This is a genomic window from Arthrobacter sp. NPDC080073 (genome assembly GCF_040686575.1).
Classification (GTDB): Bacteria; Actinomycetota; Actinomycetes; order Actinomycetales; family Micrococcaceae; genus Arthrobacter.
The window spans coordinates 142076-194247 of the sequence record NZ_JBFBKR010000007.1 but is presented as its reverse complement, the minus strand read 5'-3'; the positions used below and the strand labels follow the sequence as shown (position 1 = coordinate 194247).

Annotated in this window: 49 protein-coding genes, 1 tRNA gene and 1 pseudogene (1 of these 51 cut by a window edge); 22 read left to right on the top strand and 29 right to left on the bottom strand. The window is 63.3% G+C overall.

Going from position 1 to position 52172, the window contains the following annotated elements; translation table 11 throughout:
* Positions 1 to 914 (bottom strand): Gfo/Idh/MocA family oxidoreductase (locus AB0O52_RS11000; protein WP_364537439.1); only part of this gene is annotated, 914 nt, incomplete at its 3' end.
* A gap of 145 nt (positions 915 to 1059) precedes the next feature.
* Here AB0O52_RS11000 and eda point away from each other — a divergent pair.
* The 5 genes from eda (at position 1060) to AB0O52_RS10975 (ending at position 5793) form a co-directional block, all read left to right on the top strand.
* Positions 1060 to 1707, top strand: a complete 648-nt coding sequence (gene eda, locus AB0O52_RS10995) for a bifunctional 4-hydroxy-2-oxoglutarate aldolase/2-dehydro-3-deoxy-phosphogluconate aldolase (RefSeq protein ID WP_364537437.1) — start codon at positions 1060 to 1062, stop codon at positions 1705 to 1707.
* Positions 1704 to 2258: an ATP-binding protein gene (locus tag AB0O52_RS10990; protein WP_364537436.1), complete on the top strand. Its 555-nt coding sequence runs from the start codon at positions 1704 to 1706 to the stop codon at positions 2256 to 2258. The genes eda and AB0O52_RS10990 overlap by 4 nt, the downstream gene beginning before the upstream one ends.
* 251 nt (positions 2259 to 2509) lie before the next feature.
* Complete coding sequence (locus AB0O52_RS10985; RefSeq protein WP_364537435.1) at positions 2510 to 3925, top strand: MFS transporter; 1416 nt, start codon at positions 2510 to 2512, stop codon at positions 3923 to 3925.
* Positions 3926 to 4108: 183 nt separating this feature from the next.
* Complete coding sequence (locus tag AB0O52_RS10980; protein ID WP_364537434.1) at positions 4109 to 4921, top strand: sugar phosphate isomerase/epimerase family protein; 813 nt, start codon at positions 4109 to 4111, stop codon at positions 4919 to 4921.
* An 80-nt stretch (positions 4922 to 5001) separates the two neighbouring features.
* A complete protein-coding gene (locus AB0O52_RS10975) occupies positions 5002 to 5793 on the top strand; it encodes an SDR family oxidoreductase (protein ID WP_364537433.1) in 792 nt (263 codons plus the stop codon).
* 208 nt (positions 5794 to 6001) lie between these two features.
* Here the strand turns inward: AB0O52_RS10975 and AB0O52_RS10970 are convergent, their stop codons facing one another.
* The 10 genes from AB0O52_RS10970 to AB0O52_RS10925 all read right to left on the bottom strand — a co-directional run bounded on the left by AB0O52_RS10970 (position 6002) and on the right by AB0O52_RS10925 (position 15205).
* Entirely contained in the window at positions 6002 to 6718 is a 717-nt protein-coding gene (locus AB0O52_RS10970) for a flavin reductase family protein (protein WP_364537432.1), read from the bottom strand.
* 152 nt (positions 6719 to 6870) lie between these two features.
* Positions 6871 to 7488 (bottom strand): CGNR zinc finger domain-containing protein, encoded by a 618-nt coding sequence (locus AB0O52_RS10965; RefSeq protein WP_364537431.1) that lies wholly within the window; start codon positions 7486 to 7488, stop codon positions 6871 to 6873.
* A 21-nt stretch (positions 7489 to 7509) separates the two neighbouring features.
* Positions 7510 to 8430, bottom strand: coding sequence for an alpha/beta hydrolase (locus AB0O52_RS10960; RefSeq protein WP_364537430.1), 921 nt, complete (start codon positions 8428 to 8430; stop codon positions 7510 to 7512).
* Entirely contained in the window at positions 8423 to 8860 is a 438-nt protein-coding gene (locus AB0O52_RS10955; RefSeq protein WP_364537429.1) for a nuclear transport factor 2 family protein, read from the bottom strand. The genes AB0O52_RS10960 and AB0O52_RS10955 overlap by 8 nt, the downstream gene beginning before the upstream one ends.
* Before the next feature lie 89 nt (positions 8861 to 8949).
* Complete coding sequence (locus tag AB0O52_RS10950) at positions 8950 to 9708, bottom strand: alpha/beta hydrolase (RefSeq protein WP_364537427.1); 759 nt, start codon at positions 9706 to 9708, stop codon at positions 8950 to 8952.
* Positions 9709 to 9793: 85 nt separating this feature from the next.
* Entirely contained in the window at positions 9794 to 10642 is an 849-nt protein-coding gene (locus tag AB0O52_RS10945; RefSeq protein WP_364537425.1) for an MBL fold metallo-hydrolase, read from the bottom strand.
* 933 nt (positions 10643 to 11575) lie between these two features.
* Positions 11576 to 11821 carry a DUF6480 family protein gene (locus AB0O52_RS10940; protein WP_364537423.1) on the bottom strand — a complete coding sequence of 82 codons (246 nt, stop codon included), beginning with the start codon at positions 11819 to 11821 and terminating at the stop codon, positions 11576 to 11578.
* Positions 11822 to 11943: 122 nt separating this feature from the next.
* The gene (gene selB, locus AB0O52_RS10935) at positions 11944 to 13740 is read right to left on the bottom strand and encodes a selenocysteine-specific translation elongation factor (RefSeq protein WP_364537421.1); all 1797 of its coding nucleotides are present in this window, start codon (positions 13738 to 13740) and stop codon (positions 11944 to 11946) included.
* Positions 13741 to 13743: 3 nt separating this feature from the next.
* The gene (gene selA, locus AB0O52_RS10930; protein WP_364537419.1) at positions 13744 to 15075 is read right to left on the bottom strand and encodes an L-seryl-tRNA(Sec) selenium transferase; all 1332 of its coding nucleotides are present in this window, start codon (positions 15073 to 15075) and stop codon (positions 13744 to 13746) included.
* Positions 15076 to 15110: 35 nt separating this feature from the next.
* A tRNA-Sec gene (locus AB0O52_RS10925) sits at positions 15111 to 15205 on the bottom strand.
* A gap of 44 nt (positions 15206 to 15249) precedes the next feature.
* On the opposite strand from AB0O52_RS10925, the gene selD reads away from it, so the two are divergent.
* Complete coding sequence (gene selD, locus AB0O52_RS10920; RefSeq protein ID WP_364537417.1) at positions 15250 to 16263, top strand: selenide, water dikinase SelD; 1014 nt, start codon at positions 15250 to 15252, stop codon at positions 16261 to 16263.
* A gap of 15 nt (positions 16264 to 16278) precedes the next feature.
* Here the strand turns inward: selD and nrfD are convergent, their stop codons facing one another.
* The 3 genes from nrfD to fdh all read right to left on the bottom strand — a co-directional run bounded on the left by nrfD (position 16279) and on the right by fdh (position 21817).
* A complete protein-coding gene (gene nrfD, locus AB0O52_RS10915) occupies positions 16279 to 17370 on the bottom strand; it encodes an NrfD/PsrC family molybdoenzyme membrane anchor subunit (protein WP_364537415.1) in 1092 nt (363 codons plus the stop codon).
* Positions 17367 to 18377: a 4Fe-4S dicluster domain-containing protein gene (locus tag AB0O52_RS10910; RefSeq protein ID WP_364537413.1), complete on the bottom strand. Its 1011-nt coding sequence runs from the start codon at positions 18375 to 18377 to the stop codon at positions 17367 to 17369. The genes nrfD and AB0O52_RS10910 overlap by 4 nt, the downstream gene beginning before the upstream one ends.
* Positions 18378 to 18481: 104 nt before the next feature.
* Positions 18482 to 21817, bottom strand: a complete 3336-nt coding sequence (fdh, locus tag AB0O52_RS10905; RefSeq protein WP_364537411.1) for a formate dehydrogenase — start codon at positions 21815 to 21817, stop codon at positions 18482 to 18484.
* Between the two features lie 329 nt (positions 21818 to 22146).
* On the opposite strand from fdh, the gene AB0O52_RS10900 reads away from it, so the two are divergent.
* The 6 genes from AB0O52_RS10900 to AB0O52_RS10875 all read left to right on the top strand — a co-directional run bounded on the left by AB0O52_RS10900 (position 22147) and on the right by AB0O52_RS10875 (position 26447).
* Positions 22147 to 22680: a hypothetical protein gene (locus tag AB0O52_RS10900; RefSeq protein ID WP_364537409.1), complete on the top strand. Its 534-nt coding sequence runs from the start codon at positions 22147 to 22149 to the stop codon at positions 22678 to 22680.
* 484 nt (positions 22681 to 23164) lie between these two features.
* Positions 23165 to 23776, top strand: coding sequence for a type II toxin-antitoxin system Y4mF family antitoxin (locus AB0O52_RS10895; RefSeq protein ID WP_364537407.1), 612 nt, complete (start codon positions 23165 to 23167; stop codon positions 23774 to 23776).
* Entirely contained in the window at positions 23773 to 24327 is a 555-nt protein-coding gene (locus tag AB0O52_RS10890; protein ID WP_364537405.1) for a DUF6036 family nucleotidyltransferase, read from the top strand. Before AB0O52_RS10895 ends, AB0O52_RS10890 begins: the two co-directional genes overlap by 4 nt.
* 244 nt (positions 24328 to 24571) lie before the next feature.
* On the top strand, positions 24572 to 25630 hold the full coding sequence (locus AB0O52_RS10885) for an LLM class flavin-dependent oxidoreductase (RefSeq protein WP_364537403.1): 1059 nt from the start codon (positions 24572 to 24574) through the stop codon (positions 25628 to 25630).
* A gap of 164 nt (positions 25631 to 25794) precedes the next feature.
* A complete protein-coding gene (locus tag AB0O52_RS10880) occupies positions 25795 to 26148 on the top strand; it encodes a TraR/DksA C4-type zinc finger protein (protein WP_364537401.1) in 354 nt (117 codons plus the stop codon).
* Positions 26118 to 26447 carry a dienelactone hydrolase family protein gene (locus AB0O52_RS10875; RefSeq protein WP_364537399.1) on the top strand — a complete coding sequence of 110 codons (330 nt, stop codon included), beginning with the start codon at positions 26118 to 26120 and terminating at the stop codon, positions 26445 to 26447. Before AB0O52_RS10880 ends, AB0O52_RS10875 begins: the two co-directional genes overlap by 31 nt.
* 3 nt (positions 26448 to 26450) lie before the next feature.
* Here AB0O52_RS10875 and AB0O52_RS10870 read toward each other — a convergent pair whose 3' ends face one another.
* Both AB0O52_RS10870 and AB0O52_RS10865 read right to left on the bottom strand, forming a co-directional pair.
* Positions 26451 to 26723 (bottom strand): dienelactone hydrolase family protein, encoded by a 273-nt coding sequence (locus AB0O52_RS10870; protein ID WP_364537397.1) that lies wholly within the window; start codon positions 26721 to 26723, stop codon positions 26451 to 26453.
* 194 nt (positions 26724 to 26917) lie between these two features.
* A complete protein-coding gene (locus tag AB0O52_RS10865; RefSeq protein WP_364537395.1) occupies positions 26918 to 27574 on the bottom strand; it encodes a peroxiredoxin in 657 nt (218 codons plus the stop codon).
* 107 nt (positions 27575 to 27681) lie between these two features.
* On the opposite strand from AB0O52_RS10865, the gene AB0O52_RS10860 reads away from it, so the two are divergent.
* The 3 genes from AB0O52_RS10860 to AB0O52_RS10850 are packed head-to-tail and all read left to right on the top strand — an operon-like array spanning position 27682 to position 29399.
* The gene (locus tag AB0O52_RS10860; protein WP_364537393.1) at positions 27682 to 28200 is read left to right on the top strand and encodes a hypothetical protein; all 519 of its coding nucleotides are present in this window, start codon (positions 27682 to 27684) and stop codon (positions 28198 to 28200) included.
* A complete protein-coding gene (locus tag AB0O52_RS10855; RefSeq protein WP_364537391.1) occupies positions 28178 to 28783 on the top strand; it encodes a BTAD domain-containing putative transcriptional regulator in 606 nt (201 codons plus the stop codon). Before AB0O52_RS10860 ends, AB0O52_RS10855 begins: the two co-directional genes overlap by 23 nt.
* Positions 28725 to 29399, top strand: a complete 675-nt coding sequence (locus AB0O52_RS10850; RefSeq protein ID WP_364537389.1) for a tetratricopeptide repeat protein — start codon at positions 28725 to 28727, stop codon at positions 29397 to 29399. Before AB0O52_RS10855 ends, AB0O52_RS10850 begins: the two co-directional genes overlap by 59 nt.
* A 312-nt stretch (positions 29400 to 29711) precedes the next feature.
* Here the strand turns inward: AB0O52_RS10850 and AB0O52_RS10845 are convergent, their stop codons facing one another.
* From AB0O52_RS10845 to AB0O52_RS10825, 5 genes are all read right to left on the bottom strand, one after another.
* Entirely contained in the window at positions 29712 to 30890 is a 1179-nt protein-coding gene (locus tag AB0O52_RS10845) for an HIRAN domain-containing protein (RefSeq protein ID WP_364537387.1), read from the bottom strand.
* Between the two features lie 526 nt (positions 30891 to 31416).
* Positions 31417 to 31776 (bottom strand): hypothetical protein, encoded by a 360-nt coding sequence (locus AB0O52_RS10840; protein WP_364537385.1) that lies wholly within the window; start codon positions 31774 to 31776, stop codon positions 31417 to 31419.
* Positions 31773 to 32207 carry a cupin domain-containing protein gene (locus AB0O52_RS10835; protein ID WP_364537383.1) on the bottom strand — a complete coding sequence of 145 codons (435 nt, stop codon included), beginning with the start codon at positions 32205 to 32207 and terminating at the stop codon, positions 31773 to 31775. The genes AB0O52_RS10840 and AB0O52_RS10835 overlap by 4 nt, the downstream gene beginning before the upstream one ends.
* Before the next feature lie 22 nt (positions 32208 to 32229).
* Complete coding sequence (locus AB0O52_RS10830) at positions 32230 to 33216, bottom strand: aldo/keto reductase (protein WP_364537381.1); 987 nt, start codon at positions 33214 to 33216, stop codon at positions 32230 to 32232.
* 2 nt (positions 33217 to 33218) lie between these two features.
* Complete coding sequence (locus AB0O52_RS10825; RefSeq protein WP_364537378.1) at positions 33219 to 34115, bottom strand: helix-turn-helix transcriptional regulator; 897 nt, start codon at positions 34113 to 34115, stop codon at positions 33219 to 33221.
* Positions 34116 to 34245: 130 nt separating this feature from the next.
* Here AB0O52_RS10825 and AB0O52_RS10820 point away from each other — a divergent pair, with 130 nt between their 5' ends.
* Entirely contained in the window at positions 34246 to 34584 is a 339-nt protein-coding gene (locus tag AB0O52_RS10820) for a carboxymuconolactone decarboxylase family protein (RefSeq protein ID WP_364537375.1), read from the top strand.
* 512 nt (positions 34585 to 35096) lie between these two features.
* Here AB0O52_RS10820 and AB0O52_RS10815 read toward each other — a convergent pair.
* The 3 genes from AB0O52_RS10815 to AB0O52_RS10805 all read right to left on the bottom strand — a co-directional run bounded on the left by AB0O52_RS10815 (position 35097) and on the right by AB0O52_RS10805 (position 39329).
* The gene (locus tag AB0O52_RS10815; RefSeq protein ID WP_364537447.1) at positions 35097 to 35765 is read right to left on the bottom strand and encodes a transposase; all 669 of its coding nucleotides are present in this window, start codon (positions 35763 to 35765) and stop codon (positions 35097 to 35099) included.
* Between the two features lie 580 nt (positions 35766 to 36345).
* Positions 36346 to 38082: a CocE/NonD family hydrolase gene (locus AB0O52_RS10810; RefSeq protein ID WP_364537372.1), complete on the bottom strand. Its 1737-nt coding sequence runs from the start codon at positions 38080 to 38082 to the stop codon at positions 36346 to 36348.
* Positions 38083 to 38696: 614 nt separating this feature from the next.
* Positions 38697 to 39329: a TetR family transcriptional regulator gene (locus AB0O52_RS10805; protein WP_364537369.1), complete on the bottom strand. Its 633-nt coding sequence runs from the start codon at positions 39327 to 39329 to the stop codon at positions 38697 to 38699.
* Positions 39330 to 39508: 179 nt separating this feature from the next.
* Here AB0O52_RS10805 and AB0O52_RS10800 point away from each other — a divergent pair, with 179 nt between their 5' ends.
* From AB0O52_RS10800 to AB0O52_RS10780, 5 genes and pseudogenes are all read left to right on the top strand, one after another.
* Positions 39509 to 41134 carry an AMP-binding protein gene (locus AB0O52_RS10800; RefSeq protein WP_364537366.1) on the top strand — a complete coding sequence of 542 codons (1626 nt, stop codon included), beginning with the start codon at positions 39509 to 39511 and terminating at the stop codon, positions 41132 to 41134.
* Positions 41131 to 41883: an enoyl-CoA hydratase/isomerase family protein gene (locus tag AB0O52_RS10795; protein WP_364537363.1), complete on the top strand. Its 753-nt coding sequence runs from the start codon at positions 41131 to 41133 to the stop codon at positions 41881 to 41883. The genes AB0O52_RS10800 and AB0O52_RS10795 overlap by 4 nt, the downstream gene beginning before the upstream one ends.
* 10 nt (positions 41884 to 41893) lie before the next feature.
* Positions 41894 to 42643: an SDR family NAD(P)-dependent oxidoreductase gene (locus AB0O52_RS10790; protein ID WP_364537360.1), complete on the top strand. Its 750-nt coding sequence runs from the start codon at positions 41894 to 41896 to the stop codon at positions 42641 to 42643.
* Between the two features lie 60 nt (positions 42644 to 42703).
* Entirely contained in the window at positions 42704 to 43909 is a 1206-nt protein-coding gene (locus AB0O52_RS10785; RefSeq protein WP_364537357.1) for an acetyl-CoA C-acetyltransferase, read from the top strand.
* A gap of 58 nt (positions 43910 to 43967) precedes the next feature.
* Positions 43968 to 44489: pseudogene (locus tag AB0O52_RS10780) on the top strand (transposase); the annotation flags it as partial.
* A 123-nt stretch (positions 44490 to 44612) separates the two neighbouring features.
* On the opposite strand, the gene AB0O52_RS10775 reads toward AB0O52_RS10780, so the two are convergent.
* The 4 genes from AB0O52_RS10775 to AB0O52_RS10760 form a co-directional block, all read right to left on the bottom strand.
* Entirely contained in the window at positions 44613 to 45719 is a 1107-nt protein-coding gene (locus AB0O52_RS10775; RefSeq protein WP_364537354.1) for an NAD(P)-dependent alcohol dehydrogenase, read from the bottom strand.
* Between the two features lie 8 nt (positions 45720 to 45727).
* Complete coding sequence (locus AB0O52_RS10770) at positions 45728 to 47212, bottom strand: aldehyde dehydrogenase family protein (RefSeq protein ID WP_364537351.1); 1485 nt, start codon at positions 47210 to 47212, stop codon at positions 45728 to 45730.
* A 31-nt stretch (positions 47213 to 47243) separates the two neighbouring features.
* Positions 47244 to 48833 (bottom strand): FAD-binding oxidoreductase, encoded by a 1590-nt coding sequence (locus AB0O52_RS10765; RefSeq protein ID WP_364537348.1) that lies wholly within the window; start codon positions 48831 to 48833, stop codon positions 47244 to 47246.
* 134 nt (positions 48834 to 48967) lie between these two features.
* Positions 48968 to 49993, bottom strand: coding sequence for an AraC family transcriptional regulator (locus AB0O52_RS10760; RefSeq protein ID WP_364537345.1), 1026 nt, complete (start codon positions 49991 to 49993; stop codon positions 48968 to 48970).
* Positions 49994 to 50365: 372 nt separating this feature from the next.
* Between AB0O52_RS10760 and AB0O52_RS10755 the strand changes: the two genes are divergently transcribed.
* Positions 50366 to 50833, top strand: a complete 468-nt coding sequence (locus AB0O52_RS10755; protein WP_364537342.1) for a MarR family transcriptional regulator — start codon at positions 50366 to 50368, stop codon at positions 50831 to 50833.
* A 149-nt stretch (positions 50834 to 50982) separates the two neighbouring features.
* Here the strand turns inward: AB0O52_RS10755 and AB0O52_RS10750 are convergent, their stop codons facing one another.
* Positions 50983 to 52172 carry the 3' portion of an FAD-dependent oxidoreductase gene (locus AB0O52_RS10750; RefSeq protein ID WP_364537339.1) on the bottom strand. It continues 52 nt past the right edge of the window, so the window shows 1190 of its 1242 coding nt (coding positions 53–1242); the start codon falls outside the window, past its right edge; the stop codon is at positions 50983 to 50985.

Below are 52172 nucleotides of genomic sequence, written 5' to 3'. Positions count from 1 at the left end.
GCCAGCGTAGTCAGGCCCCGGAACCCATCATCCAGCGTCCGGGCGACGCTGCGCACGAACGCATCATAAAGCGGGTCGCTGTCCACATTGATCTTCTCGACCTCCGTGGTGCCGTCCAGTGCCGTGAAGGTAGCCGTGCCGTCCGAATCAACGGACGCGAACCCTGCCTCACCGGCTGAGGTGAAGCTGCAGTAGCGCTTAAGCGGCGAGCCAGGGAATGCGTAGCCAACCTCCACAATGGCCTCCCGTCCCTCCGGTGTCGTGATGATGAGGCTGGCATGATCCTCGACAGCCTGGTTGTGAAGAACCGATGACAGCCGGGAGTCCACGTGTGCAGCGGACTCATTGCTGCCCCGGAGGAACAGATCAACAAAATGCGGTGCCAGGTTGGCCAGACAACCCCCGCCTGCCTTGACCGGGTCGAGCATCCAGGGGTTCGCATTGTCGAGATACCGGGATGGTGGGCCTGCGATAAACGAGGTCCGCTGATACGTTGGGCGGCCTGCCTTGGCAAGCCATTTGTCGGTGGGTCCGCCGCGCTGGACCAACGGGACGGTGGCAGGCACGCCAGCCGCCTCGGCGGCTTGACGCACTGCAGAAAGCTCTTCAAGGGAAGTGCCCAACGGCTTTTCCACGACGAATGGAATGCCGCGCTCGATCAGGGCGAGGCACTTTTCAGCCATTCCGTCATGGGGACCAAAAACATATGCAAGTCCGACGTCGGGGAGACCAACCAGCTTCTGCCAGTCGCCTTCAACCGGTGCCTCCCAGACCCTAGCCAGCTCCTGAACCTGCATGAGGGAAACATCGTCGTCGCCGACTCCGATGACCTCGTGCTCTTCCGCAATAGCCGGCGCGCAGAGCGGAACATGCCAATGGGAAGCTCCCAGAACGATTGTGCGTACATTAGTCAACCGCGATACCCCCTTGTATGAGATCGGTTGCTGAGATCGGTTGCAATAACACTATGGATGGTGGGAGAGTTTGTCAACGGAACCAAACACAACAAGGGCCGGGCCGCTCTAGGCGTTAGTGGCACCCGGCCGGAGAGAGGACAGCATGTATGACAAACTGCGCACCCTGCAAACAATCGACGAGTCGGGGGCGGTACTCATCGTCCGCCTTGAGAACGCAGAGCTTGCCGAAAATGTTGCGGAAGCCGCCATCGAAGGAGGGTTCCGGGCACTTGAGATCACGCTTTCAATTCCCGGCGCCGTAGAGGTGATCCGTCGGCTCGCCGCGAAGCATGGGCCCAGCGGCGTGGCAATCGGCGCCGGAACCGTGCTGGACGAGCACTCGGCGTACGAGTGCATCCGCGCCGGCGCCCGTTTCCTGGTCAGTCCGCAACTGAACCCCGCGATGATCCGTACCGCCAACCGGTACCAGATACCAACTATCAGCGGGGCCTACACCCCGACCGAGCTCGTTGAGTCCGCCGAGGCAGGCGCCGACATCCTCAAACTCTTCCCGACCGAGGCGGGCGGCGTCGCCTACGCGAAGGCCGTGCTCGCACCGCTGGCACATCTGCCCATCATGCCCGCAGGTGGCGTAACCCTCGACAATGTGGGCGAATGGTTCGCGGCAGGCGTGGCAAGCGTCGGCGTCGGCAGCTACGTGACGAAAGCATGGCAACCGGACGGCGACTTCTCCCGTGTCACCGGGGCAGCCAGGGCATTTCTATCGGCAGTGGCAGAGGCCCGAAAGTGACGACTCCCAAGGTCTTCATCGTCATCGGGCCTGCCGGATCCGGAAAGACGACCGTTGCCCAGCGAACAGCAAGAGAGCATGGGGCTGCGTACCTGGACAAGGATCGGGTCAGCGGCCGATTCGTCGAGTTCGCGCTGACCGTCACCGGGCACGATCCCACGGACCGCGAATCCAACGACTACTACCGCGACAACCTGCTGCCGCTGGAGTACGAAACTCTCATGGATGTGGCCGGGATAAATCTGCGCCTCGGCCGATCAGTGGTCCTTGACGCTCCCTTCGGGGCCTACTTCGGAGAGGCGGGCTACATAACCCGTGCGGCGGAGGACTTCCACTGGGCCCCGGCCGAGATAACCGTAATACGGGTCCGTGTTCCTCAAGACGTTCTCCGCGCCAGGCTCACCCGGCGGGGCCTGGAACGGGACCAATGGAAACTTTCGCATTGGGATGACTACTGGTCGGTGTACGGGAGTCTGGAGTGCGCCTGGTCCGGAGTGCGGTTCCTCGACTTCAATAACGAATCACCACTCCTTGCAGCGGGTGAAATCTAGACCGGCGCTTCCCGCATTGGCCTCGTTGTCCTCCCGGACGAACGCAGGCAACGCCAAGAAAATTAAACACAGCGACAAGAACGTTGACAGGCACTTTTACCGTCCGTATTCTTGTTGCAACCGATCTCAGCAATCGATCTCATCGCCGCGGCTCGCTGGAGACGCTGTTGTAAGGGCAGCCGCACGGATTATCAATTGCGCCGGGCTCCTCCCGGCATCCCCTCAATAAACTTCAAAGCATGGAGAGTTCAATGAAGACCTCACAACAAGCCTTCGGCAGTGCTGGCGCTTCGGGATTTGCGGAAGTGTCCGCCCGCCCGCGCCGCAATGTGAATATGGTGGCCGGAACGATCGGCCACTTCGTCGAGTGGTACGACTGGTACATCTACGGGCTGCTCGCAGCGGTGTTCTCAACCCAGATATTTCCAAGCGGTTCCTCGTTCGCCTCCCTCATCGCAGCACTGCTCACATATGCGGTCGGGTTTGTTGTGCGCCCGCTCAGCGGAGTCATCATCTCTCCGCTGGCCGACCGTTTCGGTCGGCGGCGTATCCTGACGCTGTCCATCTCCGGAATGGCGCTCGGTGCTCTAATCATCGGCCTCACACCCTCGTTTGCGACCATCGGCTATGCAGCTCCGATTCTTTTCCTGGTGGCACGCATCCTCCAGGGAATCTCGGCCGGCAGTGAAGCGCAGAGCGCCATCGCCTTCATGGTCGAACACGCTCCCGCGAACCGCAGGGGCCTGTTCGGTTCCTTTTCCAACACGGCGAGCGGTCTCGCGACTCTTGCGGCGACCGGCGCCGCGGCCATGGTGACATCAGTCTTTGCCCCGGCGGACCTTGCCGCCTGGGGTTGGCGCATCCCGTTCGTCGCGGGCGGCATCCTCGGCGTCGTCGGCCTCATCTTGAGGGCCCGCGCAGAAGAGACCCCCGAGTTCGAGGCAACCGCCCTCGTCGATCAAAAGTCCGCGGCGGCCCGCCTGATGGACCTGCTTCGCGAACACCCCAAGGCGCTGCTGCAGGCAGCAGCCCTCTCCGCCCCGGCCGTGGCCTACTACACCTGGGCCACCTTCCTCCCCACCTACGCCAAGCTGACCAGCGGCCGGGACCTTGCGTCCACGCTGACCGGGAACGTCATTGGGCTGGCTTTGCTCGTTGTGATCGTGCCGATCTGCGGTGCGCTGTCAGATCGCATCGGCCGACGTAAGATCTTTCCAATCGTCGGTGCCATTGGCATGATCGTGCTCTTCTACCCCCTCCTCCTCCTTTTGAACCAGCCAGGCTTTGGCGTCTACGTTCTGGTCTCGGCGTCAGGGTGGGTGGTTCTCGGGATCTGGCAGGCCGTCTACCCGACCATTCAGGCCGAGCTGTTTCCCGCCGCGGTACGGGTCTCCGGCATCGGGTTTGCACACCAGATCGTCATCGCCGTCTTCGGTGGCACCGCGCCACTGATCGCCGCTGCGTTCGTGGGCGCCGGACAGCCCATGCTTGTCGCGGTCTACATGATTGTCGTCGTCGCCCTGTGCCTCATCGTCTACTTCACTCTCCCGGAGACTGGCAGCCGGGCCGGCCGCGCCACCGTTGCGCTTGCTGACGCCGAGGTACTTGAAGGCGAGCACCTACTGGCGGCCCCATCGCCGGCAACCGAGGAAAAGCGCTCCCGCTAGGCCCGCTTAGTCCCAATAAATCCGTGGCGGCTCGATCGGGCAAAAAAGGGCATATCAGCCCGGGGCCCTTCGAGCCGCCCGGCGCATCCAGCGGACGATCCCTCTGAGTCAGACTCGAAATTCACATTTGAATTGGGACGTAACAGCCCTTTCCATAGGCGCAGAACTGAGAAGGAGCACTTTATGATTATTAATACATTTTCCTATCTATGGTCATCTACGGCAATTGATGCAATTGGCGAACTAGTCGAGAATGGCTATCGAACTTTTGAAGTTCCGGTGAGCTCTCCACATTGTTGGCCTGATGAATTATCGAACTCGGAGCGTTCTGCAATCCATGCAAGGCTCAACGACTACGGCGCAAGAATCCGGTCCCTGAATGCCGGCGGATATGACATCAATTTGGCCAGCCCCGGCGCCAACATGCGCCGCAAGAGCATCGAGCACATCAAGTCGGTGATCGACCTGGCTGCAGCTTGGGACGTCCGCGAGGTCGTAATATCCCCCGGCACACGACGCCCCATGATCTCTCCCTCACTCGAAAAGACCTACGGATGGATGTACGAGAGTCTGGAAAACCTCATTCCGCTTGCCAAACAGGCCGGCGCCAGGCTGCTTTTCGAAAATACCCCATACTGCTTCACCCCCACCATCCAGGACCTGGCGGGCATCGTAAATACTGTAAACGACGATTCAGTCAAGATCGTATACGACGTCGCCAATGCAGCATACATAGGTGAGGACCCCGTTGATAGCCTGCTCTCCAACCACGGATCCATTGGCCTTGTGCATATTTCCGACACCGGCATGGAAACCTGGGGCCATGAACCAATCGGCACCGGAGTGATCGACTGGAATGCATTGGGCAAGGCCGTCAAGGCAACCTGCGGCGTCAATAATGTTGTTCTTGAGATCATTCGCGAAGAGAACCCCGTGCACGAATTCAAAAAAGCAATGCGGGACCTCCAAGATCAAGGCTGGGAGCTAGAGAACTAATCCCTGACGGAAATCACCTGTCGAGATTTTCGGTTGATAACGATTCCTATGTGAATCCCTTCTAGTGTGGAGTGTGTGAAATGAGAGCTTTGGTCAGTGGTGGAAGTAGCGGCATAGGCGCGGCTGCATGCGTGAGACTCGCCGAGGCGGCTCTTGCCCGGGGCGTACACCCGATGATTGCAGTTTGTGGACAGGAATCGAACTCCAGCCAAGAGCAGGTGGTTCGTTCAATCCAATCAATGGGAGGCACCGCCATGGCATTGGAGGGGGACCTCGGGGATCCCGATGTGCCAAGTCAGCTTGTAGGAGCTGCGGTCGCCGAATTCGGCGGTCTGGATGCAATGGTCGCGAATGCGGGTATCGCAAACCCTGGCGCGATCTGCGACGTGTCACTTGAGGACTGGGACCACATGTTCTCCGTCAACCTCCGCGGCCCGTGGCTGCTCGCCAAAGCAAGCTACCCGCATTTGAGGGACAGCCACGGTGCCGCGTGCTTCACCTCTTCAATGTCTGGACAGCTGCCACACGCCGGATCAGGTGCCTACAGCCCCAGCAAGGCGGCACTGACCATGCTGGCCCAAACGCTCGCGTTGGAATGGGCACCTGACGGTATCAGGGTGAATGTGGTATCACCCGGTATGACTCATACAGGAATGACGGAAAAGATGTACGCCGATCCCCAAATCAAGAAAGCAAGGGAAGATATTATCCCGCTGGCAAGGATCGGGGACCCTCTGGATATTGCGAACGTCATCGAATTTCTGGTAGGCCCACTTTCGGGTTATGTCACCGGACAAGACATCTGTGTTGACGGTGGCTTCTCTAAGTCCATTCTTAGCCATATTCCCGGTCGCCCTAGCTCTAAATCCTGACGGCCGAGGACATCGCCAAGGCGCTCAACGGCATCCGGTCCAGGACCGTACTGACGGAGACGACCTGCCCGGTCAATTCTCGAGGCGCAGACCACCCCGGCAGTGGTCACCCAATCGCTGACCACCCGCGGTCCGCCAGCACGTTGGATTATTCCGTTCTGGCGACGACCGTCAGCATCCGTGGTTGCGATGGACATCGCCAATGCCGCTACTCAGAGGGCTTGGTGGATCCTGACGGGGACCAGAGCGGTGTGTCGATTGGGGAAAAGTCGGTGTCGAGTCCGTCGATGCGCCGCATTCGTTTGCCGTTGAGCGCTGCGAGGGTCTCTTCGGGAAGTGGCGTGGTGAACGCGTTTTCAACGTAAGTGTATTCGGCGGCAAGCCGACCTACCGGCGAGAGCGCGGCGGTATCGATGCGTCCGCGTTCCAGATACAGGTCGTCGCGTACGTGGAAGCGCGCTATCGCACCCCACACCACGTGTTCCGTCTCATTGACCGCGATGATCCTGTCTACCGTGCATTCATACGCGATAGGCGCCGTTGCAACGCGCGGCACGGAGATGACCTCGCATTCGGCCTTTTCCAGGCCAAGAAGCTCGAATTCGTCCTCTTCCGGTGCGAATTCGTAAGCGGAGCGGTGCACGGCGTCGGAGTTGGGCACGGTGGCCATGTTGACCACAAATTCCCCGGTGTCGCGGATATTCGTGAACGTGTCTTTGAGGGATACGCCGTCAGCGCGGGGCTGCAGGGAAATGGAGATCATGGGCGGGCGGCGGCCGACGCACGTAAAAAAGGAAATGGGGGCAATGTTCGCGATCCCTTCGGGGGATATGGTGCTGACCCAGGCGATGGGGCGCGGCAGGATCGATCCGATCAGCAGCTTGTAGGCGGCTTCTGCGGAGAGGGATTCAGTGGAGATGATCATCGTTAGCGGTCTTTCTTGATGTCGGCACAGTGCCGTCTGCCTGGCAGCGCAGCGTGCGCATGAATGTGAACAGCGGCAAGCCGTAAAGCGGCGGGCTCCAACGGAACCGGGCGCAACTGAAGCAGGAGAAATTCAAGACGCCTGGTGTGGCGTTAGTGGGATGCTGCGCGTTCCCGGTAGGCGCGAACGTTGGCCCGGTTTCCGCAGACCTTGACGTCATGCCAGACGGCGCTGTTGTTGTTGGAGCGGTCGTAGAAGACGACGTCACACGTATCGCTCTTGCATGACTTCATGCGCCGCAGGACGCCCTCGATTTGCCCTTGATGGCAGATGAGCAGCAGCGCCGTCTCGAAGTACTTCCAGCCCTCCCCGTCGGGACGGAGCCCGATACCTTCAGTGGATACCGTCAGCACCGGACGGTAGGTGAGGTTGTTCCGGCCGGCTCTGCTGGCGGTCTCGGAATGGGAATGACCGAAGAGGCCTTCAAACAATCGGTCCCTGAAGGCCGCCAGGGCCTTGCGGTCGTTCTCCGTCAACCGGGGCAGCGTCTTCGCCCAGCCCAACTCGTCGATGGAGATCCACTGTTCGGTCACCTGGTCGGCCCATTCCTGCGCGGAATCCAAAGTGGCGAGCAGGTCAGGGGGGGCTATCGTGCCCTCCGTGATGGTGTTGAGGAAGTCTTGAACGAGACCGAGGTTTCCGGGCGCGACGGAGAGCCCGTAGCGGGTTGTAGCGGGCCAAGCCATGTAGCGTCCGGTTCCCTCGGTCATGGTGAGATGGTTCTCCCTATTCTACTTGTCCGGCATCAGGTGCTTGGTGAACCATTGCAGGGCTGCGCCGGAGGTCGCTTCGAATTCTCCGAGGTAGGCATCAAAGTGTCCTCCGGGGAAGACGAGCAGTTCTTTGGGTTCGAGGGCACGCTGGTAAGCCTCCAGTGCCAGATCAGTGGGCGTTATCCGGTCGTTGTCTCCGACGATCATGAGAAGAGGCGTCGGTGAGACGCGTCCGATGAAAATCCCTGGCTCGTACGCTCGGGCCGCCCTCGTTGAGCGGACCGTGACGTTGTTCTCCCAGAGCCCATCGGGGATGGGCTGCAGGTAGAACGATACGGCTTCCGGATCCGTGTAGCTTGCCGGGACGGACCCGTCAGAGACCAGGGCAATACGGTGCGGTTCCTCCCCTGCCAGTTGTGCCCGGTCATCGGCCGCAAACGAGGCCTCCAAGGCTGCCAGTTTGTCCGGGTTCACCCGCCGGAGTCCTTGTTGATAGCCGCTGATGGTAGGGACCTGCGAGACGACTGCCTTCAGCCGGGGTTCGGTGGCGCCGAGGACGAGCGCGTGGCCCCCTGAGTAACTCGAGCCCCACAGGCCGATCCGTTCCGGATCGACTTCGGGCCGGGATTGGAGGTAGGTAATGGCTCTGCGCCAATCTTCGATCTGCTGCCAGGGGTTGATGTCCTGGCGGGGTGTTCCGCCGCTTTCTCCGAAGCCCCGGTGGTCGTGGAAGAGCACGACGAAACCCGCGCTGGCGAAGGCTTCAGCGTAAGGGAGGGCGCCCTGTTCCTTGACTCCTCCGTAACCCATCGACAGCGTCAGCGCCGGATGTGGGCTATCACCAGTCGTCGGGACGTAGAGGTTGCCCCGGAGCTCAACGTTCCCGTCGGCACGGAAGCCAACCTGCTCAATGGTGTAGTCGTCCTGTGTTTCAGTCATCGGCGCGGAAGTGTCCTGATTCGAGTTTGCCTTGAGTTCTGCGGTTCATTTCACCGGAGAACTCCAGGAGGGCAGCGAGGGGGCGGTGACTGATGGAGATGTGCTGGATCAGTCCTTCCTCGTTCCGGGTGAGAACCGTCACGCCGGAAAATTCGACTCCGGATGCGCCCGTCGCTTCCCATTCCACGTAAGTCCGGGGACCGTTCGTGGCTTCATGGGTGAACCGAAGGTCCTTGTAGTAGTTGCTGGCCGTCGACATCACGGTCTGCACGTCGGAGCGCCCTTTGACCGGGACCAAGAGGGCCGCCGCCTCGAGCACAACGTTATCTGCGAACGCTTCGCCGAAGCCTTCCTCGGATTTGGCTGCGAACGCCCCGGTCCAGCTTTCCTCAGTGACATCGTCTGTTTTGATGCTGTTTGTCTGGTTCATCGACTTTGACTCCTTTTCCTAAAGCTGTGCTTCGCGGTTCCATGTGAGGACGGCTCCCGCGAGTCGGTTCGCGACGCGATGTCGGACTCTCATGCCTTGACCCGGTCAAGAGAGCGGGCGAAGTGTCCCACGATCCGGGAAACCTCTTCGGGCTTCTCGAGATGTGGGAAGTGCCCGGCGTCGGCGATGCCGACCAACGGGGCGGTTGCGAAGCGCGGAAGCACCCCGGCGCCGATCACCTCTTCGGTGACGAAGGGATCGCCCACACCGCGTACGATCAGCGTGGGTCCGGCATACGCTGAGGGGATGGCCCCGGCGGCGTCACCGTTGTTCCAGGCATCGAACACCTGAGCGACCACGGTGGGGTGGATTGCTGTTCCGGAGGCGAGCAAGGTTTCAAGAGCATCCGGGGTGAGGGACACCGAGACGCCGAGTCGTGCCTGCCGTTGGGCGTCGGCGTCGCCTCCCAGGGAGCGGAAGGAGTTGGCGGCGTCCCCTGCGAGGTGGACGCCCCCGAGGGGGACGGGCGTGAGCAGCGCCAGTCCTGCTACCCTTCCAGGGCGGGCGGCGGCTGCGAGTTCGCTCACTTGGGCCCCCATGCTTTGCCCCACGAGGACGACGGGAGTGTCGGAGCGGTCGATCTCGGTGATCACCGACTCCGCGAGCCGCCGGAGCGTGAAGGGTCCTTCATCGTCCAGATGGGCGCCCGCGCCGGGCAGGTCAAGGGCAACGGCTTCGAAGTCCTCTCCGAGGAGGGACAAGACGTTCTCCCAGGCGGTCCGGTCATCGAGGAATCCGTGAACGAAGACGATCTTCGTCCGCGGCGCTTGGTTCTGGTCGTTGGACATGCGTAGTGACTCCTTTGTCATCAGCTGTGCAGTTATTGGGGTGTGGGAGGTGAAGGCTTTCCGGGAAATTGCTTGAAGCCTGGTTCTAACGGGTGTGGCTCAGAAGTCCTACTGCGCCGTACCAGACGGGCCCCGGATTCATGCGGAAGGGGTAACGGCGCATGATGGCGTTGTAGTACTCCTCCGGGCTGGATACCGTCGCGAGAAGCTGCTGCGCGTCCTTGAGGTAGGCACGCGTTTCTTCAATGCTTTCCGGGTTATCGGCGGCGCCTGGGGCTTTGTGGCCAGCGACGACGAACTTGGGTTTCAGCGCCGCAATGGTGTCAAGCGCCGCGAGCCATGAGGCAAATCCTTCTTCGGACGATTCGAGCACATATTGGTGGACGCCGTTGTAGACCGAATCCCCTGCTACAACGAGCCCGAGCGACGGAACCCACAGGGCGGTCGTGTCGTCGGTGTCGGTGTGACCGAGCTCAATCGGAACCAGCCGGTGCCCCTCAATTTCGAAGCCGCCGGTGGGAACCTCCACAGCAATCAGCGGTGACGCCGGGACAAGCCCCGGGAAGACTGCATCCCAGACCTTCTCCCGGCCCACGGTCGCTTCGTGCTCCATCCGGCCGAGGGTGCCCGGTGTTGCATACACCGTCACGCCGGGGAAGCTGGAAAGCAACTCTCCAGCCCCCAACCAGTGATCGCCATGAGCGTGGGTGATGTAGACGTACCGGAGCGTCTTGCCCGAGTCCTGGATCCAGTTCCGTACGCGCTCGACATGCCCGAAGGTATACGGGACGTCGACCAGTACGGCGTCATTTTCTCCGGAAATCAATGTGATCGACAGGGGTGAAGAGACTATCGCCTCGCCGCTGGGAAGTCGTTGGTCCCCGGCACGTGGAGTGCCGTCCAGCACCAAAACTTCATAGGAAAGAGTTGTCATTGGTTCTTCTTCCGTTCCCTATCAGGACACAACGTTGATGATGTAATAGTCGCACAGGTGATGCATATTACACAAGCCTTCGGGTTCGTCACAGGCATGAACAGGGCGGTTGCGTCTGCGGGCATCCAGCAGTTTGGCGGGACGCGAGCAGCATTTGATGTCTTACGTTCAACGAAGGCAAGGCCTATGGCGACGACGGAGTCCCAGCCGGTGTCAGTGCAATTCGTTCTTTCAGCCCGTCGCGCGGCTAGGGCTTCAACGGCAGCGACATCGCTAAGAATGGTTGTGGCCCACTCGAGGGAGGCCGCGAGGAAATGAACATGGCCGGATCGAACAAGCCCATGCGGTCTGGGGAAGACGAAGACCAACGGCGGAGGATCGGCGACGGCGGTCCGCGCCTTCGGTGAAGACTTCACTGGCCGAGTTGCCGCCAGAAGCATTCCATTCCGGCCTGGCGCTGAAACCTGGGGGCAGGTCATCTCCGGGGATGCCGGGAAGGCGAACTCTGGGGCAAACAGGACGTCCTGCCGTGCGGCGCGCCTGGCTCAGACGCCAGTGGTGAAGGCAAGTGACAGAGAGCGCCGGAGACTCACAGTAACAGCCGACGGACTGTATGAGCCTGCAGGCACAGGCAAGATGCCTCGACTCAGAGCCGCCGGTAGCCAGCCTGAATTGACCCTCCGCGCCCATGCAATCCCGGCCAGAATCCAGCCCAAAGCGTGCTTGTGAGCCGCTCAATTGCAGCTTCGCCGAGGCTGCCCCGAAGGAAAAGGCATCCGGCTGATTGGGCGTGCAGAGCGCCGTTGGCATCCCGACCGGGACCCACAGAATCGCATCTTTGCGCAGCAGGAAGAGCTATTCGGCGGCATCCCGGGTGAAACCGTGCCATTGGAACGGCGAGCCTCGCTTCGGATTCAATGATGCCCGGACTGCTTACTCGTCGTGTCCTTGGTCGCCGCTCATCTGGTCCTCTGCGGGTGGAGTCTCCCCCGGCGGCACGCCGCCCCCGGGCTCCAGCCCGGTGATGTTTCCCTCACGCGGATCCGGGTTGGCCGAGGCGGCGGGGTCCCGATCCTTGTCATCGACCCTGGCGTCTCCTGGCTCGTCCGTAGCGGCAGACGGATCACTACCAGATGCTCCAAACGTCCTCGGATCGTCTTCCGGGTCATACCTGGGCATGGTCGGTCCCTTTCGTCAGCACCCTGAGTATTTTTGGCCAGCTTAGTCCGAGCCCCCGGCTCCAACAAGCCGCCTTCTCGACTAACGGAAATCGCCGAAGGCGCTACTCCCCCACCCCTGGGTCAACGCACCACGCTACGGTGGCCGGCATCCAGGCGCTGGGTCCAACCACGGGAATCGAGATGTTCCAGCAACGGAACCGCGATCCGGCGTGTCGTGTCGAGCGCCTGACGTGCCTGACTCGTGGTGAATGGCTGCTCCAACCGGGCGAGAGAGCGCATCGCAAGCGCCGGTGCCGTGGGTAGCAGCACCACACCGTCACGCAACCGCAGCAAACGGCCAGTGCGTTCGGCAGCAGCCAGCTCCCTCGCGCCCAAGCCCAGCGCCGACAGCTCGTCGGCGTCCGGGGCATCGAATGGATGGGCACCCAGCCTGCGCTCCAACTCCGCAACCGCAGGCTCGATGGCACCCAGGTTGCCCGCGCTGCCAGGCAGCCTGAGGTGGCCACCATCCTGCTCCACGGCTGCCCCGCGGACAACGTGGGACAGCAGCTTCTCATCGGGCAACGCCAGCAGGTCCCGTGCCGCCCCCATGGAAAGGCCTTGGGAGAGAGGGTCGCGCTCCTGCAGAGACTGGACTGCGGTGCGCAGCCGGTGCTGCCATGCCTCCAGCACAGGACCGTGGACCCACCAGTCATCGAGAACCTTCACGCCGTCGGGCGCCTCCGCATCATGCCCGGACAGCAACCCGAGCCGGCGGAGATGTTCTACCTGCACCGCTCCGCGCGCTGCTACTTCACCGAGGACGTCCCCCGAGGGGTCCATGCCGGCAAGCCGCTCCGCCCAGTGGGCACCATCGCCGCGCCGCCGCAAGGCCGGAGGATCGGCATCAAGGATGCGTGCGCCGCCCAACACTGAGCGGCTCCCCGGGTCACGCAGCACCAGCCTGTCACCGACAACGAGCGGCAAGCGCCGATCAAGGACGAGCCGGGCGTGGTCGGCGCCGAAAGGACGCAGCCGGGCTGCCACGGACGCGGTGCCGACATGCACCATCAGTTGCTCCGGCACGTCCGTATACGCCACGCCAGTCGTCCGCTGGATGCCTACGACGCCCGTGGTGGGCCACGCATCGGGGGTAAGCAGGGCGTCCCCGCGCCGGATGTCCTGGGCGGAAACGTCACGCAGGTTCAACGCCACACGGCTGACGGGCCCCACCGAGGTGTAGGAGGTGTCGCGGCTTTGCAGGCCGCGGACGACGACGGGCCGGGAATCAACGTGGCCTGACAACTGCAGCCGGTCCCCGTGGACGATCGTTCCTGATCCCAACGTCCCGGTCACCACCGTTCCGGAGCCAAGGATGGTGAACGAGCGATCCACCCACAACCGGACCCGCCCAACCGTAGTGGGGTGAGGCACGTTGGCCAGGACGCCGTCGAGTGCGGCACGCAGCTCAGCCAGCCCGGTACCGTCGATGGCAGACACAGCGACTGCGGGGGCAGCCTCCAGGCCAGTCCCGGCCAGCTCTCTGCGGGTCCGGGCCAGCACGTCGGCGATCCGCTGCCCCGATGCCCGGTCCGTGCGGCTGAGCACCACGACGCCGTGTTCAATCGCCAATGCGGCGACAGCGTCCCGGTGGTCGCTTGACTGCGCCTGCCAGCCCTCATCAGCGGCGACGACGAAGCAGACCACGGGAGCGGGTCCAATTCCAGCCAGCATGTTGCCCAGGAAGCGTTCGTGGCCGGGGACGTCCACGAACGCAACATCCTGTCCGGACGGCAGCGTTGTCCAGGCATAACCCAGGTCAATGGTCAGCCCGCGGCGCCGTTCTTCCTCCCAACGGTCCGGCTCCATCCCGGTAAGGGCGCGGACAAGGGTGCTTTTGCCGGAATCGACATGTCCGGCCGTGGCAACGACGTGCACCGCTCAGCCCGTCCTGCCCGCGTCCGCAACCTCGAGGTTTGCCAGCGCACGCCGCACTGCCTCGAGAATCCGGTCGTCGTCCGCTACGGGCACGCACCGCAGATCGATCAGGCACGAGCCGTCGTGCACGCGCGGCAGCACGGCCGGGACGCCGGTACGCAGGTGACGCGCGAGTCCCTCAGGGAGCCGGAGCGCCCACCCCGGCAGGGGAACACCGGGGGCACCCCCGCCGCCTACCCTGCCGTCATGCGGTACGACGGGCACTCCGAGTGCTTGGGCGAGCCGGTCGGTACGGCGCCGCAACTCCCGGACGTCGGCATGCAGCGCCTGCACAACCGGCGTTGGTCCGCCTGCAACGGTCGCCTCGAGGGCAGCGAGGGCTAGCTTGTCAGCCCGGACGGCACGGGCAAGCGGGTGGCGGGCCAACCGCGTGATGATCTCCTTGCGGCCAAGCAGCAAACCTGCCTGGGGGCCGCCCAGCAGTTTGTCACCGCTGGCAATAACGACGTCGGCCCCGCTCGCCAAAGCTGAGGCAACATCAGGTTCATCAGGGAGGTATGGGTCCGGTGCCAGCAGACCACTGCCCAGGTCGGCCACGAGTGGCACCCCGTTTGCGTGTGTCAGCGGGCTCAGTTCGTGGAGCGGCACAGCGGAGGTGAATCCATCCACCCGGAAGTTGCTCGGGTGGACCTTCAGTACGCAGCCCGTATCCGTCCCGAGAGCTTCGGCGTAGTCATGCAGGTGCGTCCGATTGGTGGTACCCACCTCGCGAAGCCTTGCGCCTGTTGACTCCATCAAATCCGTCAACCTGAAGCCGGCACCGATCTCAACGAGTTCGCCGCGGCTCACCACCACCTCCCGGCCGGAAGAGAGCGCTGTAGTGGCCAATACCAGCGCCGCAGCTCCGTTGTTGACCACCAGGACGTCTTCGGCGGCAGGACAGGCTGCGAGCAGTGCTGCCCGGACCCCGGCTCCCCGGCGGGAACGGCTTCCGTCCGCCAGGTCCAGCTCCACGTCCACGTAGCCGCTGGCGGCGACAACAGCTTCGACTGCCCCGGCAGAAAGGGGGGCCCGCCCGAGGTTCGTATGGACAATGACGCCGGTTGCGTTCAGGACCGGGCGCATGGTTCCTGCCTTGCGCGTAGCGATCGCTGACAGCAGGGCTGGTTCCACTTGGCCGGGAGGGAGCTCACCTCGCCGGGCCCGCTCTTGGATTTCCCGGACGAGTTCGCGGATCACACGCTCATGAAGGCGACCCCGGGCCTCACGGACGGGCTGCAATGCCAGCAGGTCATTCGTGCGGGGAATCAGGCGCCGGGGATCGACGTCGTCCACAGCCTTCCTCCTTTGGCGGCATATATGCCGAACATTGGCGGTGGCGGACGGGAATCGAACCCGCCAGGCCGAGATGCTCAGCCGCACCGGTTTTGAAGACCGGGGGGCCCACCAGGACCCGGACGCCACCGCGCCCCAATATAGCAGGTTGCCTTCCAGGGGTACGCTAGGCGGGTGAAGACGTCAGTCCAGCAACTAGATGATGGTGCCGGCGCAATCCGGCTCACCGACTATGCCCACGGCGGGGGCTGCGCCTGCAAGATTCCGCCCGGCGAACTCGAAGACGCCGTCCGCGGGCTGATCGGTCAACCGGGCGCGGAGGTGCTGGTCGGTCTTGACAGTGGCGACGACGCGGCAGCGGTCCTGGTGCGCGACGACCTCGCGGTCCTTACCACTGCGGACTTCTTCACTCCGGTCGTCAATGATGCGTTCGACTGGGGCCGCATCGCCGCCGCCAATGCCCTCTCGGACATCTACGCGATGGGCGGCCGGCCGGTCACGGCGATCAATCTCGTCGGCTGGCCCCGCGGTGTCCTGCCACTGGAGCTGATGACCGAAGTCCTCAGCGGCGGCCTGAGTGTGGCGTCGGAGGCGGCCTGCCCTGTGCTTGGTGGCCACTCCATCGACGATCCGGAGCCCAAGTACGGCATGGCGGTCACGGGCGTCGCGCACCCCGACCGGTTGCTGCGCAACGACGCCGCCAAGCCGGGCTTGCCCATCACGCTCACCAAGCCGATCGGCGTCGGGCTTCTCAACAACCGGCACAAAACGACCGGTGAGGTGTTCGCTGAGGCGATAGAGACAATGGCGAGCCTCAATCGCGACGCGTCCGAAGCGGCAGTGGCCGCTGGGGTCCGGGCAGCGACTGACGTCACAGGTTTTGGCCTGCTTGGCCATCTTTACAAGATGGTCCGGGCATCGGAAGTGGGCGCAGTGATCGATCTGAAGGCGGTACCGCTGATTGACGGAGCCCGCGAGGCGCTCCGCGACGGCTTTGTCTCCGGCGGGACGCGGCGCAACCTCGACTGGGTGCGCCCGCACCTGGCGACCGCGCCGGGCATCACCGAAGACGACCTGCTGCTTCTGGCCGATGCCCAGACCTCCGGCGGCCTGCTGGTGGTCGGCGAGCTGCCCGGCCACCCTGTAATCGGCCACACCACTACCGGCCGGGGCATCGAGATCCGCTGACCCCCGGCGGGCCAGTCAGCTGCTGGTAGTGATCGCGTCGCCGGTCACGCCGGCCGCACGACGGGCCGCGAGCCGGTTCTTCTGCGGTTCGATTGTGTACCGCGGGTTCTTGGCGGAGGCAAGTCCCGCCTCGAACACGCCGAACCGGGTCAGTGCCGAAGCGGCCAGCAAAGCCACCCCTGAAGCCGCAGCTGCGACGCGGTTGCGGCCGCCCAGGAGCGCGCCCAAACCGCCGGCCACTGCCAGCCGCTCGCTCCATTTCAGCATGGTGCCTGCCTTGCCCTGATGCAGGGGCTCGGCCGCCACCGGGTCCATCCGGCGTTCCATGACCTTCATGGCAAGCACATCGCCCACGACGCCGAGCACTGCCAGGTTCCGTGCAGGACCGGTCTCCCGTACTGGTGTAGTGACCATGGCGAGCCCGGCAGAAGCGAGGCATGCGGAACTCACGAAGACAAAAGGCAGTTCCTCGTGCGCGGCGTTCCATGTGGGTGTGGCGGTGTCGCCAAGCAGCACCGCAGTGTATGCCGCCAATGGTCCGGCAAATAGCGCAGCCTCAACGCCCGCCGGTCCTTCGACAGCGTGCAGCACCTTGCGCAAGGGACCCAGCGGCAGCCGTGCCCCGCTCATCCGGTCGATTTCCGCCACCGCCGAGACGCCCGCGCCGACGCTGAAAGCGCTGAGGATCCACGAGCCCACGCTCATCGGCGAGGTCACCTTGAAGGTCCGCAGCATATGCAGAAAACGCTCCGGGCGGCCCAGGTCCTTCACGAGCGCAACGGCACCGGCACCCGCCGCTGCCAGGGCGCCCAGCCGGGCATTCCGGCGCAGGGTCGGCCGGCCGGTCAGCTGCCCGCCGAGGCCAAGCAGTGCCGAACCGGCGGCCACGCCGCCCAGAAACAGGTAGATGGCAACGTCGTCACCCCACGGCGCCGGCTTGACCACGGGACGGCCGTAGTATGAGGTGAATTCCGGCTCCGGGACCATGGGTATTTCGCGGGAGCCATCGCTGTTGTCCCGGCGGCGGCGCGTGCCGGGCTTGCCGTCCTGCCGGGGACGGCGGGCTGGCTCGGCTGGCCTGAAGCTGTCGAATTCCGAAAGAGTCACGCCCGTCCTCCTAGGAAAGCCACTGCAGCTGCTGCTGCCATACCCGCTACGGCCATGCCTGCCCGCCGGTACATCCGGGGCAGATCGGCCGTGGGCACGCGCGGGTCCGGCGGGAGCCCATACACCTCAGGCTCATCGAGCAGCAGGAAGACCGATCCGGTTCCGCCGACGCCGTCGTTTTCATTCGCACCGTAGAGCCTCGCTTCCGTCAGGCCCTGTGCGTGCAGGTCTGCGACCCTTTCCCGGGCCGTCTCCACCATGTCGTCGTGATTACCGAACTTGATGGACGTCGTCGGGCATGCCTTAGCGCAAGCGGGCGTCTCATCGGCCACGAGCCGGTCGTAGCAGAGCGTGCACTTCTGGGCTATGCCGACGCTGGGGACAGCGGGATGACTGTCGTGCTGCTCGGCCCTCTGAGTCGCAACTGCGACCCTGCCGTCGCTGCGGCGCTCGATCACGCCGAACGGGCATCCGGCCACACAGGTACCGCAGCCGTTGCAGACGTCGTCCTGGACCACCACCGTGCCGAATTCGGTGCGGAAGAGCGCTCCGGTGGGGCAGACGTCAAGGCATCCGGCGTGCGTGCAATGCTTGCACACATCCGAGGACATCAACCACCGGAAGTCTGCCGTATCGGGCGGCGTGGTGTCGGCCCCCGCGAGGTCGGTGGCAGCCGGCGCTGCGGGGGCGGGAGGACCGATGCGGGGCATGCCCAGGTTAACCAGGGCCCGCCCTGATTCCCGCGCCTCGGCAATGCGGTCCTGACCCTGCTCGATGAATGCGACATGCCGCCAGGTGTTGGCCCCTAGCGCTCCGGTGTTGTCGTAGGAGGACCCCAGTAACTCCAGGTTTCCGTCCTGCGGATTGTGGTTCCACTCCTTGCAGGCGACTTCGCAGGCCTTGCAACCGATGCAGATGGACGTGTCTGTGAAGAACCCCTTGCGCGGATGGCTGTGCTCCCAGTGGGCATCGGCGGTGGGATCGGTCGGTCCGGACAACTGTCCCATCTAGTCCTCCAACATTGTGTCGATACCCGGAACACTGCCGTTAGGCAGCTGCAGTCCGGACGGGGCAATACGTGCTTCGGTGGTGGCGGTAGCGGCCGGGTTCATCAGCGTTGCTCACCATCGTCCCGGCCGCGCATACCGGCGTCGGGATCAACGCCTTCGGCTCCCGGATCGGTGACTGCGCGGTTCCCGGTCTCGATGGTCACTCCGGCGCGCGCCTGGTATTCGGCAACCAACGCAAGCAGCTCCTTCCCGCGCGGCCGGCGGCCTGGACGAATGTCGCAGGAGGCCACCTTGGATTCCTGGATCTGAACGTTGGGGTCCAGCGTCACGCCCAGCAAATCGTTGGCAGCGTCGCCGCTGACGACAGCATTGCTCCCCACTCCCCAGTGGTATGGCAGCCCGATCTGATGCACCGTGTGACCGCCGATTGCCAAAGGCGTCATCCGTTCAGTGACAAGCACCTTCGCTTCGATGGCGGACCGGGCCGAAATGATCGTTGCCCACCCGTAGGGTTCAAGACCGCGCTCAGCAGCCAATTCGGGCGAGACCTCGCAGAACATTTCCGGTTGCAGCTCCGACAGGTACGGCAACCAGCGGCTCATCCCTCCGGCCGTATGGTGCTCCGTGAGCCGGTACGTGGTGAAGACATACGGATAGACCTCTACGCCACTGGTACCGGCGCTTGGCGCGCTCAGGTTATCCGCGCGGGCGAAGAACAGCCGCGCCGGGCTCTGCTGCTGTGGGTAGAGCGCGTTTGCCACCGGAGATTCCTGAGGCTCGTAGTGGGTGGGAAGGGGCCCGTCCACGAGTCCCTTCGGCGCGAACAACCAGCCCTTACCGTCGGCCTGCATGATGAATGGATCATCTCCGCTGAGCGCGGCCGCACCACCGAGAGAAGGGTCGGGATGGCTGCCTGGTGCCCGATCAACCGGGAAGTCCGGCACATCGTCTCCGACCCATCGCCCCTGCTCCCCGTCCCACCAGACATATTTCTTCCGCTCGCTCCATGGGTTACCTGCCGGGTCGGCCGACGCCCGGTTATAGAGGATCCGGCGGTTGGCCGGCCAGGCCCAGCCCCATTCCGAAGCCGCGGGTCCCTGCTCACGGCCCGGCTTACGGTCGGCGGCATGGTTGATGCCGTCAGCGTACACACCGGTGTAGATCCAACAGCCGGCCGACGTGGAGCCGTCAGCGCGCAGCTCCGTATACGCGGAGAGTGGTTTGCCGGCATCAGGGCCTGCAAGGCGACGTCCGTTGATCTCGGCAAGCACCGCCTCGCCATCGGGCTCGCCGTGTTCGTCCGTGGGATAGTCCCAGGTCAGGTCGAGCAGCGGACGGTCGCGCTCGTCCTCGGAACCGGCCAGCTTCTCCCGGATCCGCTGACCCAGTTCAAAGAAGAACTGCAATTCGCTTTGGCACTCCCCTGGCGGCGCGACCGCCTGGTGCCGCCACTGCAGCAGGCGTTGCGTCTGCGTGAACGAGCCGGCCTTTTCCACGTGGGTTGCCGCCGGCAGGAAGAACACCTCGGTCTCGATGTCCTCGGTGCGCAGCTCCCCGGATTCGATCTCCGGACCATCCTTCCACCAGGTGGCCGATTCGATGAGGTTCAAGTCACGCACTACCAGCCACTTCAGATGCGACATGGCCAGACGTTGCATCCGTCCGTGAGCCGAACCCACTGCAGGATTCTGTCCGAGAAGGAAGTAGCCCTCGACTTCGTCCGCAAGCATGCCCATCACCGTCTCGTATGTACCGTGCGCGCCGGTCAACCTCGGAAGGTAGTCGTAGGCCCAGTCGTTTTCCGGGCGCGCAGCGTCACCCCACCAGGCCTTGAGCAGGCTGATGGTGTAAGCGTCGGCGTCAGCCCAATAACCCTTCTGCTTCTTGGACCCAATTGCTGCCAGATATTCATCGAGGGTGTCATGGCGGCCGGCGCTGGGCATTGGCAGATAACCGGGCAGCAGGTTGAACAGGGTCGGAATGTCCGTGGAACCCTGGATGCTGGCGTGGCCGCGCAGAGCCATGATTCCGCCGCCGGGGCGTCCCACGTTTCCAAGCAGAAGCTGCAGAATGGCGGCCGCCCGGATGAACTGCGCTCCCAAAGAGTGCTGGGTCCAGCCGACAGCGTAGGCGAAACAGGTTGTCCGGTCGCGCCCCGAGTTTTCCGTAATGGAACGGGCCAGATACTCGAAGTCCGCGACGTCGATGCCGCACATGTCCTGGACCATCTCCGCGGTGTAGCGAGAGTAATGCCGCTTCACGACTTGGAAAACGGTCCGGGGGTCCTGCAGCGTATCGTCACGCTGCACTTCCGCATGCTCCAAGGCCGGACCGCCGCTGCCGAACTGGTCGCCAGCGGCACGGCCCGTTGCGTCTGCGCCGTGTTCCGAACCGGGCCCCGGCTCACCGATGGCCCCATCATCCTTCGCCGCATAGGCCCAGGAGGACGTGTCATAGGCGCCCTTCTCCGGATCGAAGCCGGAGAACAGCCCGCCCAGATCCTCGGCGTCGCGGAAATCGTCATGGACCAGCGTGGCGGCGTTGGTGTACGCGCCGACGTACTCCTTGAACCAGAGGTCGTGGGTGATCACGTAGTTGATGAGCGCGCCCAAGAGCACAACGTCAGAGCCCGCCCGAATGGGAATGTGCTTATCCGCGACCGCTGACGTACGCGTGAACCGGGGGTCGATATGGATAACCTTCGCTCCGCGGGCCTTAGCCTCCGCCACCCACTGGTACCCCACGGGATGGCACTCGGCCATGTTGGAACCCTGAATGACGATGCAGTCGGCGTTGGCCATATCCTGCAGTGACTGCGTAGCACCACCGCGTCCAAACGAGGCTCCCAAACTGGGAACCGTGGCGGAGTGTCATATACGGGCCTGATTCTCGGTCTGCACCGCCCCTGCGGCCGTGAAGAGCTTCTTTATCAGGTAGTTCTCTTCGTTGTCCAAGGTGGCGCCGCCCAACGAAGCTATGCCCATCGTGCGGCGCAGCTGCCGCCCCTGGTCGTCTTCCTGCTGCCACGTCCTGCGGCGCGTATCGATGAACCGGTCCGCGACCATTTCGACTGCCGTAGCCAGGTCCAGGTGTTGCCATTCGGTGGAACGCGGCGCACGGTAGAGAACTTTAGTCTGCCGGCCAGGCGAGTTGACCAACTGCTCGCTGGCAGATCCCTTGGGGCAGAGCCGGCCGCGGGAAATGGGTGAATCCGGATCGCCCTCGATCTGGACAACCTTCTCGTCCTTGACGTAAACACGCTGCCCACAACCGACGGCACAGTAAGGGCACACGCTCTGCACAACGCGGTCGGCAGTGGCGGTCCGGGGCGCTATTGCTCTTGTCTTGGCCGAGGTTACCGACGGCCCACGGCCCAGCAGGTCGCCCGTGCTCACCTGCCGGATGACCGGCCATTGAAGAAAACTTCGCGGTGCCATTTCAGGAGCATAACCCAAAGCACGGCGGGAGTGACAGTACAAAGTCGGGCGCGTCATCGCCGCGATTCAGTAGCGCCGCGATTCAGTGGCAAGGTTCACGCTGGAGGGGCGAAGCAGGCGTGGGCGTCCGGAGAAAACGAAACCAGATGCCGGCGGCAGCGGATGCGCCGCCACGGTCGGGACTACCCCTCAATTTATAAGTGTGCTTACTATGTTCTCAGGCGTGAGGTTGCACTCCCTCCACCCCGCTGCACCGGAGGCGCAGGTTCCGCCCTTCGGCTCCCTCCGATCCCCACTTCATGTTCGATCCTCACGTTAGGAAGCACATCATGGCAGGAAATCTACTGGCCCGCTCTGTTCACGATCTGTCCGCGGCCGCCTGGTTCGGCGGCTCTCTGATGGGTGCCATCGGCCTGAACGGAGCCGCGGCTGAAGCCAGGGATCCTGCCGAACGCACCAGACTTTCGAGCCTCGGCTGGATGAAATGGGCGCCGGTTCAGACGGCGGCCTTTGCCACGCATCTTATTGCCGACCTGGCCATCGCGTGGGAGAACAAGGGCCGGATTGCCAAGCAGGACGGCGTGGGCGTCAATACCATATACAAGACCGCAGTCACTCTGGCTGGCGCGGCCGTGACGCTGTATGCGGGCACCCTCGGCAAGAAGGTCGAGAAGATGGCAAACGAAGGCGCCCACGGTGCCACCGAGCCCCGGGCGGGGGCATCGGAGGAGCTTCGGACAGCGCAGAAACAGTTGAAGTTGCTGCAGTTCGCCATTCCGGCGTTCGCCGCGTGGGTCATCGTGCTCGGAGCGAAGCACGGCGAGATGCAGCGGCCCAAAAACGTGCTCAAAGGTTTCCGCTGACGTCTGAAAGCCCTGCCGAGCGTGGAATCAACTGCGGGAAAAATGCGAGTGTTCCGGCTGCCGTCCGCACGGGCGCTCCACGCTGTACGGGTTCCTCTAATGACTCCGCCGCCACGATGCCTCTTTCACCATTCCGTTGCGGAGTCGGACCAAGCCGCGAACTCAGGCCGCCTCAAGGCGCTTCAACAACCCAGCATCGTGGCATAGTACGAAGTTCAAGCCAGCACTGACATCAGGACGGAGGCCGTGACGATGAGGGTTCAGCTCGGACCTTTGCCGGGCACCGTCCGGTTTGGACGTGTGCGCCTCATCGGCCGACTGACCCAGCCGACGGATGCTGTCTTCTGGAAGAGGCCGGTTCATGTCCATGCCCGATAGTACCAACGCATCAAGCAACATAGTTCGTTTATGGACAAGTCCGACATGCCACTGCTGTCACCACTCGGTGACATAATGAAATGGCGAAGGAGGACGTTTGACGAACATGGCCAGCATCGACACGCCCGCAGCTGCCGGCGCGATCATCCGCGCGCGGCGCCAGGAGCGCGGGCTCTCGCAACAGTCACTCGCGGAGTCCGCCGGGGTTTCACGGAAGTTCATCGTTGATCTCGAAGCCGGCCACGAACGGGCCGAACTCGGCAAGACCATGGCCGTCCTCCACACCCTCGGGCTCTCGCTAACCGCCTCCGACTCTATGCCCCGCGGCAGCGACTACGACCCCGCACGGCGGGACTACGCCGAAACGTTTACCCAGCTGATCAGCGCACGGGATTTCGAGTTCGCCATCAAGATGCTCGCCGACTACGCCACAGCATCCCTCAAAGCGGGACGGCCGTTGCTCCAGCGCAGCCCCCGGCTCAAGGACCCGCACTGGTCCGCCGCACTGGCCGGGATCACCAACTACACCGCGCACCGGCTCGGTCAACCCGCCCCGTCCTGGACCAGACGCGTCAAAGCCCTCAACGAAGGATGGATGCCTGCCGAGTCCTACCGGACCGTCAGGGAACCCATGAAGAAACTCACCATGTCCGAAACACCGGCCGAACTCGCCGCCCTCAACGTCTTCATCCGCGAACGCAGCCTGGCCACCGCATGAGCGGCGGGGAACTCAGCGCTGATCAAATCCGCGCACTCCTCCATGAACTCGGCAGGCGCCTGCAGGCCCAAGATGTTCAAAGTGACATCAAGCTCGTCGGTGGTGCCGCGCTGATCCTGCAAGGAATCGGCAACCGCCCCACCGCCGACATCGACGCCAGCTACGGCGACCCCGCCGCTGTCAACGCCGTCGTCACGGAAATGGCAGCTGACTACGATCTTGCGCCCGATTGGCTGAATTCCAACGCAGCGGCGTTCGTCCCCGACAACGCCACCTGGGTGACCCTGGAAGAACTGGGCGGTCTCACCATCCAGGCAGCGGACACCGAAACGCTCCTAGCAATGAAGATCGCCGCCGAACGGGACAAGGACTCCCCCGACATCGCCCGGCTCCTCCGCAGGCTCAACATCACGAACGCGAACGACGCCGTCGACCTCGCGTACGACAAATACGGCGAGCACTCCATCCCCCTCGCCGCAGGCAGGTACAACTACCTCATCGTCGTCGACGACGCCCTCGACACCGTCACCACCCTCGAACCCGACGAATAGATTCCCAGCAAGTTCCACGAGTTGTTGCATCCTGCATTCACGAATCATGACCGGCCGGTTTCGTCCGGAGACGCTTCTCGGGCACCCCTGTGGGGGAGCTCCATCTCCGGCAGGCGTTCGATGCCGGCGACGTGGCACCGCTCACCTCAGCCGACACGAAGGGTAACCTCCCGCCATTGACAGAAGAACCTGCAAGTCCCGGCGCATATTCTGAGATCAGCCGTATCCGATCCTGAAGGAAGCCATGCCCGACACCTCACGTCCCTTGCGCAAACTTGGATTCCTCACTATCGGCCTGTTCGATCCGGCGGATCCCGCCTCGGGCCACGAATCCACTTTGCAGATCATCGAACTTGGCGAAGGCCTCGGATTCGACAGCGCGTGGCTGCGGCACCGTCATCTGCAGTTCGGCATCTCCTCCCCCGTCGCGATGTTGGCCGCCGCCAGCCAGCGCACCTCACGGATTGAGCTTGGAACCGCCGTAACCCCGCTGGGCTGGGAAAACCCCCTGCGCCTGGCCGAAGACCTGGCCACCGTGGATCTGCTCGCCGGGGGACGCATCAATCCGGGGCTGAGCGTGGGCGAACCAATGCACTACGACACAGTGAAACACGAGCTGTACCCGGATTCCTCCGAGTTGGAGGATTTCAGCTACGGGCGCCTGAACCGATTTGCCCGTCTGATCGCGGGGGAAAAGGTGCGGGACTTTTCCGGCAGGCAGGGTGTAGTGGAGGAATTCTCCAACCGGGTCGAGCCGCACTCTGCCGGGCTCCGGGATCGCCTTTGGTATGGGGCGGCCAGCAGGAAGTCGGCCGTCTGGGCCGGGGCAAACGGCTTCAATCTGCTCTCCAGCAGCGTCATCTTTCCGGAAGCGGATCAGGAACCCGACTTTGCCCGAATCCAGCAGTCACAGATTCGTGCCTTCCGTGAAGCCGCTGAAACGTCCGCCCAGGCGCACGGACAGGCCCGTGTGTCGCAGGGCCTGGTGGTGATCCCAACAGATTCGGCTTCGCCGGGTCAGCGGGCGAAATACCAGCGGTATGTTGAAGAACGCACTCCCCGCACACGGGCGCCGCAGGGGGCAAGAGGCATGCTGTTCGCCGCGGACCTGATCGGTACCAGCGACGAGATCGCCGAACAGCTATACGCACACGCAGGATTTCAGGAAGTCGACGAGGTGGCGTTTGCGCTGCCCTTCAGCTTCGACCATGAGGATTACATCCAGATCCTCACCGACATAGCCAGCAAACTCGGTCCAGCCCTGGGATGGGTTCCAGCTGAAGTCCGGCGCGACCCGCAGTAGGCGTCGCGGCCTACAATCGGCCACACGTCGGGCAGGTGCATGTGAAACCACCCCTGCCCGACACCGGATCCCAAACACCGACACCCCGCGCCGGATCTTAAGCACTACGGACCCGAACTACGACAACCACCTAGGAGCTCAACTGTGCGGTAGCCTTTCGTCCCATGGTCGATGCGAAGCGATTCCAAGTACTCCTTCAGGAGGAACGTGACCGCAAGGTTGCGCTCTTGAGAGCCCTCCGTGGGGACATCACTTCGGTAAACGTCGCCAGGCAGGACGCGAACGTCGATGACGAACACGATCCGGAAGGGAGCACGATCGCCTTCGAACTTTCCCAGGCTTCCGCACTCATGGAGCAGAGCCGGGTGGGCCTGGAACAGATCGAGGCCGCTTTGCTGCGAATTGCCAACGGGAATTACGGACTGTGCGCCGTGTGCGGCAAGCCCATCGCGGAGGGGCGCCTGGAGGCAAGGCCTTGGACTCCGTATTGCATAGAGCACGCATCCGGTCGGAGCTAAGCCAAGGCGAATACCCCTCCCGCGACTCGTTCCAGGAGATGGCCCAGAGCATCGCCGACTGGGGCTACGTCGTGCTGGCGCCGAACGTTTTCTACCGTGAAGGATCAGTGGCCGAGCTCGCCCCGGCCGTGGACATCTCCGCCCAGGAAGGCAGGGAAGCGGCGGGCCAGGCTGCCTTCCCCCGGGTTGGCCGCCTGACACCGGAAAGGCGCTGCAGGACATCAATGCATGATCAATGCGTGGGTGTCCGCGCTTGCCGTCCGCACCGCCACGTCCCACGCGGACGTTGTGTCGAGTAGAGCCTACAGCTCCTGGAAGTGCCGCTCGGTGGCCGCCGGGTTGAAGGCGGAGGTGTCTGCCATGGTGTAGCCGCGCGGCGCCCCTGCATAGATTTCGTTTGACGCCTCAAGCCCTGCGGCCTGTAAGGCTTCGCCGAGCCGAGCGACGGCGTGCGGTGCCATGCTGCGGTCATTGTCCGCGTGGCCGAATACGAACCGGGCCCGTGCATTGCCAAGCTTCAGATGCGGGCTATCTGAAAGGCTGACCCCGGTCGCCGCCCGAAGCCGGATTGGCACTTGCGGACGTTCGGCGGCACAAGTTTTTCACCGGTTGGGCACAAGTCACGGCGCCTTCCCGGTCCAACGCTGATCGAGCAGCATCCATGAAGACGAAACAACACACTGACGGCAAGCGGTCCCCCAACGGCATTCGACCGGCCAGCCAGCGGAGGCTGGTCCAAGGTCAAGTCAGTGTCCTGTCTTATGCGCGATCACACCGGCTGCGGAACGATTCGAATGCACGGCTTGGGCTCCTTCCAATCGCCAAAGATCTCCCGGGCCTCGTTGTTCGGGACGGAGCCGGCGATGATCACGTCCTCGCCCTGCTTCCAGTTGACCGGCGTCGCCACCCGGTGCTTCGCAGTGAGCTGAAGCGAGTCAACGACGCGAAGTACTTCGTCGAAGTTGCGTCCGGTCGTCATGGGGTAGACGAGGATCAGCTTGATCTTCTTGTCCGGCGCGATGACGAACACGTTGCGGACGGTCTGGTTGTCCGCGGGCGTGCGGCTCTTGGCGTCCCCTGACGTGGTTGCCGGGAGCATGCCGTAAAGCTTCGCCACCGTGTAGTCCTCGTCGCCGATCACGGGGTAATTGGGGCGAGTCCCCTGCGTTTCTTCGATATCGGCGCCCCACCGTTCGTGATCAGCTGTCGAGTCCACGGACAAGCCGATGATCTTGACTCCGCGCCGGTCGAACTCGGGCTTGATCTTGGCCATGTAGCCGAGCTCGGTCGTGCAGACCGGGGTGAAGTCCTTCGGGTGCGAGAACAGCAACCCCCACGCGTCACCGAGCCAGTCATGGAAGCGGATGTCTCCGGCTGTCGTCTTGGCGGAGAAATCGGGTGCGATCTCACCGAGTTGCAGTCCCATCGTGTCCTCCTGAGTATTGTGATGTGACGACGGCCAATTGGCTCCCCGTCACTTCTCACGCTACGGCGCCCCTGTTCCCCCACCGTTCCCCCGACTACCATGAGGGCATGAAGACGTGCGCCGTCGTCATGCTGGGCACCTTCCGTGTCGTTGTTGACGGCCGGACTGTTCCAGCGGAGGCATGGAATCGCACCAAGGCCGCAGGGCCCGTCAAGATCCTCGCACTCGCGGAAGGGCACCGGCTGCATAGGGATGTCGTCGCCGATCTGCTCTGGCCCGATCTCAGCGCACAAGCTGCTGCTTCGAACCTACGCAAGGCAATACATTTTGCTCGCGCTGCCCTCGGCTCGTCCGAGGCTGTGCAAGCGCGCGGCGACTTGCTGTTTCTACTGCCCGACGCCGAGGTCTCCATTGACGCGGAACGGTTCGAAGCGAGCGCGCGTGACGCGCTCGCCTCATCTGCGGGGACGTCCAAGGCGCTCGCCTTGTATGGAGGAGACTTGCTTCCTGATGATCGATTCGCCGTGTGGGCCGAGGATCCCGCGATCGGCTGCGCACGCTTACCTGAGTTTGCTCAAGGCCGCAGCTCGGTGGGACGAGGTGGTGCAGGCCGAGCCAACAGATGAGGACGCCCACCGGGCGATCATGGTTCGCGCACTCGGCGCCGGTGATCGTCAGGGCGCGATCCGCCAGTTCGAGCGACTCTGTCGGCATTTGCGGGCAGACTTGGGCGTCGGCCCAGGGGCGGCGACGGTCGCGATCTACGAGGAGGCCATCGCCGAGGACAGCCGGCGTGCGGAGAACCGTACGCGGGCGACGTTGGCGCGAGCACTCATCGCCCTGAACAGCGGCGACCTCTCCGAAGCCACCTCATACGCCCGGCATGCGCGCGAGCTGGCCATGGTAGCGAACCTAGGCCGAGAGATCGGCGAGGCTAGCGCAGTGCTGGCGATCGCGGCGAACATGCAGAACCGATGGCCCGAGATGTTCGAGGCCGAGTTCGTGGAATTCACACGACACGATTCCGAGCGCTCAGGCTACATTCTCGACGCTCAGTTGTGTATCGCGGAGTTCTGCCTGGCCGGACGGGCATCGGAACTTTGCGCGGCGAGTAAAGCGTCTGCGCACCATCGCCGAGCGAGCAGGCTCGGTGCGCGGTCAGGCCATCGCCGACCTGTTACTGGGCGAAGCGGTACTGTTCTCCGGTGAACTCGGCGACGCGCGCAGCCTGCTCCAGTCGGCGCTCGAGCTGCACCGGCGGGCCGGGGCCCGGTCCGGCGAGATCGTGACACTGCAACGACTGGCTGAGGTTGACCTCACGCAGGATCGGACCGAGGAGGCCGCTCGGGCAGCCAGTCGCGCTTTGCCTGCCGCCGCGTCCACGTGGCTTGAGCCACACCTGGTTGTACGCCTGTACGGGGTGCTCGCTGAGGCAGCCAGTTCTCCGGCGCAAGCGGTCCACATCATCGAGCGAGCCGACGCTGCTCTGGCCGGTAGGAGCGTCTGTCCGCCGTGCTCGATGGGTTATCAAGTCGCCGCAACGAGGAGTTACGCACTGGCGGGTAAGCTGGACGCCAGCGGCCGCCGTCTCGCCCAGGCCGAACAGCTCGCCGGCATGTGGCCTGGCGGACCAAGGCACGCCGCACTCTGGGAAGCACGAGCCGTCCTGCGCCGCGCGGAGGGTCAGGAGAATCAAGCCATCGCCCTGTTTCGGGAGGCGGCGGATAGTTTCGCCCAACTCGGCAGGCGCCAAGACGAGCAACGCTGCCTCGCACGAGCAGCACAGAGATCGCTAACGACGACCCGGAAATCTCTTGCCGGCTAGGCGGTATTCAGTGCAACGTATCCAACTGTTAGGCGAGGCCTACCGCCCCTAGGAGGTGTTCGGGAGGCGGTAGCCCTGAGCCCGGCGGCGCGGAGGACCTTCGTTCGGACGCACCGCCTAGGCGGAGTAAGCGTGCGGAACGTCATATCCCGTGGCCCATGGGAGGAGCCGCGGTGCGGGGTGCGGCCCGTCGGATAGCCAGTCGTTGCCGATCTCGGTGGCCTTGGCGGCGTGCAGGACGAGCTGGGCAGCGAGGGCTGAGCCGGTGATTTTTGCGTAAGCGAGGGCGGTTTCACCGACAGTCTCGGTGTGCTATAGAAGCGGCAAGAGATGTGCGGAGGTGACGTTGCTGAGCTCACCGACGCGTTCGCCGTCCAGCCGGACTTCGACAAATGGACGCTCCGTACCGTTCTTGAGAGTGCGGGCCACCTTGTGGAGGCTGACCAGTAGGAGGCCGACCCCTTCAGGCGGCACGTGGTTGCAAAGGATGTCGAAATGTTTCTCTTCCTTCAGGACTTGAATCGCAGATCCCCACGGGACAAGAGTGCCGACGCCCGCCGGGGGTTGGTTGAGCGGGGCGATCAGCTCCGGCTCCGGCAGGGCAACGGTGACCCGGGCTTGGAGCCGGTCGCCGCCGTCGTACGCCCAGATGCGGGCCGTCGTAGCCGCAGCGAGCCCGCTGGCAATAATTCTCCTGACGGGTTGCGCGTAGCGGATCGCGTCTTCGCGACTGAGATAGCCGAGGACCTGGTTCCGCCACCGGACGCTGATGGCATTCACGTCGTAGGGGTTATCCGGTTCGGCCACAAGTTCGACCTGGACGCCTGAAGCTTCACTGTCGCTCCGAAGAGCGGTCGGCGCTTTACTGGCGCGGAGCGCGGCTTTGATCCCCGGACTGTACGCGTGCTCGCCCACGACTTCGACGTTCGGCCATTCCGGACGGCCGAGCGACACGCGGTACAGCTGGCTTGAAGAAACGGGCCGGATGACCGGCGAAACTGGTGTCTGCCCTTCAACAGCGAGGTGGTGTGGCACGGACTGATGCGCCGGTTCCGCAATAAGGGAACCGGGACCTGCGATTGGTTGCCCGCCGATGACTGGCCTCGATACCCAGGTCGCGTCCTCCCAGGCCTGCCTGTCACGGCGCCGCTTCCGCAGCAGGAACATCAGCCCGGCCAGCAGGAACCCTGCGGGCGAGGATACCGTCACAATCAGCACCAGCATCCCGAACAAAGTCCACTGCACATACGTCCCGGCCTTCTCCAGCCCCGGAACACCGCGGCCGCCCGTGGTGAGCTTAGCCGGGCTCTGACCGGCACGTTCCAGGACCCGTGCGGCCTGTCCCAAGGTCAGGTGCATCAGGCTCGGGCGCTTTCCCGTTGCCCGAGCAACGGCGGCGCGAACGAAATCGCGCTGAAACTTCGACGCCGGGGCCGTTCCATCGGGAGCGAGGAGCTCCCGCCAGGCCTCATCGCTGATGATCTGGCGCACGACTTGGCGACGAGTCGGTTGGGACGCCGGAGCGCCGGACCTCCGGGTCGACCTGTGGTTGAGTTGGTAGTCACATATGAGACTCCCGTTCCAGGGATCCTGACCGTGCTCGTAGTACGGCCTGTGGTCGACTTCGTCACCCGGAACGGACCTGCTCCAACACTCGCGCTCACCCCGCGCTTGGACGCCGTGATCCTCACAGGCCCGAAGCTCTTCGACTTGCGGTAACGGAACCCCAATGCGCACCCCCAAAATAGGAAATCACGAGGAAGCAGTTTCCCCCGTACGGGAGATTCTAAGCTCCATGGAGTCGTGAATCCGGGTTATCCGAACTGAATGAGACCGACGGGAGTTAGGCGACTTCGTTTTCGACACCGGGCTGGCCGGCGCGGATCCGCCCAGCCCTTTGCGTCATAGGTTAGCTGTGCCAGCCGGGAGCGGTCCCGTTGTACGCGCCGACGTAGGCGTCATCGTCGATAACAGCTGCTGCACGGCCCACGCGGTCGTGCTACTTCGTCCTCCTTTGTCACTTACCGCTGTATACCGGGAAAGCGGCGTGCTCACCGTAGTCCACGTACTGCAGCTCGCGCAGGGCGGCCATGTCGCCACCGGCGATGACAAAGTCGACCTCGGTGTTGGAACGCATGTGCTCGGGGTTCGCGGTCTTCGGCAGCGACACCGCACCCAGCTGCAGCGTGTACCGGATGCACAGCTGCGGCACCGTCACCCCGTACTTACCCGCCATCGCCCAGACCTCGGCCTTCTTCAGGATTTCCCCGTGGGCGATGGGCGATACCTTGTCGTCGTCGATGAACCAGGTGCCCAGGCCGAGCTTGGGAATCTCGACGCCGTTGGCCAGGTTGTAACTCTCGTTCAGGATGCTCATGCCTTCTCTCCGTTCTTCTGCAGTTCTCCGTACACCTCGTCAGTGACGGGCTCGAGCCATTCGTTGCTGACGTTCTCGCTCGGAGTGATGAAGGCCAGGTGGGAGAACCACGAGTCGACCTTCGCGCCGTGCCAGTGTTTCGTCCCGGCCGGGACGTGGATCACCGTTCCCGGCTCCAGGCTCACGGGGTCCTGGCCCTCGGCCTGGTACCAGCCGCTGCCCGCCGTGCAGAGCAGGATCTGGTCACCGCCGCCATCGGTGCCGTGGTGGATGTGCCAGTTGTTCCGGCATCCTGGCTCGAAGGAGACATTGCTGACGGGAACCTTCCCGCCAGCCAGCGGGGCCCGGTAGCTCTGGCCGATGAAGTACTGCGCGAAGGCGTCGTTGGAAGCTCCGAGCGGGAAGATCTGCTCGAATTCATTGTCAGTCATGGAGGTTGTCCTTCTGCTGCGATCAGTGGTTGACGTACGCCATGTGCTCGGCGTTGTAGCGGTCGCCGCGTATTCCGATGCGCCGGGCGAGGCTGTCGAGGTCGGCGCGCTCGTCCGCGGAGAGGGCAAGCTGCGTGGCCGTCGCATTCTCCCGGATGCGCTCGGTACGTCGAGTGCCGGGAATCGGTACGATCCACGGCTGCTGCGCCAGCAACCAGGCCAAGGCGATCTGGCCCGGCGTCGAGCCCTTTGCCTCGGCCAGGCTCTTGACGTGGTCAACGAGTTTCTGGTTCGCGGCGAGATTCTCGGCCTGGAACCGCGGAACACGCCGACGGATGTCGCCCTCGGCGAAGGCGGTGGATGCGTCCACGGTGCCGGTAAGGAAGCCCTTGCCGAGGGGGCTGAACGGTACGAAGCCGATGCCGAGCTCTGCCAGGGTCGGCAGCACCTCCGCCTCGGGATCCCGTGTCCAGAGCGAGTACTCGCTCTGGACCGCGGTGACCGGGTGCACGGCATGAGCGGCGCGGATCGTGGCGGCGGAGGCCTCGGAGAGGCCGAAGTGCTTCACCTTGCCTTCGGCGATCAGCTCGCCGACAGCACCGGCGACATCTTCAATCGGCACGTCGGGATCGACGCGATGCTGATAGAACAAGTCGATCACATCCGTACGCAACCGTTTCAACGACGCCTCGGCGACGCGTCGGATCTGCTCTGGCCGGCTGTCCAGCCCGACACTGTGTCCATCCTGGATGTCCCAGCCGAACTTGGTGGCAATCACGACCCGGTCGCGGATCGGCTCAAGCGCCTCACCGACGAGCTCCTCGTTGACGTACGGCCCGTAGACCTCGGCCGTGTCGAAAAACGTCACGCCCTCATCGACGGCCGAGCGAAGCACAGAAATCATCTCGTCGCGATCGCCGGGGTTCGGTCCGTAGCTCTGGGACATACCCATTGCGCCGAGCCCGATCGCCGAGACCTCAAGGCCCTGGCCAAGTGTTCTGATGTGCATGATCAGTCCTTCGTAGTAGTCGTGTCATCAAGCACGTGGCGCGACGGCCACGCGGTCACAGTGGCGGCGAGGCTGGCCAACAGCTGGAGCCGTTGCTCGCTCGGCGAACCGGACTCTGCGGTGTAAATGAGGAACGAAAGCCCCGGCTCGGCAGTAAGCTCCAAACCCTCATACGTCAGGGTGAGGTCGCCGACCTCGTGGTGGTGAAAATCCTTTGTACCCGAGCCGTGGCGGCGGACGTTGTGCGCACCCCACCGCCTACGGAACGCATCGCTGCAGGTGGAGAGTTCACCGACAAGGTCATGCAACTGCTTGTCACGAGGATCATGACCGGCCTCCGTGCGCAAGATCGCCACGGTGACGTCTGCGGCCGCTTCCCAGTCCGGGTAGAAGGACTTGGCGCGCTCGTCGAGGAAGCAATAACGGGCAAGGTTCCCCTCCCCGGGCCCGTCAAAGACTTCATCGTAGAATGCGCGGCCCAGGGCATTGGTCGCCAGGATGTCCAACCGCCCGTTGCGTACGAATGCCGGGCCGTTCACGATGACGTCCAGCGCTCGTGTCAGGCTATCCCGGGCCACCCACGTCTTCGGCTTGCGCCGGCGCACGGGCTGCGCGCCACCGTTTGCCGCTCGCGCGAGATCAAAAAGGTGCTCGCGCTCGGCATCGTCGAGCTGCAGAGCTCGTGCCACCGACTCCAGCACAGAGTCTGACACTCCTAGGAGGTTCCCCCGCTCGATCTTGGCGTAGTACTCCGGGCTCACGTCCGCGAGCATCGCGACCTCGCCCCGCCTCAAGCCCGCCACTCGACGGTGCCCCGAGACCGCAAGTCCGGCCTGCTCGGGGCTGAGATTGGCCCGACGGGACATGAGGAACTCCCGTGCTTCGTCTCTGGTATCCATGCAGACAACGCTATTTCGGCGACCGCTTCGGAGGGAGTCCCCACTAGTACACCCTTCACTGGAGACTCCCTCCCCCGGCCGGCTTTGCGATGGACTGGACTCGTCCAATCAACCACGAAAGAGTAAGACCATGAGCACCAAAGAACAGAACACCGGCTGGAGCGGTGGAAAGAACGCCTTCGGCGACTTCGCGCCCGGAATGGTCCATTACACCGACAAAGTCCTCTTCGACGAGGTCTGGGAACGCACGGACCTGAACAAACGCGATCGCAGCCTGATCACCGTCGCGGCGCTGACCGCCCTGGGCAAGATGGACCAGCTGAAATTCCACCTCGGCTTCGCCCGCCAGAACGGAATCACCGCGGACGAGCTGAAGGAGGCCCTCCTGCACCTGGCGTTCTACTCCGGCTGGCCCAACGGTATGGGCGCGATAAACGTATTCAAGGGCATCATCGAGGAAGAGAACTGAGGATTCACCGCTGTTTGTAGGACCAGGGCTGGACGCGTTGCGTGGCGATCTGGCAGGCCATGGCTCCGCCGACGGTTCCACTTCCAGCCCAAGCGTTCGGCAATCCGGGCGGTCCGGTCCTGTGCTGGCTCGGCATTGCGGGCTTTCTGATCTGCTCCCGAGGGACCTTGCTGGCCGTCGACCCACTGCTCCAGGCGGTGTGGTCCGGGGTCACGGTCACACCGGCCGATCATGCTGGACGGAAGCACAACCCCGCACCACCACCGGCACCACCCTGGCCAGCCTGTTCAAACTCTGCAACAACAACGGCACCTGGACCCAGCTCACCGCCGACCTCTCCGCCTACAAAGGCCAGACCATCACCCTCTGGTTCAACGTCCACCCGACGGCTCCAGCCCCGCCGACGACACCTGGATGTACCTCGACGACATCACCCTCACCAACAGCTGAATTGCTGGATCTGACCTGTCCGCCGGGGACTGTTCGTTTAACGGTGGATTCGGGATTGGCATTTAGTTGATTCTTCCTTCGAAGGTGATGGCGAAGGCGTTGAGGGCCGGCTTCCATCGCATGGCCCATAGTGCCCTGCCTATACCGGCGCGGTCCAGTGCCCTGGTTGCCAGGTAAAGGCACTTCAGGGCTGCCTGCTCCGTCGGGAAGTGACCTCTGGCCCGGACCGAGCGCCGGTAGCGGGCGTTGAGCGATTCGATGGCGTTCGTGCTGCAAATGACCCCTTCAGCGATCCGGGAGATCGTGTCCTTCGAAACTCTCGCGCCGTAGACATCATCGAAGTGGGCTGCGATTTCCCCGGTCGTGAGCCCCTTCGCGCTCAGCGACAACACGATCTCGTCCACCCCGGTCAGGCGCCGCTGCCGTTTCTTGATGATCTGCGGCTCGAACGTCGAACCAGTGTCCCGCGGCACATCGATCTCTACCGGCCCGATCTCCGTCAGCACCGTCTTCGTGCGTGTGCCGTTGCATGAATTTCCGCTCCCGCGCCCGCCCGCATCGTGCTTCTCGTAACCAAGGTGGTCCTCCATATCCGCCTCCAGGGCGGTTTCAAGGACGTTTTTCGTTTGTCGGTTCAACAGCCCGTCGGGTCCGACGAGCCCAATTCCCTGCTCCCTGGCCTGGGCCAGAAGCTGCTGCGCCAACTCGTGCTGATCCACATCAGTCGCCATGGGACCCAGTGTTTCGCTCACAGTCAGTCCTCCCCGCCAGGCACGCTGCCCGGCGTGTCAGGCCAACCCTGAATCCACCGCTATTCAGACATTCCCGCTGGTGAATAATCCAACGCCGTTCGGCATCTGGAAAGCCTGACCGCTGGAAGACTCGGTGTACTCATTCCATTCCTGGCCCCCGGGCAAGCACAGTTGGTCACCCGAGGATGTTCGTGGATCCACATAGCCGTCGCCCATGAGAGTGGGCGGTTGGGGAGCCGGCGCAAGCCACGCCCACTGGCCAGACGGGCGTTCGCCAGTCGGTTCCACGGGTAGGGCCCAGATCACGTGCGTGGTTCATAATCGGGGGCTGAGATTGACTCGAATTCTCCTTGAGGACGCGCCGGAGCCTCGTGTCGAGCAGGCGGGCACACCCGCCCACCTGGGAGCGTGCAGCCTGTTCTCGCCTGGTGGGCGAAAAGCGTGCGTTAGTGTTCCCTCTGGCGCCAGATCCGCCCTGATCAACCTTCTGCGCGGAGGTTGGTCAGGGCGGCCTCGGACAGTGCCAGGAATCAGGGGCTGGTCCGCAGGGTTGCTTTTCTTAGCGTGCGATGATCGGGAGGGTCAGCCGGCTGGGCTGTGCAGGGCCGTGGTGAATGCGGTTCGTGGCCACGATCGCTTCGTCGATGGACTCGCCCGAGATGAAGCCGCCCGTGTTGGTGTTGCGGTCGAACCGGGGGAAGTTGCTGCTCGAGATGTCCAAGCGCAGGCGGTGCCCGGGCAGGAAGACGTTCGACGTGACACCCAGTTTCACGGTGACTTCGTAGACCTCGCCCGGGGTGAGCGGTGCCGGCTGGGAGAGGTCTTCCCGGTAGCGGAGGCGCAGCATCCCGTCGCAGAGGTTGAAGGCTCGGCCGTCCGGGAAGACGTCCACCAGCTTCGCCGTGATGTCCGTGTCCACCGCGCTGGAAGATACGAACACCTTCAGTTCGACATGACCGGTCACCTCAAGGGGTTCATCGAGGACTGGAGTGGTGTAACAGAGAATGTCTTCGCGCCCATCGACAACCGACTGATCCACGGGGCCGATCAGCCCTGGCTCCGCAGGGAGCAGTGCTCCGCCGGCGGTGGGGACGGGGTTGCGGGGGTCGTAGATGAACTGGTCGAGCGAATCCGCCGTGGGTGCGGCGACTCCCAGCGAGCCATCCCCGTGTCGCGTTACTGCTGAGCCGGCGCTGTTCAAAAAGTAGTCGGTGTATCGGGTGTCGGGTAGAGGCCAATCGACCTCGTCACGCCACTGGTCGATACCCATCACGAAGAGCCTCACCCGTGGCGCAGGTGTTGCCGGGCTGATGCCCCGGACGTGTTCATCGAAGAAGGCGATGTGCTCGGTGGAGATGTCGGTTTCGGCGAGGATGCCGAAATGCCGATCCGCATATCGGCCAGTGAAGCCCCCGTGATCCCAGGGGCCGATGAGCAGACGAGACTTTTCGCGGGCCTCTTCGGAGCCGCCCAGCGTCCGAACGCCGATAAACCCTTCGACTGTCCCGTTGATCTTCAAGTCGTACCAGCCGCCGATCGAGAGGACCGGCACGGTTACCTTCGACATGAACTCCGGAATGGACCAGTCCTGACCTGTCCAGTACTCGTCGAAGTCCGGGTGAGCGATCCAATCGTCGAACCAGCGGCCCGTGCCGTGGACCGGCAGATCAGCGAGCGGCGTGGCGTCGTTGAGCGCCAATGGATTAAGAAGCGAGGCCCCGATGCGGGCCAGCGCGGTCGGGTCCTGGCTCACACCCAAGGTCAGGTTCCGCTTCTCCTCCGCAGTGTACATCAACGCGTTCCACATCGTATCCAGGCTGAGCGACATCGCACCACCTTGCGAGTACCACAAGTTCGAATACCAGTCAGCGGCTGCAGCGGTAGGAGCGATTGCACGAAGCCCCGGGGTTTCATTGGTTGCCAGCGCCCACTGGACCATCCCGAGGTAAGAGGCTCCATACATGGCCACAGCTCCATCGGACCAGCTTTGCTCAAGCAGCCACGCGACGGTGTCCTGACCGTCCTCGACCTCATTGACCTTTGGCTCGAAAACTCCCTCGGAGGTGCCAGTTCCCCGTGCGTCCTGGATGACCACCGCGTACCCGGCATTCACCAGCTGCATCAGCGAGGGTGCAATGCTATTCTCGCTGCCGAAGTGGAAAGTCGCCCGCCTGTCGTACGGGGTACGGACCAGCAGCGTCGGTGCCTGACCCTCCAAAGGGCGCCACACATCTGCCACCAGTGTCACGCCGTCCCGGGTCTTCATAGCGACATTCGGTTCATATAAGTGCTTCATACGTCTCCTCATTGAGAACATGCCCGGCCCCGATTGGTGGCAGGGCGCCCAGCCCGGTTCGTACGCGCGGACTCTGTGAATCTCAATCAAAGAGTACGGTTTACGGTACGAATCGATGCCTGATCGTATCGTAGCGCATTCTTCCTTCAGGTTGGAGACATTTTGCCAACCAGTACTTGGTATCTGGCCGCCCGCGACCGAGATCGGCTGGGAGTTCCGCTGAAAACGTTGCTGGATGGCAGATGAACGGGTGTATTTGCTTGCAAATCCAGACGACCAGCGTGAATCCGGCGACCGCGACCTTGCAGGCAGATCAGATTGCCTGGCGGGGCTTGCCATTGAGCCCTTGCGTTTCGCCGCATGAGCGGATTCTATCTGTCCGCTTAATGCAACTACGGCCTGGAAGAAGTGCGGCGGTCCCGCAACGGACTACGGCCACACCCGTATCGGTTGTCCCGGACATGACCCCTGCGTTGAATCAACACTCAACGCGCTGACGCTTGGCCATCCCGGACCCGACCACCACGGACTTCGGCCACTCAGCACTGAACTGTCAGCGATAGTCGAAGAGCCATTTCGTGCCACAATGGCTCAGTTTCGACCGTCACCGACACTCATTGACGGATGGAAAGGCCATTCACCAGCAACTCACCGAGTTCGGAGAAGGCTTCACCGGCAGACAGACCCGTGGCCTGCAGCAGCGCCCCTGACTGCACGCCGTCTATAAGCAACGCGATGGCCTGTGCGGCGAGCGTTGCGTTCGCTCTGCGGAAAGCACCACTTTCCACCCCCTGCTCAATAAACTCTCGAACGCGGCGGGCAGCCGCATCTGAATTGAGATGGTAAATGTCGGCGGTGGGCTGATAGCTGACCATATCGACGTAGAAGGCCACGGAATTGCGGCGCATTGCAGTTCCAACGCCGTCCAGATACCGGATGATCCGGCGCCCCGGGTCATTCTCTTGTGCGACTTCGGCTTCGATGGCGGTAGTTGCGCGTGCAAAGAAATGTCGTGTCACCGCTTGGATGATCTGCTCCCTGGAACCTGCGATGGAATACAAGGTCGACTTGGAGCACTTCAGGCGGCGGCAGATTTCGTCGACCGTCAGCGAACTGAACCCTTCAGCGAGGAAAATCTTTTCAAGGCTCTCGATGAGCTCGTTTCGGCGTCCGGCGTCGGCGTCCGCGTGCCTGCGGACGCGTTTTTCAAAGCGTGCCGCCGTTGCCGGGCGGGAGGAAATAGGCATCTGTTTATTCTTCCATCGATTGAACCCTTATCGCCCACTATATGGGCCCGCGGCCGGTACGGGTCGTGATCAGATGAAGGGCCTGGCTTTGGTTCCAGTGGAAACTTTCATGGACATATGGCCTGAGTACACTATACAGTACATTCGTACTCAAGATCGTTCGCAAGGAGGCGGCTTTCATGTTCCAGCAAGTCCAGACACGGGTTGACGCCATCATCGGGGATTTCACCTCCCCGCAGGCGTCGGCGCCCTTATTGATGTGCGACCGTCATCCGGCACAGGCAACGGCATTTCGGGTGGTTGGCAGCAAGCTGCCGGAGCGGGTCATCACTTTCGGGGAATTGGCGGACCGGTCCCGGCGGATTGCGGGCCTGCTGCACGAGCATGGCGTCGGCGCCGGCGACCGGGTGGCAACCCTGATGGGTAAAGACGCTGATCTGCCGGCGATCATTCTGGGCATTTGGCGTCTGGGGGCCGTCTACGTGCCGCTCTTCACGGCCTTCGCCGCCGCCGCGGTCGCCGATCGCCTTGAACAGGCGGGCGTGCGTGTGGTCATCACCGATAAGGAACAGGCCGTCAAGATACCCGCTGGGCGCTACACCGTCTTCCACGTCGGCACCCCGGTCGGACCCGGTGGCAGTCAGGCGGTGGACATGCGTGAAGCCCTGACCCGGACAAAGCCGTGGAACGGATCCACGCCGACGGGCCCTGACGTCGCCCTGACGCACATGTTCACTTCCGGTACCACGGGAAAACCAAAGACCGTAGTGCACCCGCTGAAATACGCCGCGGGGTGGCAATCCTACCTGGAATTCGCCCTGGGCGTGGGAGACGATTCGGTCTACTGGAACGTCGCCGACCCGGGATGGGCATACGGGCTGTACTCCGGAATCATCGCACCCATGTGCGCGGGGATAGCCAGCATCCTGGTCACCGACAAATTCGACCCTGAGGTCACCTGGCGCCTGCTGGAGGAACTGGCGGTCACGGATCTCGCCGCAGCCCCTACCGTTTACCGGGCACTGCGTGGAAGCCCCGACCGCCCGGACCTGCCGAAGTTGCGGCGGCTCTCCAGCGCAGGGGAACCGCTGACCCCGGATGTGTTCGCCTGGGCCAACGAGCAATGGGGGTTGGCCATTCACGACCACTTCGGACAGACGGAGCTCGGCATGCCCGCCGGCTTCGCCCATCACCCTGGACTGGAAAGCGGTGCCCGGCCCAGCGCCATGGGATTCTCCCTGCCCGGCTGGTCACTCACCGCCCTCTCTACCGACAGCGAGAAGCCCGCAGCGACCGGCGCGGTCGGCCGGCTGGCGGTGCGAGTCAGCGACAGCGCCTTCTTCAGCTTCACCGGCTACGGCGTCAACCGTAACAACCCGGGAGTGCGGTTCACTGCCGATGAGCAGTACTACCTCACCGGCGACCTGGTCGTCCTCGACGCGTCAGGCCTGATCCATTTCTCCTCCCGGGACGACGACGTCATCCTTATGGCCGGCTACCGTATCGGACCCTTCGACGTCGAAAGTGTCCTGGGGACCCACCCGGCAGTTCAGGAATGCGCCGTCGTAGGAGCCCCGGACGCCATGCGCGGAGAAGTCATCCACGCCTTCGTCGTCCCCGCCCCAGGAACCAACGGCGACAACGCGCTCGTGGCCGAACTGCAGAACTGGGTCAAGAAGAACTACGCCGCCCACGCCTACCCCCGCCGCATCGACTTCCTCGATGCCCTGCCCAAGACCCCGAGCGGAAAAGTGCAGCGTGCAGTGCTGCGGCAAAGCTTAACAACAGGAGGTAACGGTCAATGAGCCCTCTTGAGATCACTAGGGATGCAGAGATCGAAGTGTGGGCCCTGAACCGGCCCGCTGTCCGCAACGCCCTGGACCCGCAGACAGTCGCCGAACTCCATGAAGCCCTCCAGCGCGCCGAACGCGACGGCGTCCGCGTTGTTGTGCTCACCGGGCATGGTCCCAGTTTCTGCGCCGGGGCGGACTTGGCCTATCTACTTGACTGCGCCCGCACCGGGCAATCCCCGCGTCCGTTCCTGCAGGCGATTTGTGAGCTGACCGTTGCCATGGAATCCAGCCCCGTCGTATTCATTGCAGCTCTCCACGGCCATGCTGTGGCCGGCGGATTCGAACTCGCACTCAGCTGTGATCTCGTCATCGCCGCGAGCGGCGCCCTGATCGGCGACGGACATGTGCGGAACAATCTCGTGCCGGGCGGCGGGTCCAGCGTGCGGATCACCACCAAACTCGGCACCGGAACCGCGACATGGCTCGCCCTGAGCGGGGAACTGGGCACGGCCGAGTCCCTGGCCGCCACCGGCTGGCTGCACGCAGTGGTTCCACCCGAGGAACTCCTGCTCAAGGCTCAGGACATGGCCAGAACCTTGAGCGCCACCCCGGCAGGGGCGCAACGCCGATTCAAAACCATGCTCACCGCCGACCCGGCCGTCACCAGCGCGGCTCTGGAACACGAACTGGACGTCTTCGAGGAACACTGGGCCTCCGACGACGTCGCCGCCTCCCTCAACGCCTTCCTCACCAACGCCTAGGAGCCACACCATGACCAACAGATTCGCCGACCACACCGTCCTGATCACCGGAGGCGCCCAAGGCCTGGGACTGGCCATGGTGCGCCGCTTCGCCACCGAAGGCGCTCTCGTGCACGTCGCCGACGTCAACCCCGAGACCGCCAATGTATTGAAGGACGAAATCGACGGGTCCGTCGCACATACCCCGGTCGCCCACGTCCTGGACGTCACCGACGGCGACGCCGTAACGGACTGGATCAACGCAGTGGGAGGCGGCGATGTCCTGGTCAACAACGCCGGCATCATCCGCGATAACCGGATCGAAAACATCTCCACCAGCGACTGGGAAGCAGTCATCGGCGTGAACCTCACCGGAGCCTTCAACTGCATCCGTGCGGCCATGCCGCACATGAAGAAACGCGGCCACGGCCGGATCCTCTCCTTCTCCTCCATGAGCTGGCGCGGCAACTTCGGCCAGGCCAACTACGTCGCGGCCAAAGCCGGCATCGTCGGGCTCACCCGCACCGTCGCCCTCGAAGGCGCGCGCCACGGGATCACCGCCAACGCCATCGCCCCCGGCCTCATCAAAACCCCAATGCTCGCTTCCATGAACGGCCCGGCACGGGAAAAGCTCATCGGCAAAATTCCCCTCCGGCATCCCGGCGAACCCGAGGACATCGCGGCAGCTATCTGCTTTCTCGCCTCCCCCGAAGCCCGTTACATCACCGGCGTCGTCCTTGACGTCGACGGCGGCATCGGCATCGGATCCTCCATCCGCTGACCCGGCGCCCTGACTCCATCCATCAGCTGCACAACAACTCGCTTATCAAGGAGCCTCTTCATGACCGACCTTCCCGCTTCTTCTCCTGACGACGTGGTCATTCTTGCCGGCGCCCGCACACCCCAGGGACGGCTGCTCGGACAACTCGCCAGCCTCACGGCCGTGCAACTGGGCGCCCACGCCATCCGGCACGCCATCGAACGAGCCGGAATCGAGGCTGAAGACGTCAACCACGTCATCCTCGGCCACGTCGTCCAAGCCGGATGCGGCCAAAACCCCGCCAAGCAGGCCGCCGTGGCTGCCGGCATTCCAATGTCAACACCAGCCGTAACCGTCAACAAGGTATGTCTGTCCGGCCTTGTAGCCATCACCGACGCCGCCCGCACGATCCGGGCCGGCGACGCAGATGTCATCGTCGCCGGCGGGCAGGAATCCATGACCAACGCCCCCCACCTGCTCCCGGGCCTGCGTCGAGGGACTGCCTATGGGCCGGCCACAGTGCTCGATGCAGTGGCCCACGACGGGCTCACCGGCAGCGTGGACGGCTCGCCCATGGGCTTGCTCACCGAAACCGGCAATACCGAACGTGGCATCAGCCGAACCGAACAGGACGAAATCGCAGCAGGCTCCCACCAGAGGGCGGCTCAAGCCCTCACTGATGGACTGTTCGCCCACGAGATCGCACCGATCCAGGTCCCGCAACGCAAGGGCAAGCCCGTCGTCCTCTCCGTTGACGAAGGCATCCGGCCGGACTCCACCCCGCAAACCCTCGCGCAGCTGCGCCCTGCCTTCGACCCGCAGGGCACGATCACCGCCGGAAACTCCTCACCACTGTCCGACGGCGCAGCAGCAGTAGTCCTCGCCAGGCGGAGCTGGGCAGAGGACGGCGGCCTGCCGTGGCTCGCCGTGGTCGGCCGGCCCGGCCAGGTCGCCGGACCGGACACCTCCCTGCACTCCCAACCCGCCCGCGCAGTCAAGCAGGCCCTCGAACGCGCCGGCTGGGGCGTCGAAGAACTGGACCTGCTGGAAATCAACGAAGCATTCGCCGCCGTATCCCTGCACTCAGCCCGCGAGCTCGGATTCCCCCTTGAAAAAACCAACCTCAACGGCGGAGCCATCGCCCTCGGCCACCCCATCGGGGCCTCCGGCGCAAGAATCACCCTCCACGCCGCGCTGGAACTCTCCCGACGCGGAAAAGGACGCGCAGCCGTATCCCTCTGCGGAGGCGGCGGACAAGGCGAAGCCCTGCTGCTCTACCGCAACTGACCTGCCAGTTTCACAACACCGCTAGCGCCTGCGCGAAGAAGACCTCGCCGCCGCGACAGCCCGCGTCGAGGCCATCCGGCTGGCCAAACGCGTCCTCGCCCTGGACACCGAGATCAGGGACAGCGACAACCGAATCGGCAAACTCGTCGACGCCAGCCCCGCCGCTGCCCTGGTCGAGGAAGCCGGAATAGCGCCCGTCACCGGAGCCACCATCCTGGTCGCCTGGTCCCACCCAGGACGGGTCCGCGGCGAGGCCGCGTTCGCCCCCCAGGTGTGAGCCCCATTCCGGCATCCTCGGGCAACACCGCCCGGGACCGGCTCAACCGCGGCGGGGACAGGCGCCTCAATCGCGCCCTGAACGTCATCGCGATGGTCCGTGGTCCACCACCCCGGGACCCGCGCCTGCGCCGAAAGACGACGCACCGAAGCCAAAACAGACCGCGAGATCCGCCGCTGCCTCAAGCGCTACCTCGCCCGACGCATCTACCGCCCCCTCAACACCGCCGCGTCCACAAAATTGGGGCTTGATGATATAGAAGCTTCATTCGCTGCTCCTTCGCTGGACGACAATGCATCCTGATGCTTGGACACGGATGCCGATCTGCACCTGTGAGACTTTTGTAGTGACGAAACTTGTGTGCGTCAGGACGGGCAGAGCAGAGGACTTCTGTCAGCTGCACGTCTGCCCGTCCTGCCCTTTTCTTTAGTTGATCAAGACGGGCTTGATGGATTTGCCCGACTTCATGTCCTGAACTGCCTGATTGATGTCGTCCAATTTGTAGGTCGTGACCAGGCGCTCTACCGGGAACCGCCCAGCTTCCATCAGAGCGACAATGGCCGGGATGAGAGTTTCAATCTCGCTGTCACCGAGGGTGATGCCCTGAATCCTGCGGCCCGGCATGATGAAGTTCACGTCAACTGCTGCCGTCGCACCGAAAGCGGGTGCCCCGACTGCGACGACATGGCCCCGCGCCGATGTTGAGAAAACGGCCTGTTCCAGGACCCTGGTGCTGCCGGTCGCCTCGATGGCCGCGTCAGCTCCACCGCCGGTGATCTTTTGAATCTCTGCTGGAGCATCCTGGATGGCTGAGGCGTTTATCGTGTGGGTGGCGCCGAGTTCCCGGGCCAGTTCCAGTCGCGATGACACCCTGTCCACGGCGATAATGGTCACGGCAGGCGTGAGCGCGGCAGCCATGATGGCTGACAGCCCCACAGCTCCGACGCCGAAGACGACAAGGCTTGAGCCAGGTCTGGGCTGGATGGCATTCCACACTGCGCCCGCTCCAGTCTGCACACCGCAGGCCAGCGGTGACAGATGTTCAAGCGGAAGCTCTGTGGTCACTTTGACGACGCTGCGCTCATCCGCCACCGCTTGACGGGCGAACGAGGACTGTCCGAAGAAGTGACCGCCAAGGCGTTCGCCGCCCCGCGAGATCGGAGACGTTCCGTCGCTCCGCGCCCCTCCGATGAGGTTGCCGGGAAGCCAGGTGTCGCAGTAGGCCGGGTGGCCGCCGCGGCAGTTCGTGCATCCGCCACAGGAGGTGAATGACAGCACCACCCGGTCCCCCGGCTGGACGCGTGTAACAGCTGAACCAACTTCAGCCACGATGCCGGCGCCCTCGTGTCCCAGCACACCGGGCAGTGGGAACGGGAGACCGCCACCGGCGACGGATAAGTCAGTATGGCAAAGACCGGCGGCCTTGATATCGACCAGAACTTCGTTGGGCCGCAGGGCGTCAAGCTGCACAGACTGGAAAACGAACTCTGCTCCGGCCGATTCGACGACTGCCGCTTCAGTGGTGATTGACATGGCGATTCCTAGTCGGTGGCTATGATGACGGACTTGGTGCGGGTGTACGACTCCAGTGCCTCGGGCCCGTACTCGCGGCCCCAGCCGGAGTCTTTCACTCCACCGAACGGGACAGCCGGATCCAGCAGCGCCCAGGAGTTCACCCACACGATTCCCGCTTCAAGCCGTGACGACACCCGGTGCGCCCGGGAGATGCTGGAAGTCTGTACACCCGAAGCCAGGCCGTAGGGGGTGCTGTTGGCCATCTCGATCGCTTCCTCCTCGGTGTCAAACGGCTGCACTGTGAGGACGGGGCCGAAAATTTCTTCTCTGACTGCGGGGGATGAATTGTCCAGCCCGGCAATGACCGTCGGGGCATAGAAGAAGCCGCCGTTGATGTTCAGTTCCTCTCCCCCGGTGATGATCTGGCCGCCCGCAGCCCGGGCGGCCTCGACGTAGCCGGCTACCTTTTCCAGCTGCTTGCGGCTGGCCAGGGGCCCCATCACGGTTTCCGGGTTGGTCGGATCGCCGACAGGGACCCCGGCGACAGCATCTTTCAGGATTCCCAGGATCGTATCGTAGATGGGACGTTCGACCAGAAGCCGGGGTCCGCCCATGCAGAACTGGCCGGAATTGAAAACAAAGGCGCTGATGACTGTGCCGATGGCTTTTTCGAGATCTGCGTCGGCGAAGACGATGTTGGCGGCGTTTCCGCCCAGTTCCGCGGTGACGGGGCGAAGGTGCTGGCCAGCCAGTGCCGCTACGTGCCGCCCTATTTCGGTCGAGCCTGTGAATGCCACCTTGTTGACATCAGGGTGCGCAACCAGGTGATCGCCTAGCGCTCCGCCTGAGCCGGTGACAACGTTGATAACACCGGCGGGCACTCCGGCTTCAGTGAGGATTTCTGCCATCAGGAGGGCGCTGAGGGGGGTGTCACTGGCGGGCTTGTGCACCACCGAGTTACCGGCAGCCAGGGCGGCGGCAATTTTGGTGCTGGAGAGAATCAACGGGAAGTTGAAGGGCGTAATCGCAGCAACAACTCCGAGTGCTTCTTTCTTGGTGTAGGCGTGAGCTTTCAGCGGGGTTTCACGTACGGAACCATCGAGTTGCTGTGCCAGGGCAGCAACGTACTCATACTGGTCAGCGGCGGTGGCCACATCGACGACGCGGGCGAAAGTGATGGGCTTTCCGACGTCGGTACTTTCGGCCAGTGCCAGTTCTTCTGACCGTTCACGCATGAGGGCGGACGCTTTGTTGAGGACGCGCGAGCGTTCACGGCCGCTGAGCCGGGACCACCGGCCGTCCTCAAACGCCGCCTTCGCGGCGGCAACTGCGGCGTCAATGTCCTGGGTTGTTGCTGCAGCGACGGTTTCTACTTGTTCCCCGGTCCCGGGATTGATGACCGCGGTTGTTGCTCCGTCCGCAGAGGGGCGCCATTCTCCGTTGATGAACAGCTGGCCCCTGGCGGCGGTGGCGGGCAGGTCTGATGGTGCCTGCGACTCTTGAATTGTCATGATTAATTCCTCGTCGTGTTGTTGGCGCGGACTAGAATCCGCGGCCTTTGAGGCGCTTGCCCCAGATGCCGGATTTGCCGGGGGCGATGATGCCGTTGGGGTCCAGCGCGTCCTTGATGCGCTCCTGGAAGCGGAGCAGTGCGCCGTCGTTGTAGTTGAAGGTGCCGGCGACCTGGTCCATCAGGGCAAGGTGGGTCCGGTACTCGCCGTAGCCTTCGGCCGCGGCTTCATCGATCAAGACCTCAGTCATGGCGAGCAGCTGGTCGCGCGTCTCCGGCCGGGCCGTGTCGTAGACAAACAAGCAGATGTGGTGCATTTCCCGCAGGCCAACGATGAACTGGGCGGCGTAGTCCTGGTTGTATTCGATGCTGCGGTCCCGGACCATCGTGAACTGCTTCATGGCGTCGGCGCCGTCCGGTGCCGAGACGGGCGAGAAACAGATGTGTCCGCCGTTGGGTACCCATTCGAGGAGGTGACGTTCTTCGATCGACGGGATGCCACGGTTGATCTTGTGCCGGTCGTGGAGGACGTGGGCGCCGCGGTCGCCTTCTTCAGGGCGGTCCGTGGTAGTGAAGAACCTTGACCCGGGAACCTGAAGGAAGGCGTCGCGGATCATGCCGAGGAACATGTCGGTCTGGGGCGGAGGGCCGTACACGGTGCCGTAGAAGTTCCAGTACCCCAGGTTCAGGTCTTTCTGCATCTTCTTGATGGCCTCTTTCGGCATGGGCCCTTCGCCGTCAAACCACTCGGTCCGCTGGGAGACGGAGGCGGCGTCCATGAAGATGTTCCGCAGAACGGGTACGTTCTGAAGAGGGGCCATGCCGATGCGAAGCGGGAGCATGATGTCGATGACGTATTTCAGGTCTTCTTCGTTCTCAAAAGTGATGAGGAAGCTTTCCGCTCCCGGGGGTTCGGGCATGAGGGCGATGCCCATCTTCGTGACGATCCCGTAGTTGGACTGCGTGAACAATCCGTCTGGGTAGGGCCCGAATCCGTACGGGAACAATTGCCAGGTATCGCTTCCTTCGATGGCTCCCATGCCGGTGCGCAGCAGGTCGCCGTCGGGCAGGACAACTTCCAGGCCCGTCTGCCACATGATGTGGTCGCCGTAGGGGGTGTAGCCAACGCCGCGGTCGAGCGCATTTCCGACGACTGAGCCCCAGCCGAGATCGGGCACGTCAACCCAGAGCTTGTAGCCCTTTTCCTGAATGTGGTTGTAAAGGTCAAAGTAAGTGACGCCCGGTTCGATCAGGGCGTAGGCGTACTTTTCGTTGACTTCGATGATCTTGTTCATGCGACGGCCGGTGGCGACGACTACTGCGCCGGAGAGGCGCGGTGCCGCACCGCCGTAGCCAAGGTTCTTGCCCGTGGAGACGGGTGAGAGCGGGATCTTGTACTCGTTGGCGATGCGGACGAGTTCCTGGATCTCTTCAGGGGTGGAGGGGAACACAACCGCGCCGGGGATGAAGCGGTCGTCATTATTTGTCGGGAACGGGTCCCGGTACGGTGCCAGTTCCTCCTCAGTGGCGAGGACATGCTCGGCGCCCAGGACCGCGCGGAACTTATCCAGGGCGGTGTTGAATTCGGATTCGGTTACGTCTGGCGGCAGAATGCGGCTCATGACTTGAACTCCCTTGTTCTGAGAAGCAGCAGACCCCGGCCCCATCGGCCGTAGGTGCCTGTGTGATGCGGATCATGATTCTTGACGAAGTTGCCCGCCACAAGGGCCTGGTGCGCCTAGTGGATAGACGCTGGTCACTGCCGGGATAATGCGCCCGATTTCTTGAGGGTTTGTGACGGGGACTCACCGAAGGTCTTCGCATATTGGATAGCGAAGCGGCCGGCGTGCGGGAAGCCCCACCCCGCCGCAACTTCGCTTACACGTGTGGATATGTTCGCTGCGAGCAACTCTGTCCGCACCCGCTGCATGCGGACGCCGCGCAGGAATTCCATGGGGGTCGTGTCAAAGTATTTGCGGAACCCCAGTTGAAGTGCCCGCGGGCTCACGAAAGCGTCGGCGGCGACAGATTCGAGGGTTATCGGTAGGTGGGCATGGGATTCGATGAAGTCAACCGCGCGGCGGACAGCCGCTGACCCTACAGCTTCTCCGTTATTGGCGAGCTCTTCGCTGTAGTTGTTCGGGGCGGCAAGCAACAGCCCCCGTACGGTATATTGCACGGCAGCTTCGGCCATCAAAGGGGTCGACAGGAGCGAATCGGGGTTGCGTAGGCTTCCGATGAGCAGATCCACCGCGGAGCGCCACTCCTTCCCCCGGTGAGAAGTCAGGTCAAATGAACCGTCAAAGTCAAGAGGTCCTGCCGCCGTTCGTCCCAGCAGTGACTCCAACTCCCGGTACATCAGAGCTGTTGGAATTTTCAACGCCAGCATTTGGGCCGGCTCGGACCACCCCTGAATGCCCGTGCTTTTCAGTGGTCCATGAATACTTGCCGTAGCGGGAGTGCCCAGAACCACGGTTTTTCCCGACGAGAACCGGAGACGGCCAAACACTGGGAAATTGACCTGGTACGCGCTTGTCAGCTCACCGGTGGCAATCCGTACCGGCGTTCCATACTCGAGGAGGCCAATAGTGACACCAGCCATCTCAGCGGCTTTGAGGCGCATCTGAAAACCGGCGGCTGAGTGCCCCACGCTCAGTTGGTGAGGATAGTAAACCCGTCCGCCGATTTCCGAAGCTTCTTCCGGAGTGCTGCTACGAACGACATACTGCACAAATGACTCCTCAGCTCGCCCATCGCCAGAAGATAATTCTGATTCTGGCATCTACATCACCACGCGATGAGGCTGACAGCAGGACAAGGATGGCGGAGTGCAGAACAGAACTCGGGCCGCCAGGGTAACCCTCTGGGGGCGGTCTGTCATAAGACGAAGAAGAGACTTCTCTCGCTCCCCGTCTTGTTTGATGAGGATGACAGCCCTCCTGCCTCGAGCCGCCAGCATGGCCAGCGTCATCACATGAGCGGTCTCACCGATTACCATAAGATGTAATAAGAATATCAGGTTTACTGATCATCTAACGAGCTCAGTGCCACGCTTCTCGTTTGATATACCCTCAGGGCTGGTTTGCACCAGTGACATAGCGGGGCAAAGTCACTAGGTTCAAGAATCCTGACGATCTGGCCAATAATGAATCGCATGAGTGCGCGAGACGGGATGCCGGCTTCATTGAAAACCGCTGATGTCACAGTTCTGTATTTGATTAAGCAGGTCGAGCTGGCGGTTCGACATCGCCTGGACGAGACTGTCTCAGGAATGGGCTTGACGGCCCTGCAGTACACGGCGTTGACCGTCCTTGAGAGACATCCGGGGATGACGTCGGCCGAACTGGCGCGAAATTCCTTCGTAAGAGCGCAGACCATGGCCCAAATGACCACATTCCTAGAGAGCCGTGGCCTGGTCCGCAAGGAGGCGGATCCGCGTAGCAAGAGGCAGTACTTGATTTTTCTTAGCGATCAGGGGCAGAACGCCGTCGATAGTCTGCGCGCCGACGTTGCGGAGGTCGAGCAGGCAATGCTCGCCGACTTCGGCGAGCAGGAAGTGGTTCAGTTCACCAACATGCTCCGCAGATGCAGAGTAGGCCTAAGCGGCAGCCATCCCCACTAGGCCCAAAAGAGCCATCCGGATCGAGGCTGACTGAGACGGGCTGCGGCGTGGCTTTCGATGAAAGCAACGCCGCAGCACTTTGCCGGACCGGCTCAGTTCCCAGCCGGGCGGCTAGCCGAGCAGTTCCACGCATCCATGAAGCGCAACGATTAGACTACCGCGCCAACTCGGATCAGGTCTTTGAGCTCAATGCCTTCGTCGGCGGCCTCCAGAATGCTCACAGGTATTCGCGCGGCAAGCAGTTTGCGTGCGGCCATGTGGTCGCGGGGCCGATTCACCGACTCCACGGCAATGAGCTCGCCATCGGCGAAGCAGAGAACCGAAAAAGAGCCGGAAAGCGGGTCCCCCCGCACGACAGTGCTGTCGTATCCCTCAATCAGCCCGGCCATTTGCAGTTTGCTGTCGAACTGGTCCGTCCAGAACCACGGCACCTTGTCATAGTCACAGCCGGCACCAACGATGGCAGCAGCCACCGCCCGCGCATGCTCCACACATGTCTGAATGGACTCAATCCGCCGCAGCCCTGACTGTGTCGGGAAGGCAGCACAATCTCCGATAGCGAAGATGCGGGAGTCACTGGTCCGCAGCGTGGAGTCCACGACGACCCCGCCGTTTATTGCCAGACCAGCAGTCACGGCCAGTTCCACATTCGGATCAACCCCGATACCGACCACAATGATGCCGGCTGAATAGCGTTTCCCGTCGGCCGTCACTACACCGTCCGCCTGTCCGGAAGGAGCACTGATGGACCGTACAGCGGAGTTGGCAACGAGGCGTACGCCATGACGCCGATGTTGCTGTTCAAAGTAGCGGGCGACCGGTAGCGAAACTGACCTGGCCATAGGCCTGTCACGACTCATCAGAACCGTTACGTCAGCGCCGTGCTTCCGTGCCGCGGCGGCTACTTCGAGCCCAATAAAACCGCCGCCGATAATCACCACTTGCCGGCCATCGGCAGACTTGAGCTTTTCCTGGAGCTTCTGCGCTTCGGTGAGGGTCCGCAGATAGTGAACACCCTGCGCATCGGCCCCCGGGAGGCTCAGGCGTCGATTCCGAGCACCGGTGGCAAGGACAAGAGTGTCATAAGCCAAAGGGCTCCGGCCTTCAAGTTCGAGATGCCGTCTGGAACGATCGATTGCCGTTGCCAGGTGTCCGGAAAGCAGCGTGATTCCACGTGATTCGTAGAACTCTGCAGGCCTCAGGATGATGCTGTCATCGTCGTAGCTGGCAGCCAGGAAGGCTTTGGACAGCGGAGGACGCTGGTAGGGGACTCCGTGTTCGTCTCCGATGACCGTAATCGGCCCGGCGAAGCCCTTCGCACGCAGCGTCACCGCTGTTT

Excerpts from the sequence above, each read along its gene's own strand:
- eda (WP_364537437.1), top strand. The coding sequence starts at position 1,060 with ATGTATGACAAACTGCGCACCCTGCAAACAATCGACGAGTCGGGGGCG.
- AB0O52_RS10985 (WP_364537435.1), top strand. The coding sequence starts at position 2,510 with ATGAAGACCTCACAACAAGCCTTCGGCAGTGCTGGCGCTTCGGGATTT.
- AB0O52_RS10980 (WP_364537434.1), top strand. The coding sequence starts at position 4,109 with ATGATTATTAATACATTTTCCTATCTATGGTCATCTACGGCAATTGAT.
- AB0O52_RS10975 (WP_364537433.1), top strand. The coding sequence starts at position 5,002 with ATGAGAGCTTTGGTCAGTGGTGGAAGTAGCGGCATAGGCGCGGCTGCA.
- AB0O52_RS10970 (WP_364537432.1), bottom strand. The coding sequence starts at position 6,718 with ATGATCATCTCCACTGAATCCCTCTCCGCAGAAGCCGCCTACAAGCTG.
- AB0O52_RS10965 (WP_364537431.1), bottom strand. The coding sequence starts at position 7,488 with ATGACCGAGGGAACCGGACGCTACATGGCTTGGCCCGCTACAACCCGC.
- AB0O52_RS10960 (WP_364537430.1), bottom strand. The coding sequence starts at position 8,430 with ATGACTGAAACACAGGACGACTACACCATTGAGCAGGTTGGCTTCCGT.
- AB0O52_RS10955 (WP_364537429.1), bottom strand. The coding sequence starts at position 8,860 with ATGAACCAGACAAACAGCATCAAAACAGACGATGTCACTGAGGAAAGC.
- AB0O52_RS10950 (WP_364537427.1), bottom strand. The coding sequence starts at position 9,708 with ATGTCCAACGACCAGAACCAAGCGCCGCGGACGAAGATCGTCTTCGTT.
- AB0O52_RS10945 (WP_364537425.1), bottom strand. The coding sequence starts at position 10,642 with ATGACAACTCTTTCCTATGAAGTTTTGGTGCTGGACGGCACTCCACGT.
- AB0O52_RS10940 (WP_364537423.1), bottom strand. The coding sequence starts at position 11,821 with ATGCCCAGGTATGACCCGGAAGACGATCCGAGGACGTTTGGAGCATCT.
- AB0O52_RS10910 (WP_364537413.1), bottom strand. The coding sequence starts at position 18,377 with ATGGGACAGTTGTCCGGACCGACCGATCCCACCGCCGATGCCCACTGG.
- AB0O52_RS10900 (WP_364537409.1), top strand. The coding sequence starts at position 22,147 with ATGGCAGGAAATCTACTGGCCCGCTCTGTTCACGATCTGTCCGCGGCC.
- AB0O52_RS10895 (WP_364537407.1), top strand. The coding sequence starts at position 23,165 with ATGGCCAGCATCGACACGCCCGCAGCTGCCGGCGCGATCATCCGCGCG.
- AB0O52_RS10890 (WP_364537405.1), top strand. The coding sequence starts at position 23,773 with ATGAGCGGCGGGGAACTCAGCGCTGATCAAATCCGCGCACTCCTCCAT.
- AB0O52_RS10885 (WP_364537403.1), top strand. The coding sequence starts at position 24,572 with ATGCCCGACACCTCACGTCCCTTGCGCAAACTTGGATTCCTCACTATC.
- AB0O52_RS10880 (WP_364537401.1), top strand. The coding sequence starts at position 25,795 with ATGGTCGATGCGAAGCGATTCCAAGTACTCCTTCAGGAGGAACGTGAC.
- AB0O52_RS10865 (WP_364537395.1), bottom strand. The coding sequence starts at position 27,574 with ATGGGACTGCAACTCGGTGAGATCGCACCCGATTTCTCCGCCAAGACG.
- AB0O52_RS10860 (WP_364537393.1), top strand. The coding sequence starts at position 27,682 with ATGAAGACGTGCGCCGTCGTCATGCTGGGCACCTTCCGTGTCGTTGTT.
- AB0O52_RS10840 (WP_364537385.1), bottom strand. The coding sequence starts at position 31,776 with ATGAGCATCCTGAACGAGAGTTACAACCTGGCCAACGGCGTCGAGATT.
- AB0O52_RS10835 (WP_364537383.1), bottom strand. The coding sequence starts at position 32,207 with ATGACTGACAATGAATTCGAGCAGATCTTCCCGCTCGGAGCTTCCAAC.
- AB0O52_RS10830 (WP_364537381.1), bottom strand. The coding sequence starts at position 33,216 with ATGCACATCAGAACACTTGGCCAGGGCCTTGAGGTCTCGGCGATCGGG.
- AB0O52_RS10825 (WP_364537378.1), bottom strand. The coding sequence starts at position 34,115 with ATGGATACCAGAGACGAAGCACGGGAGTTCCTCATGTCCCGTCGGGCC.
- AB0O52_RS10820 (WP_364537375.1), top strand. The coding sequence starts at position 34,246 with ATGAGCACCAAAGAACAGAACACCGGCTGGAGCGGTGGAAAGAACGCC.
- AB0O52_RS10815 (WP_364537447.1), bottom strand. The coding sequence starts at position 35,765 with ATGGCGACTGATGTGGATCAGCACGAGTTGGCGCAGCAGCTTCTGGCC.
- AB0O52_RS10810 (WP_364537372.1), bottom strand. The coding sequence starts at position 38,082 with ATGAAGCACTTATATGAACCGAATGTCGCTATGAAGACCCGGGACGGC.
- AB0O52_RS10805 (WP_364537369.1), bottom strand. The coding sequence starts at position 39,329 with ATGCCTATTTCCTCCCGCCCGGCAACGGCGGCACGCTTTGAAAAACGC.
- AB0O52_RS10800 (WP_364537366.1), top strand. The coding sequence starts at position 39,509 with ATGTTCCAGCAAGTCCAGACACGGGTTGACGCCATCATCGGGGATTTC.
- AB0O52_RS10795 (WP_364537363.1), top strand. The coding sequence starts at position 41,131 with ATGAGCCCTCTTGAGATCACTAGGGATGCAGAGATCGAAGTGTGGGCC.
- AB0O52_RS10790 (WP_364537360.1), top strand. The coding sequence starts at position 41,894 with ATGACCAACAGATTCGCCGACCACACCGTCCTGATCACCGGAGGCGCC.
- AB0O52_RS10785 (WP_364537357.1), top strand. The coding sequence starts at position 42,704 with ATGACCGACCTTCCCGCTTCTTCTCCTGACGACGTGGTCATTCTTGCC.
- AB0O52_RS10775 (WP_364537354.1), bottom strand. The coding sequence starts at position 45,719 with ATGTCAATCACCACTGAAGCGGCAGTCGTCGAATCGGCCGGAGCAGAG.
- AB0O52_RS10770 (WP_364537351.1), bottom strand. The coding sequence starts at position 47,212 with ATGACAATTCAAGAGTCGCAGGCACCATCAGACCTGCCCGCCACCGCC.
- AB0O52_RS10765 (WP_364537348.1), bottom strand. The coding sequence starts at position 48,833 with ATGAGCCGCATTCTGCCGCCAGACGTAACCGAATCCGAATTCAACACC.
- AB0O52_RS10760 (WP_364537345.1), bottom strand. The coding sequence starts at position 49,993 with ATGCCAGAATCAGAATTATCTTCTGGCGATGGGCGAGCTGAGGAGTCA.
- AB0O52_RS10755 (WP_364537342.1), top strand. The coding sequence starts at position 50,366 with ATGAGTGCGCGAGACGGGATGCCGGCTTCATTGAAAACCGCTGATGTC.